Annotated in this window: 56 protein-coding genes and 1 tRNA gene (2 of these 57 only partly in view); 26 read left to right on the top strand and 31 right to left on the bottom strand. The window is 63.6% G+C overall.

Annotated elements, in window-relative coordinates; genetic code table 11:
• The 17 genes from LZA78_RS00820 to LZA78_RS00740 form a co-directional block, all read right to left on the bottom strand.
• Window positions 1–726: the 5' portion of a helix-turn-helix transcriptional regulator gene (locus LZA78_RS00820; protein ID WP_233675061.1), read on the bottom strand. It extends 120 nt beyond the left edge of the window; 726 of the gene's 846 nt are visible here — the first part of the coding sequence; it begins with the start codon at window positions 724–726; its stop codon lies beyond the left edge, outside the window.
• Window positions 727–948: 222 nt separating this feature from the next.
• Window positions 949–1,944 carry a type II secretion system F family protein gene (locus LZA78_RS00815; RefSeq protein WP_233675060.1) on the bottom strand — a complete coding sequence of 332 codons (996 nt, stop codon included), beginning with the start codon at window positions 1,942–1,944 and terminating at the stop codon, window positions 949–951.
• A gap of 15 nt (window positions 1,945–1,959) precedes the next feature.
• Window positions 1,960–2,931: a type II secretion system F family protein gene (locus LZA78_RS00810; RefSeq protein ID WP_233675059.1), complete on the bottom strand. Its 972-nt coding sequence runs from the start codon at window positions 2,929–2,931 to the stop codon at window positions 1,960–1,962.
• Between the two features lie 3 nt (window positions 2,932–2,934).
• On the bottom strand, window positions 2,935–4,338 hold the full coding sequence (locus tag LZA78_RS00805; RefSeq protein WP_233675058.1) for a TadA family conjugal transfer-associated ATPase: 1,404 nt from the start codon (window positions 4,336–4,338) through the stop codon (window positions 2,935–2,937).
• Between the two features lie 13 nt (window positions 4,339–4,351).
• Window positions 4,352–5,557 (bottom strand): CpaE/TadZ family protein, encoded by a 1,206-nt coding sequence (locus LZA78_RS00800; protein ID WP_233675057.1) that lies wholly within the window; start codon window positions 5,555–5,557, stop codon window positions 4,352–4,354.
• A 16-nt stretch (window positions 5,558–5,573) separates the two neighbouring features.
• On the bottom strand, window positions 5,574–6,218 hold the full coding sequence (locus tag LZA78_RS00795; protein WP_233675056.1) for a TadE/TadG family type IV pilus assembly protein: 645 nt from the start codon (window positions 6,216–6,218) through the stop codon (window positions 5,574–5,576).
• Window positions 6,215–6,721 carry a TadE/TadG family type IV pilus assembly protein gene (locus tag LZA78_RS00790; protein ID WP_233675055.1) on the bottom strand — a complete coding sequence of 169 codons (507 nt, stop codon included), beginning with the start codon at window positions 6,719–6,721 and terminating at the stop codon, window positions 6,215–6,217. Before LZA78_RS00790 ends, LZA78_RS00795 begins: the two co-directional genes overlap by 4 nt.
• A 5-nt stretch (window positions 6,722–6,726) precedes the next feature.
• On the bottom strand, window positions 6,727–8,187 hold the full coding sequence (locus LZA78_RS00785; RefSeq protein WP_233675054.1) for a TadE/TadG family type IV pilus assembly protein: 1,461 nt from the start codon (window positions 8,185–8,187) through the stop codon (window positions 6,727–6,729).
• 23 nt (window positions 8,188–8,210) lie between these two features.
• Complete coding sequence (gene cpaB, locus LZA78_RS00780; protein WP_233675053.1) at window positions 8,211–9,017, bottom strand: Flp pilus assembly protein CpaB; 807 nt, start codon at window positions 9,015–9,017, stop codon at window positions 8,211–8,213.
• A gap of 133 nt (window positions 9,018–9,150) precedes the next feature.
• Window positions 9,151–9,330, bottom strand: coding sequence for a Flp family type IVb pilin (locus LZA78_RS00775; RefSeq protein ID WP_233675052.1), 180 nt, complete (start codon window positions 9,328–9,330; stop codon window positions 9,151–9,153).
• A gap of 110 nt (window positions 9,331–9,440) precedes the next feature.
• Window positions 9,441–9,623, bottom strand: coding sequence for a Flp family type IVb pilin (locus tag LZA78_RS00770; RefSeq protein WP_233675051.1), 183 nt, complete (start codon window positions 9,621–9,623; stop codon window positions 9,441–9,443).
• A gap of 245 nt (window positions 9,624–9,868) precedes the next feature.
• Entirely contained in the window at window positions 9,869–10,930 is a 1,062-nt protein-coding gene (locus LZA78_RS00765; RefSeq protein WP_233675050.1) for a dipeptidase, read from the bottom strand.
• A complete protein-coding gene (locus tag LZA78_RS00760) occupies window positions 10,927–11,685 on the bottom strand; it encodes an ABC transporter ATP-binding protein (RefSeq protein WP_233675049.1) in 759 nt (252 codons plus the stop codon). Before LZA78_RS00760 ends, LZA78_RS00765 begins: the two co-directional genes overlap by 4 nt.
• A 7-nt stretch (window positions 11,686–11,692) precedes the next feature.
• Window positions 11,693–12,520: an ABC transporter ATP-binding protein gene (locus tag LZA78_RS00755; protein WP_233675048.1), complete on the bottom strand. Its 828-nt coding sequence runs from the start codon at window positions 12,518–12,520 to the stop codon at window positions 11,693–11,695.
• The gene (locus LZA78_RS00750; RefSeq protein ID WP_233675047.1) at window positions 12,517–13,422 is read right to left on the bottom strand and encodes an ABC transporter permease; all 906 of its coding nucleotides are present in this window, start codon (window positions 13,420–13,422) and stop codon (window positions 12,517–12,519) included. The genes LZA78_RS00755 and LZA78_RS00750 overlap by 4 nt, the downstream gene beginning before the upstream one ends.
• The gene (locus LZA78_RS00745; RefSeq protein ID WP_233675046.1) at window positions 13,419–14,474 is read right to left on the bottom strand and encodes an ABC transporter permease; all 1,056 of its coding nucleotides are present in this window, start codon (window positions 14,472–14,474) and stop codon (window positions 13,419–13,421) included. Before LZA78_RS00745 ends, LZA78_RS00750 begins: the two co-directional genes overlap by 4 nt.
• A gap of 3 nt (window positions 14,475–14,477) precedes the next feature.
• Entirely contained in the window at window positions 14,478–16,073 is a 1,596-nt protein-coding gene (locus tag LZA78_RS00740; RefSeq protein WP_233675045.1) for an ABC transporter substrate-binding protein, read from the bottom strand.
• A gap of 288 nt (window positions 16,074–16,361) precedes the next feature.
• On the opposite strand from LZA78_RS00740, the gene LZA78_RS00735 reads away from it, so the two are divergent.
• The 7 genes from LZA78_RS00735 to LZA78_RS00705 all read left to right on the top strand — a co-directional run bounded on the left by LZA78_RS00735 (window position 16,362) and on the right by LZA78_RS00705 (window position 22,136).
• Window positions 16,362–16,907 carry a sigma-70 family RNA polymerase sigma factor gene (locus tag LZA78_RS00735; RefSeq protein ID WP_233675044.1) on the top strand — a complete coding sequence of 182 codons (546 nt, stop codon included), beginning with the start codon at window positions 16,362–16,364 and terminating at the stop codon, window positions 16,905–16,907.
• Window positions 16,904–17,554 carry an anti-sigma factor gene (locus LZA78_RS00730; RefSeq protein ID WP_233675043.1) on the top strand — a complete coding sequence of 217 codons (651 nt, stop codon included), beginning with the start codon at window positions 16,904–16,906 and terminating at the stop codon, window positions 17,552–17,554. Before LZA78_RS00735 ends, LZA78_RS00730 begins: the two co-directional genes overlap by 4 nt.
• Window positions 17,555–17,624: 70 nt before the next feature.
• A complete protein-coding gene (locus LZA78_RS00725) occupies window positions 17,625–18,956 on the top strand; it encodes an NAD(P)/FAD-dependent oxidoreductase (protein WP_233675042.1) in 1,332 nt (443 codons plus the stop codon).
• Window positions 18,953–19,732, top strand: coding sequence for a DUF1365 domain-containing protein (locus tag LZA78_RS00720; RefSeq protein ID WP_233675041.1), 780 nt, complete (start codon window positions 18,953–18,955; stop codon window positions 19,730–19,732). Before LZA78_RS00725 ends, LZA78_RS00720 begins: the two co-directional genes overlap by 4 nt.
• Complete coding sequence (locus tag LZA78_RS00715) at window positions 19,725–20,882, top strand: SAM-dependent methyltransferase (protein ID WP_233675040.1); 1,158 nt, start codon at window positions 19,725–19,727, stop codon at window positions 20,880–20,882. Before LZA78_RS00720 ends, LZA78_RS00715 begins: the two co-directional genes overlap by 8 nt.
• Window positions 20,875–21,591: an SDR family NAD(P)-dependent oxidoreductase gene (locus LZA78_RS00710; protein WP_233675039.1), complete on the top strand. Its 717-nt coding sequence runs from the start codon at window positions 20,875–20,877 to the stop codon at window positions 21,589–21,591. The genes LZA78_RS00715 and LZA78_RS00710 overlap by 8 nt, the downstream gene beginning before the upstream one ends.
• Window positions 21,592–21,599: 8 nt before the next feature.
• Entirely contained in the window at window positions 21,600–22,136 is a 537-nt protein-coding gene (locus tag LZA78_RS00705; RefSeq protein WP_233675038.1) for a glutathione peroxidase, read from the top strand.
• Here LZA78_RS00705 and LZA78_RS00700 read toward each other — a convergent pair.
• Window positions 22,120–22,527, bottom strand: a complete 408-nt coding sequence (locus LZA78_RS00700) for a DUF2177 family protein (RefSeq protein WP_233675037.1) — start codon at window positions 22,525–22,527, stop codon at window positions 22,120–22,122. The two genes, LZA78_RS00705 and LZA78_RS00700, sit on opposite strands and share 17 nt — an antisense overlap.
• 156 nt (window positions 22,528–22,683) lie before the next feature.
• Between LZA78_RS00700 and LZA78_RS00695 the strand changes: the two genes are divergently transcribed.
• Window positions 22,684–23,811: an NAD(P)/FAD-dependent oxidoreductase gene (locus LZA78_RS00695; protein WP_233675036.1), complete on the top strand. Its 1,128-nt coding sequence runs from the start codon at window positions 22,684–22,686 to the stop codon at window positions 23,809–23,811.
• A 40-nt stretch (window positions 23,812–23,851) separates the two neighbouring features.
• Here LZA78_RS00695 and LZA78_RS00690 read toward each other — a convergent pair whose 3' ends face one another.
• From LZA78_RS00690 to LZA78_RS00665, 6 genes are all read right to left on the bottom strand, one after another.
• Entirely contained in the window at window positions 23,852–25,408 is a 1,557-nt protein-coding gene (locus LZA78_RS00690) for a trimethylamine methyltransferase family protein (protein WP_233675035.1), read from the bottom strand.
• A gap of 70 nt (window positions 25,409–25,478) precedes the next feature.
• Complete coding sequence (locus LZA78_RS00685; RefSeq protein ID WP_233675034.1) at window positions 25,479–26,564, bottom strand: ABC transporter ATP-binding protein; 1,086 nt, start codon at window positions 26,562–26,564, stop codon at window positions 25,479–25,481.
• On the bottom strand, window positions 26,557–28,203 hold the full coding sequence (locus tag LZA78_RS00680) for an alpha-glucosidase (protein ID WP_233675033.1): 1,647 nt from the start codon (window positions 28,201–28,203) through the stop codon (window positions 26,557–26,559). The genes LZA78_RS00685 and LZA78_RS00680 overlap by 8 nt, the downstream gene beginning before the upstream one ends.
• Window positions 28,203–29,336 carry a carbohydrate ABC transporter permease gene (locus tag LZA78_RS00675; RefSeq protein WP_233675032.1) on the bottom strand — a complete coding sequence of 378 codons (1,134 nt, stop codon included), beginning with the start codon at window positions 29,334–29,336 and terminating at the stop codon, window positions 28,203–28,205. Before LZA78_RS00675 ends, LZA78_RS00680 begins: the two co-directional genes overlap by 1 nt.
• Window positions 29,336–30,331 carry a carbohydrate ABC transporter permease gene (locus LZA78_RS00670; RefSeq protein WP_233675031.1) on the bottom strand — a complete coding sequence of 332 codons (996 nt, stop codon included), beginning with the start codon at window positions 30,329–30,331 and terminating at the stop codon, window positions 29,336–29,338. The genes LZA78_RS00675 and LZA78_RS00670 overlap by 1 nt, the downstream gene beginning before the upstream one ends.
• Before the next feature lie 48 nt (window positions 30,332–30,379).
• Window positions 30,380–31,729, bottom strand: a complete 1,350-nt coding sequence (locus LZA78_RS00665) for an ABC transporter substrate-binding protein (protein WP_233675030.1) — start codon at window positions 31,727–31,729, stop codon at window positions 30,380–30,382.
• Between the two features lie 288 nt (window positions 31,730–32,017).
• Between LZA78_RS00665 and LZA78_RS00660 the strand changes: the two genes are divergently transcribed.
• The 7 genes from LZA78_RS00660 (at window position 32,018) to LZA78_RS00630 (ending at window position 37,443) form a co-directional block, all read left to right on the top strand.
• Window positions 32,018–33,049 (top strand): LacI family DNA-binding transcriptional regulator, encoded by a 1,032-nt coding sequence (locus LZA78_RS00660; protein ID WP_233675029.1) that lies wholly within the window; start codon window positions 32,018–32,020, stop codon window positions 33,047–33,049.
• A gap of 2 nt (window positions 33,050–33,051) precedes the next feature.
• The gene (locus tag LZA78_RS00655; RefSeq protein WP_233675028.1) at window positions 33,052–34,380 is read left to right on the top strand and encodes a GH1 family beta-glucosidase; all 1,329 of its coding nucleotides are present in this window, start codon (window positions 33,052–33,054) and stop codon (window positions 34,378–34,380) included.
• Window positions 34,377–35,360 carry a glucokinase gene (locus LZA78_RS00650; RefSeq protein ID WP_233675027.1) on the top strand — a complete coding sequence of 328 codons (984 nt, stop codon included), beginning with the start codon at window positions 34,377–34,379 and terminating at the stop codon, window positions 35,358–35,360. Before LZA78_RS00655 ends, LZA78_RS00650 begins: the two co-directional genes overlap by 4 nt.
• Window positions 35,361–35,479: 119 nt before the next feature.
• A complete protein-coding gene (locus LZA78_RS00645) occupies window positions 35,480–35,740 on the top strand; it encodes a hypothetical protein (RefSeq protein WP_233675026.1) in 261 nt (86 codons plus the stop codon).
• Between the two features lie 119 nt (window positions 35,741–35,859).
• A complete protein-coding gene (locus LZA78_RS00640; protein ID WP_233675025.1) occupies window positions 35,860–36,144 on the top strand; it encodes an ArsR/SmtB family transcription factor in 285 nt (94 codons plus the stop codon).
• Window positions 36,141–37,196 (top strand): permease, encoded by a 1,056-nt coding sequence (locus tag LZA78_RS00635; protein WP_233675024.1) that lies wholly within the window; start codon window positions 36,141–36,143, stop codon window positions 37,194–37,196. The genes LZA78_RS00640 and LZA78_RS00635 overlap by 4 nt, the downstream gene beginning before the upstream one ends.
• A 10-nt stretch (window positions 37,197–37,206) precedes the next feature.
• Window positions 37,207–37,443: a thioredoxin family protein gene (locus tag LZA78_RS00630; protein ID WP_233675023.1), complete on the top strand. Its 237-nt coding sequence runs from the start codon at window positions 37,207–37,209 to the stop codon at window positions 37,441–37,443.
• A 137-nt stretch (window positions 37,444–37,580) separates the two neighbouring features.
• Here LZA78_RS00630 and LZA78_RS00625 read toward each other — a convergent pair whose 3' ends face one another.
• The 6 genes from LZA78_RS00625 to pdxH form a co-directional block, all read right to left on the bottom strand.
• The gene (locus LZA78_RS00625; RefSeq protein ID WP_233675022.1) at window positions 37,581–37,796 is read right to left on the bottom strand and encodes a hypothetical protein; all 216 of its coding nucleotides are present in this window, start codon (window positions 37,794–37,796) and stop codon (window positions 37,581–37,583) included.
• A 149-nt stretch (window positions 37,797–37,945) separates the two neighbouring features.
• Window positions 37,946–41,638: a vitamin B12-dependent ribonucleotide reductase gene (locus tag LZA78_RS00620; protein ID WP_233675021.1), complete on the bottom strand. Its 3,693-nt coding sequence runs from the start codon at window positions 41,636–41,638 to the stop codon at window positions 37,946–37,948.
• Window positions 41,639–42,130: 492 nt separating this feature from the next.
• A tRNA-Pro gene (locus tag LZA78_RS00615) sits at window positions 42,131–42,207 on the bottom strand.
• Between the two features lie 41 nt (window positions 42,208–42,248).
• Complete coding sequence (locus tag LZA78_RS00610) at window positions 42,249–42,692, bottom strand: DUF192 domain-containing protein (RefSeq protein ID WP_233675020.1); 444 nt, start codon at window positions 42,690–42,692, stop codon at window positions 42,249–42,251.
• 11 nt (window positions 42,693–42,703) lie between these two features.
• A complete protein-coding gene (locus tag LZA78_RS00605) occupies window positions 42,704–43,240 on the bottom strand; it encodes a cold-shock protein (protein ID WP_233675019.1) in 537 nt (178 codons plus the stop codon).
• A gap of 138 nt (window positions 43,241–43,378) precedes the next feature.
• Complete coding sequence (gene pdxH, locus LZA78_RS00600) at window positions 43,379–44,002, bottom strand: pyridoxamine 5'-phosphate oxidase (RefSeq protein WP_233675018.1); 624 nt, start codon at window positions 44,000–44,002, stop codon at window positions 43,379–43,381.
• 120 nt (window positions 44,003–44,122) lie between these two features.
• On the opposite strand from pdxH, the gene fabI reads away from it, so the two are divergent.
• From fabI to trpE, 7 genes are all read left to right on the top strand, one after another.
• Window positions 44,123–44,944 (top strand): enoyl-ACP reductase FabI, encoded by an 822-nt coding sequence (fabI, locus tag LZA78_RS00595; RefSeq protein ID WP_233675017.1) that lies wholly within the window; start codon window positions 44,123–44,125, stop codon window positions 44,942–44,944.
• A gap of 3 nt (window positions 44,945–44,947) precedes the next feature.
• Window positions 44,948–45,565: a LysE family translocator gene (locus LZA78_RS00590; RefSeq protein WP_233675016.1), complete on the top strand. Its 618-nt coding sequence runs from the start codon at window positions 44,948–44,950 to the stop codon at window positions 45,563–45,565.
• Window positions 45,566–45,574: 9 nt separating this feature from the next.
• Window positions 45,575–46,081, top strand: a complete 507-nt coding sequence (gene gpt / locus LZA78_RS00585; protein ID WP_233675015.1) for a xanthine phosphoribosyltransferase — start codon at window positions 45,575–45,577, stop codon at window positions 46,079–46,081.
• Window positions 46,081–46,569: a DUF2127 domain-containing protein gene (locus tag LZA78_RS00580; RefSeq protein ID WP_233675014.1), complete on the top strand. Its 489-nt coding sequence runs from the start codon at window positions 46,081–46,083 to the stop codon at window positions 46,567–46,569. The genes gpt and LZA78_RS00580 overlap by 1 nt, the downstream gene beginning before the upstream one ends.
• A gap of 37 nt (window positions 46,570–46,606) precedes the next feature.
• Window positions 46,607–47,788, top strand: a complete 1,182-nt coding sequence (locus LZA78_RS00575) for an aminotransferase (RefSeq protein WP_233675013.1) — start codon at window positions 46,607–46,609, stop codon at window positions 47,786–47,788.
• A gap of 68 nt (window positions 47,789–47,856) precedes the next feature.
• A complete protein-coding gene (locus tag LZA78_RS00570; RefSeq protein ID WP_233675012.1) occupies window positions 47,857–49,707 on the top strand; it encodes a peptidylprolyl isomerase in 1,851 nt (616 codons plus the stop codon).
• A gap of 10 nt (window positions 49,708–49,717) precedes the next feature.
• The gene (trpE, locus tag LZA78_RS00565; protein ID WP_233675011.1) at window positions 49,718–51,226 is read left to right on the top strand and encodes an anthranilate synthase component I; all 1,509 of its coding nucleotides are present in this window, start codon (window positions 49,718–49,720) and stop codon (window positions 51,224–51,226) included.
• A 45-nt stretch (window positions 51,227–51,271) separates the two neighbouring features.
• Here the strand turns inward: trpE and LZA78_RS00560 are convergent, their stop codons facing one another.
• The gene (locus LZA78_RS00560; protein ID WP_233675010.1) at window positions 51,272–52,699 is read right to left on the bottom strand and encodes a divergent polysaccharide deacetylase family protein; all 1,428 of its coding nucleotides are present in this window, start codon (window positions 52,697–52,699) and stop codon (window positions 51,272–51,274) included.
• A gap of 150 nt (window positions 52,700–52,849) precedes the next feature.
• Between LZA78_RS00560 and LZA78_RS00555 the strand changes: the two genes are divergently transcribed.
• The 4 genes in view from LZA78_RS00555 to moaC are tightly spaced (each overlapping or abutting the next) and all read left to right on the top strand, a layout consistent with a single transcriptional unit that may run on beyond the window.
• Window positions 52,850–53,437 carry an anthranilate synthase component II gene (locus tag LZA78_RS00555; RefSeq protein WP_233675009.1) on the top strand — a complete coding sequence of 196 codons (588 nt, stop codon included), beginning with the start codon at window positions 52,850–52,852 and terminating at the stop codon, window positions 53,435–53,437.
• Window positions 53,434–54,453: an anthranilate phosphoribosyltransferase gene (trpD, locus tag LZA78_RS00550; RefSeq protein ID WP_233675008.1), complete on the top strand. Its 1,020-nt coding sequence runs from the start codon at window positions 53,434–53,436 to the stop codon at window positions 54,451–54,453. Before LZA78_RS00555 ends, trpD begins: the two co-directional genes overlap by 4 nt.
• Window positions 54,450–55,244, top strand: a complete 795-nt coding sequence (trpC, locus tag LZA78_RS00545; RefSeq protein WP_233675007.1) for an indole-3-glycerol phosphate synthase TrpC — start codon at window positions 54,450–54,452, stop codon at window positions 55,242–55,244. Before trpD ends, trpC begins: the two co-directional genes overlap by 4 nt.
• A protein-coding gene (moaC, locus tag LZA78_RS00540) for a cyclic pyranopterin monophosphate synthase MoaC (RefSeq protein WP_233675006.1) crosses the window boundary here: on the top strand, window positions 55,241–55,497 show its 5' portion. It continues 217 nt past the right edge of the window; the window shows 257 of its 474 coding nt (coding positions 1–257); the start codon lies at window positions 55,241–55,243; the stop codon falls past the right edge of the window. Before trpC ends, moaC begins: the two co-directional genes overlap by 4 nt.

The raw sequence follows: 55,497 nt of genomic DNA, 5'->3' as shown, positions 1-55,497 counted from the left end.
GCGCAGGGTCGAGTCGCTGATGTGCAGCTCTTCCTTGACGGCATCGGTCGAGCGGCCACGGCTGAGAAGCAGGCAGACGCGATACTCGGCCCGGCTCAGGCGCGCCGGGTTCTCGACGCTGAGAATGGGCGGTCCGGGTTGTGCCGAGGCACGCGCTTCTTCCACGCGCAGAAGCGCCTCGGTGAAAAGACCCCGCGCCCGGTTACGCCAGGTGCGCGTCAGCGTCTCTCCCAACATGTTCAGCAAGGCTTGCTGGTAGTTGCGCGGACGGTCGAAGAAGTGGATCTCGAGCGTGTCGATGGTGCGTTCGCCCACTTCCAGCGGGATAACGACCAGTTCGCTCAGATGACGGCGCGAATGGAAAGTCTGCAGGTCTTGCGAAATGCTGTCCTCGACCATCGACTTGAACCAGATCGTGCCCGCACGCGCGCGGTCGAAATAGTCACGCAGCACACTGCGCGCATAGGAATGATCGAGCCGACCACCCATCGCATCGGCCGCGCGGCGATCGAACGCGATCACGCGCGGCGCAGTGCCAGCGTCTTTCGGGCTACGGGCGATCGCAATGGCCTCAGCCTCAAGGCTGACAGCCAGAATCTCGAGCGTCTTGAGAATCGGTTCCTTACCGTGCAGGCACTCGCACCACTGGGCAATCGCGCCAATCATGCCCGCCTCGATAACACGCATTTTGTCCGAGCCAGTGCGTTCTTCACCAAGAGCTTTCATGGCTTCTCCTAAAACCGAACAAACAAGAAATCGAAAATATAGCTTTAGAATCGCAGATACTTACCCAAGCTGTCAATTAAACAGACTGTTTCGAAAGAACGTCAACTAACCCAGCGAAAATTGCCGGGTTAGTTGCGGTGTTGGGACAATAATGCACCCTTTCTCGTGCCATTTGCCGCGATCCGCCAAACAATCGGAGGACCGCGGTAAATCACTAGCTTGTCAGAAACTCCGCATGTATCGAATCACTACTGGCCCCACCGAAAGCATGATCAGCGCCGGAAGCATCAGCGAAGCCATCACCGCAGACATCTTCACCGGGAGCTTATTGGCCATCTCCTGCGCGCGCAATTCCCGTTGAAGACGCAGGTCTTCGGAGTAGGTCGTAAGCGCCTGTGCCATACTGGTCCCGAATTGGATCGACTGGCTGACGACATTTGCGAATGAGCGAACCGAGTCGATTCCGGTACGATTGGCCATATCGCTCATGGCCTCGTCACGTGCTCGTCCCGCCTGAACCTGACGCTGAACCGTGAGGAATTCGTATGCGATCTCGGGTGTGCTGTGAGCGAGTTCATTTCCGACCCGCGTCATCGCCGCATCGAATCCCATCCCAGCTTCGATGGAAATCTGCAGCAGATCGAGCGCGTTGGGGAATCCCTCTTCAATCTTCCGTTGACGGGCGCTGACGCGATAGTTGAGCCAGTAGTTCGGCGCGAAATATCCGGCCAGAAGAAGGATGGTCAGGTACTTGTAGACGGAAATCGTCGTCATACTGGCGACGGCTTGTGTCAAACCGAAGGGCAGGAAAACGCCCGGCGTTTTCGACGCGACGATAAGCAATATGAGGGCTCCCGGCAGCATCACAGCCAGCACCACTCGCGCCATAATGAAATTGCGTAGTGCGTTTGGACTTGCCACGCCACCTTGGTCGAGCCTGCGCTGCAGCTCACCGCGCTTATCGCTGTCAGAAGGGATGAACGCCTGCATCAGCCCCTTCGGGCCACGATCAGCCGACTTCAGGAGACCCATGTCGAGGCGATCCTGGTGCCGCCCGCCCGATATCGCGGCCAAGCGCTCGGCCACGTGATCATCCTGCAGGAAGATCGCATAGACGCCCCAAACGATCAGCAAGACCCCAAGCGCGATCCCTACCGCGATCAGAACCTGTGGCGGAATGTCGTAGCGGACCGCCAGTTTTTCGATTTGCTCGAGCATATTCGGCCCTCCCCCTCAGATCCGGAAATCTACAAGCTTACGCAAAACCAACCCGTTCAGGACCACCAGAACAGTGATGATCCCCATCATCGGCAGGTAGTAGGGATCATCTTTGATCCCGCCGTAATAGTTTGGCGCGGTGATCGATGTGAAACCATACATGGCAACCGGCACCAAGGAGAGAAAGTACGCAGAGGCGCGTCCCTCCGACGAGATTGCCTTGATCTTGCGCCGCATCGTTATGCGCCCACGGATCACCTTGGCCAACACCTCAAGCACCCTCGCAAGGTCGCCCCCGGTGCCATGCTGAATACCAATACTGGCCGCCAGGTAAAACGCATCCTCCAGATCGACCCGCTCGGCGAATTCATGAAACGCATCTGGAAGGTCGTCGCCATAACTGACTTGGTCATAGATGATCCCGAACTCGGTCCCGATCGGATCGTTCATCTGGCGCGCGACCGAGCCGATGGAAGTGCTCAGCGGATGGCCGATCTTGAGACCGCGCGCCATCATGTCCAACGCATCCGGCAATTGCATCATCAGGGCACGATTTTGACGGCTCGTCTTCAGTTGCAGGGCGCCCACAGGAAGAATGATGCCTACGGCAATACCCGCAGCGATCGCCAGAACCGGTGTCAGCATCTGCATCAGCGTCGTAGAGACAAGCACCGCGATACCGACGCAGATTGTCAGAAATGTTTCGGGGCGCATGGTCAGACCTGCGCGCCGCATGTACTGCGGTAATCCGCCGATGAAGGGAAGGCGCGCCAGGATACCTTCGCGCGGAGGCGGACGCAGAAGTTGCAACCGCTCCTCGGCCGAGCGCCCCTCGGCTACCATCTTCATACGTCGGCTGCGCGCTTCAGTCCGATTCTCACGCCGGCTGACCAGTTGAGTGAAAGCGGTGAAAACCAGCAGCACCCCAAGGCCAATCCCTAGGTAGATCAGATAAATCAGGTTCTGGTTATGAAGCGCGAAATCCATGGGTTAGCTCCTCGGGACCATGAAGTCGGAGGGCTGCACGGGAATGCCCGCAGCGATCAGTGCATCAGCGCAACGCGGGCGAATCCCAGTCGGAATGAACTCACCGATGATGGTCCCGTCTTCAGCCTTGCCCTTCCTACGGAAGACGAAGATGTCTTGCATCGTGATGATGTCACCTTCCTGTCCGGTGATCTCGCTGATGCTCACCACCCGGCGACGGCCATCCGAAAGGCGGGTCAACTGCACGATAATGTGCAGCCCCGAGGCGATCTGAGCGCGGATCGCGCTCAGCGGCATCTCCATCCCCATCATAGAAACCATCTGCTCGACCCGGCTGATTGCGTCGCGCGCCGAGTTGGCGTGGACGGTGGTCATCGAACCATCGTGCCCAGTGTTCATCGCCTGAAGCATGTCGAACGCTTCCGCGCCACGCACCTCGCCGACGATGATACGGTCGGGACGCATACGCAGCGCGTTGCGCACCAGGTCGCGCTGATGCACGGCGCCTTGCCCGTTCGGGTTCGGCGGTCGCGTTTCAAGGCGCACAACGTGCTCTTGCTGAAGCTGAAGTTCCGCCGCATCCTCGATCGTCACAACGCGCGAACGATGATCGATGAAAGCAGAAATCGCGTTCAGCAATGTCGTCTTACCCGAGCCCGTACCACCCGAAATCAGGATGTTCATGCGCGCTTCGACCAGCGCCTTGAGGAAATTCGCCGCCTGTTCGTTCAGCGCACCGGTCTGCACAAGACGGTCAAGGGTCAACGGGTTGCGCGAGAACTTCCGGATCGAGATGCTCGGCCCATCAATGGCGCATGGACGGATGATGGCGTTGACGCGGCTACCGTCTTCAAGACGAGCGTCCACCCAAGGGTTGCTTTCGTCGACGCGGCGGCCAATCCGCGAGACGATCTTGTCGATGATGCGCAACAGGTGGCGCTCATCGCGGAAACGCACCTGAACGCGTTCAAGAATGCCGTGACGCTCGACGTAGACGTTCTTGTGGCCGTTCACGAGGATATCGTTGATGGTCGGGTCGGCAATCAGGGGTTCAAGCGGGCCAAGGCCCAGAACCTCATCCAACAGTTCGTCGACGAGCCTCTTGAATTGATCCTGACGCAGCGGCGTGTTGCTTTCCCGCAGCTCCTCCGTGACTAGGGCAGCTACTTCACGGCGCAGTTCCTCGGGGACCACCTTGTCGAGTACAGCAAGGTTCAGTCGGTCCAGCAGCGCATCGTGCAGCCGACTCTTGAGTTCGAGCGACTTGATCAGCTCGGCATCCTCGGGCGTCACCACCTGCGGCGGAACCTGCTGGACCGGCTGCGCCGCGCCATCCGCCTTCGCGAAGGGGACGACCTTTTCGTTTGTTGCGGCTTTACGGCCGCCTCCGGTGAAATTCTTGAACATAGTCGTTACCCCCTTACGAATCTGCTTTGGTGGCGGACTGGCCAGAACCTGCTTCTGCAATCAGGTCAAAGGCTATGCGCCCTATTGCCTTTGTCAGGCCCGAGCGCGCGGAAATGGCGGACAGCGGCTTGCCCCGATCGACCGCTTCGGCAGCGGTGCGGCGATCAGAGGGCAGCCAGTGACGGAATTTGCGTTCCAGGGCTTTGGCCGCCTCGACGTGATGGCGGCTCATGACGAGCGGCTTCTTTTCCTGGCTGATCACCACCTCGATCGGGAGGCTCAGGTTTTCCTCGCGATAAAAGTCGATCAGTCGGCGGGCCTGTTGGATACAGGGCACCGAGGTATCGCTGACCAGATACATCCGGTCACTCGCATCAAGCACCGGTGAAATCCATTCGACCATCGCGCGCGGCAGATCAACGATCACATAGTCAAACCGGGTACGTAGCCGCTCGATCAGTACATGAATCTGGTTGGCACGCAGGGCGTTCAGCGGCGCAAATCCTTCCGGGGAGGCGAGAACCGCGATGCCCGAAGGCGTCACTTGCAAGGCCTGCTCGATGAAGGTTTCATCGGGATCGATTTCTTCCTTGGCCAGTTGGATCAACGCCTGGCTCGGCGCGACATCGAGAAATCCGCCGACATTTCCAAATTGCAGGTCAAGATCGACAACAACCACGTCATGCGGATCATGGCGCCGGAATAGACGCTTTTGGCCGCGCAACTGGTCGGCAAGGTTGACTGCCAACGTTGTCGCACCGATGCCTCCACGCGCCTTGGACACCGAAATCACCTTGCCATGACGTACCGACGGCCCGGCCAACGCAAGCCCGCGGCCAATGGTCAGGCGGCGCACCTGCTCATCAAGCTCGGCCGCACTGACCGTGTCAGGCAGAACCTCCGAGACACCAGCGCCAATCAACCGACGAATGCTTGAGAGCGTAACATCATCGCCGCTTAGGGCAAGCAGACGCGCTGTGCCGCCCGCCCGCTGAATTCCCTGCAGCGCCGCGATATCGTTGTCAGTATTCTCTTGGGTGCGGAAGATAATCAGGTCGCTAGCGAGCGCTAGTTCCTGGGCCTTTCCGTTCATGTCCGAAAGCGTAGCGGCGCATTCCTCGACGGCGACACCGGGGAGTTCGCCCAGAACCTTGGCGATAGTCGCACTCAGACTGGCGTCTTTCGAGACCAGGACGATGGATTTTTTCACAACTGCCATTTCCCCCCCCCCTTTCTTATCCGTTGTTACCTTGATTGAGATCTTCCGCCGGAAGCGAGACGCTCATGCTCGGGAACTGAATATCGGCGTTCAGGTTGTTTCCGCCCGAAGTCCCGGTCGCGAGCGCCGCCAATGCGCCTAGCGGCGTCACGAACTGGAATACAACGTTTTGCAATTCAACCGTAACGATCGGAACATAGGGGCCGCCGAGGAAGCCCAGATCGGTATCCGAGGTATAGCGGAAGCGCAGATTTGCGATGGTGGACCCGCCGGGCAAGGTGGGCTCCACCACGTTCCAGATTTCCGCGGCCGTCGCATTGGCGGCATTGCCGTCGCAGGCGACATCCGCAACCACCTTGCACACATTTGCCGCCGCGTTGCAGTTCGTCCCATATTGCGGCGCAGGAGTGCTGGGCACGGCGGGACGCTCGTTGGTGTCTGGCACCCCCGTACAAGCCGGAGGGCGCACCACCGCGATCCGCGCAGCCACGTGCATAGCGCGTTCGGTGGTCACGAAGTGGAAAGCGAAACGGCCATAGTCGATCAACCCGAACAGGATCAGCAGAAACAGCGCGATCACGATTGCAAGCTCGATCAGGCTGGCCGCGCTTTCTTCAAGCGAAAACTGCTTGAGGCGATGGATGGCAAGGCGCTTGATCATGACCCGTACACCCTGCTCTGATCGCTGATCGTCGTCGTGTTGGTCGGCGGCGCGTTACCAAACAGCGTGAAGATTCCGCTGAACGGGTAGGTGATTGAGATAGAGGCCGTGACCGTGACGATAGCAACGGCAGCGCCATGGAATGTTCCGCCCGGGCAGTTGACCGAAGGCGTGACCGAATTGATCGTAATGCTCGAAGGGAACAGGACCGCGCCATCCTCGGCGAGCTCAACGATATCGGTGAGCTTCGTAGTGTAGCTTGCGACCGTCGGAGTCGTCTGTTCACAAACATTATAAGGGGCCACACGCGCTAGGTAGCGTGTGGCGTCACGCACCCCCGCAGCCGCTTTTTGGTAGGACCACATCAGCCGCCCGCCCTCGATAATGATCGCGAACACCAGAAGCATCATCGGCAGCACGATCGCAAACTCGACCAGGATCGCGCCGGCTTCACCACGGCGAAAGCGCTCGATACGGCTTAAAAGGGATGGAAAGCGCCTCATGCCGGTCACCTGTACAACTGCACAACATCGCGCACGAGGCCGCCGGTACCACCGCCCGAACCATCGCTCGCCGATCCAATGATCTCACCCCAGATACCCACGGTCGGCGGCGAAGTACCGTCATCGCCCACTGGCTCGGTAAGGAAGATCTTGAAGAATTCCTGGACGGGAACGTCCACTGCCGCGCCGCTCACGGGGTTCGCCGTGCAATCGACACCTGCCGCGATGATCACGCGCCGTTCCGGACCAGCCGGGGTCTGGTTTGAGCAGGTCGGCAAGCCCGTTTCCGCACGTCCGCTCAGAATATCAGCGCCGCTAGCGGCTTTCGACGCATCTATCTCTGCCAGGTAATAGTCGTAGCGGGTCACAGCATTCGGATACTTGTTCGTCGTGCCGTAGTTCTTCGTCTCGTAGGCTTCGCGCCCGTTCGCCCAGATACCGTTCCCGATGCGCGCATAGGGGCAAGTGCCAGAGGCAAAGCAGTCATCGCGCGGCAAAGCGACCGTATCAGGCGAGATCTGTTCATTCTGGCCAATGCAGCTTTGACCCGCACCATTCGGCACGACCCCTTTGATCACGTTCGGCGCAGGAGCGTAGGCCGGATCGTTCTTCTCGCCGTTCATGACCGACTTGTAGATGTCGAAGCGAACGTTGAAGACCGCGTCCTCGATCCCCTGTTTCTGGCCCGGCTCGGTATCAATTCCCTTCTGCTTGACGCAGCGGGTGATGCTCCCGATCGCGCCGATCAGGCACGACGCCAGGTTCTGACCGTTGAGACCAGCACAGGGACCCTTTTCGTCAACCTGAAGATCGCTCGGATCGATGAAGCCGAAATCACCCGGCCCCCAGGCGGATCCCTGCCCGCCCGAGCGCAGCAGGATCATGTCACCAATATTCGCATCGGCCTTGTAGCCCGATGGAACACAAAACATGAGCGGCGTGACATCGCAAACATAAAGAGAAAACCCTGCGACGGCCGAGGCCTGGATATCACCGTCCATTGCGCCTCCACCCATCAGCGAGGAGAACGCATTGACAAAGGTGCCCAAAACCGTCGTCGGCGTCACTGTCGCTCGGACATAGGCCGCCTCGGTCGCATCGGTGGTCTGAAGCGTCATCGCAGCGGCATCCGAAGCCGGAAGATCCGTGAAGAAGGTCAGCGTATAATCGCTGCCGCCATTCAGCGTCTTGTCGGCGATCCCGAAGTGCTGCTTGTCGGCGATCAGCGCCGCGGCGGCATGCGCTCGCGTGATCGCATCGGTGCCGCCGTCCAACTCCCCGGCGGCCGAAAGGGCCACATGATCAGCAAACGCTTGGTACTCGGTGCGGGTAATCCCATAGCGTCCAAGATCGAAGGAGAGCGCAACAAAGCCCAGGACGACCACAAGGCACAGCGCCCAGAAGACAATGATCACCCCATTCTCGTCGCGGGCGAATTTGCTGATATGATGTTTCACGCTCGGCATTTTCACCCTCCTGCGATCACGGCTCAGCGCACTTCGGCCTCGGTTGCTTCGATGCCGCGGCGCACAGTGATCGTCTTGAGCGGCATGCCCTCCGGAACCGGAGACAGTTCGCGCAGCACGTCCTTCAGACCGATGGACTCAAGCGGTTCATCCTCTTCCGAGTCCAGCGTACGCAGTGCCAGGGTCAGCGTTCCGGCCTGCTGGGCCAGCGCAAGTTTCTGGCTGTCTGCCGGCGACACTTCGACCGTCACCGTACGGGCCACCTGCGCCTGCTCGGTGCTTTCGTTGGCCGTCTGGTCGACGCCGATCACACGAAGGTTCTGCAAGATCGTAACGGTCTTGAGCTCCTCACCGCGTCCTTGGGTCAGAAGCACGTCCACGCGATCACCCGGGGTCACGAAACCGCCGACGCCCGTCACTGCGGACACACTGATCGAAACTGCACGATTGTTGGCCCCAAGGGTCTGAACAATCGTGACTTTCTCGCCATACTCAGAAACCTTCGAGGCGAGCATCAGTTCCCCCTGCGCAAAGGCTGAGCGTGCCCGCCGGGGTTGTTGACCGGCCGAGGGCAGAAGCTTGTCAAAGCTGGTGAAGGCGCCTTTCGGCAGGGCCGCGACCGGCCATTTGATCGAGGTCACCTTCTGGCTCTCGATCGTCTGGCCGAAGGGAATATCCTGAGCTGCGACGATGACGTTGGTCAGTTCCAGCCGTTGGGCCTCTGCGGCCTCGCGTTCATACTTGTTCTGGAAGAAGTCGCTAGCGAGATAGGCCGAACCACCGGCTACCGCCAAGCCCGCGACGAAGGTGAGCAGTGCTGTAACGCGCATGGGTCGATCCTTTCAAATCTGATCTGGTCCGGGTCATTTGCAGGCCGACCGGGAGGCCCTTTAGACGAAAAAACGGACCTTCAGGCACAACCCGAACGCCCGATTACACGGACTTTGTTAATGCCCGCCCAAGTTACTGAGTAAACTGCGCATTCGCGGAACTGAACTTCGCGCTCACGCTTTGTCCTAGGCCGCCCAGAAGCGCCGCGCCAACGGTGATCGCGATGATCAGCGCGATGGCATATTCGACAAGGGTGGCCCCGGAGTCGTCTAACGCCAAACAGCGGAACTTAGTCATGCGAACATTGGTCATTTCAAACTCCACTAACTCCGATGACGTTTGTTCCGGGTGTGGTTGGTACTCAGAACGAAAGTGAAGGTCGGCGCCGCAAACGAGCCATCCGCATGCGGCACCGAAACGGGTTACTGGTTAACTGCGACGTTCGCCGAATCGAACTTCGCCGACACGCTGTCGCCAAGGATGCCGACGATCGAAGCGCCGACGGTCACAGCGATCACCAGCGCGATGCCGTATTCGACCAGGGTCGCGCCCTTCTCATCTTTGCGGAAGCGAGCGACGAGATTTTTGATGTTGAACAGTTTCATTTGTATTCTCCAATTTTTGCCTAATGACCGGGTTTTCCGGGATTTCACTGGCACCCCACCAAGTGTCTGTCCGGGCAGCCAAGTACAGAATAAGGCAAGAATGCGGCGCGAAGCATCCACTGCACGTACCGCTTTTTCTACCCTTAGTTGTATCTTTGCAAAAGTAAGGAGAAATTAAGGCCGAAACCGGTCATCGCATGACCAAATCCCGTCACATTTGATTGACGCAGGGGAATCACGGGGACTCAGGCGCCCCAGGTGCGCTCCAACACCGCCAGCCAGTTGCGATGCGCAAGCTTGGCGATCAGCTCTTCGCCGTATCCGTGCTGGCTCAGCGCGTCGATCAGGCGCGGCAGGCCCGCCGCATCGCCCAGATCGGCGGGCATGGTCGCGCCGTCGAAATCCGAACCAAGGCCAACGCGGTCCTCGCCCAGATGCGCGATCAGGTGATCGAGGTGGCGCAAGACGGGCTCCCACCCGGTGAAGGGATCGCCGATCCCGTCGGGACGCAGGAAGCCCGAGGCGTAGTTCAGCCCCACCATGCCGTCGCTCTCGCGGATCACCGCAAGCTGCCGGTCCGTCAGGTTGCGCGACGAGGGCGTGATGGCATGGGCGTTGGAGTGAGTGGCGACGAGCGGCGCATCCGAAAGCGCGGCGATATCGTCAAAGCCCTTCTCGTTCAGATGGCTCAGATCCAGCATGATGCGCAGCGCGTTGCATTCGCGCACAAGCGCCTTGCCCGCCGGGGTCAGCCCCTCGCCCGTATCGGGCCCCGAGGGGAAGGCGAAGGGCACGCCATGGCCGAAGACGGTCGGACGCGACCAGACCGGCCCAAGGCTGCGCAGCCCCATCGCGTGCCAGACATGCAGCGCATCGAGGTTGGCACCGATCGGCTCGGCCCCTTCGAAATGCAGAATAGCGGCGATCTTGCCTGCCGCTATCGCCGCACGGATATCAGCGACCGAGCGGCAGATCGCCAGATGCCCTGTCCGCTCCATCCACATCAGATGCCCCACCATCGCCATGGCGACGGGCAGCGCCTCGGCCTGCCCGATCAGATCGGGCAGCGGCAGGCTGAACGGCGGGTTGCGCATGATCGCATCGAAATCCGGATCGTCATGGGCCTGCGGCGAAGGGATATAGACCGCGAAGAAGCCACCGACAAAGCCCCCTGCCCGCATCCGCGGCAGGTCGAGATGCCCCTCGCCGGTCCCGGTCAGCCAGGTGGCCTCGCGCCGCGCGGGGTCGCGCAGCAGGCGCAGCAGGAAATCGTTGTGGCCGTCGAATACCGGAACTGGCGCGCTCATGCCGCATCCTCGCGTGAATAGCCGACCGAGGCTTGCAGCAGCCGGCGGGTGTAATCTGTCCGGGCGGCGCGGGCGCGTAGGGCGTCGCGCGCCAATTCCTCGACCGCCTGCCCGTGCTGCATGACCAGCAGCCGCTCGCACATATGCGAGACTACGGCGAGGTCATGCGACACGAGGATATAGGTTAGCCCGCGCTCGACCCTCAGCCGGTCGAGCAGGTTCAGCACCTCGGCCTGGATCGAGGCGTCGAGGGCCGAGGTCGGCTCGTCCAGCAGCAGGATCTCGGGTTCAAGGATCAGCGCGCGTGCAACCGCCACGCGCTGGCGCTGGCCGCCCGAAAGCTGGTGCGGGTAGCGAAAGCGGAACCCCTGCCCCAGGCCGACCTCTTCCAGCGCGCGCTCGATGCGGTTCTCGCGATCGTCGAAGCCCTGAATGGCCAGAGGCTCGGACAGGACGGAGTCGACTGTGTGGCGCGGGTGGAGCGAGGCGTAGGGGTCCTGGAACACCATCTGGACGCGCCGGTAGAAGGCCGCATCGCGCGGTGTCGGCAAGGGGCTGCCCTCGAACGCGATCTCGCCGCCGCTTGTGGGTGCAAGCCCGCAGATCGCGCGCAGGACGGTCGATTTGCCCGAGCCGCTTTCGCCGACGATCCCATAGCTTTCGCCCTTCTCGACGCGAAAGGTAACGCCGCGCACGGCGTGGACCTGCTCTACCCCGCGGGTGAAAGTAACTTCGAGGTCTTTGACATCCAGCATGATACCCTCACTCGGCCCAGGATGCGTCACGGTCAAGCGTCGGCAGCGGGCGCCGGTCGCCGTCGATCTGCGGCAGGCAGTTCAGCAGCCCCTGCGTATAGGGATGGCGCGCTTGCGACAGATCCGAGGCGCGCAGTTCCTCGACCACGCGGCCCGCATACATCACCAGAACCCGGTCGCAGAAGCTTGAGACCAGCCGCAGGTCATGGCTGATGAAGATCAGCCCCATGCCGCGTTCCTGCACCAGCCGGTCGAGGATGCGCAGCACCTCGATCTGGATCGTCACATCCAGCGCCGAGGTCGGCTCATCCGCGATCAGCAAGTCGGGCGCGGAGACCAGCATCATCGCGATCATCGCGCGCTGGCCCATGCCGCCCGACAGCTCATGCGGATAGGCGCGGAAGACGCGCTCGGGGTCGCGGATCTGCACGGCTTCCAGCATTTCTAGCGCGGCGCGGCGTGCCTCGGCGCGCGAGGCGCCATGGGTGCGCAGAACCTCCATCAGTTGCTTGCCCACCGCCATCACCGGGTTGAGCGAGAACTTGGGGTCCTGCATCACCATCGACATGCGCTTGCCGCGCAGGCCGCGCCATTGCCGCGCCGAGAGGCCGCGCAGGTCGATCCCGTCGAACTCCAGCCGGTCGGCGGTGGCGGTACCTGGATGCGGCGTCAGGCCAAGGATCGCGCGCCCGGTCTGCGACTTGCCCGAACCGGATTCGCCCACGATCCCCAGCCGCTCGCGCCCGAGGGTGAAGCTGACGCCGCGCACGACCTCGGCCGGGCCCTGACGGGTCGGAAAGGTCACGCGCAGGTTCTCGACATTCAGCAAGCTCATTTGCGCCCCTTCGGATCAAGCACGTCACGCAGGCCGTCCCCCAGCAGGTTGAAGCCAAGCGAGACGATGAAGATAGCGATGCCGGGCATGGTCGCGACCCACCACTGGTCGATCAGGAAGCGCCGCCCACCCGCGATCATCGCCCCCCACTCGGGCTGAGGCGGCTGCGCGCCAAGGCCCAGAAAGCCAAGGCCCGCCGCTGTCAGGATGATCCCGGCCATATCCAAGGTGACCCGGATGATCACCGAGGACATGCACAGCGGAACGATATGTTTCCAGATGATCCGCGCCGAGGACGCGCCCTGCAACCGCGTCGCCGCGATGAAATCCGAGTTGCGCACGGTCAGTGTTTCGGCCCGCGCGAGGCGCGCATAGGGCGGCCAGGAGGTGATCGCGATGGCGATGACCGCGTTCTCGATCCCCGGCCCAAGGGCGGCCACGAAGGCCAGCGCAAGGATCAGGCGCGGGAAGGCCAGGACGATATCGGTCAGACGCATCAGGACCGTGTCGATCCAGCCGCCGAAATAGCCAGCGGTCGTGCCGACAAGCAGCCCGATCGGCGTGGCGATCAGCGCAACCAGCACCACGACCATCAGCGTCAGCCGCGTGCCGTGGATCAGGCGCGACAGGATATCGCGCGCCAGATCGTCGGTGCCCAACAGGTGCCCCGGCGACAGTGGCGGCAGCAGGCGGGTGGTGTTCAGATCCTGCCCCAGGATCGGGTTATAGGGCGCCAGAACATCGGCCAGCGCCGCGACAACGACAAGCGCCACCACGATCGCCAGCCCGACCATCGCGAGCCAGTTGGCGCGAAAGGCAAGCCAGGTGCGATAGGCCTGCCCCAGCCGGGCCTGCCGACGCGAAGCGGGTTGCTCGGATAAAAGCCATGCGCGGGTGGTCATGATCCCCTCCGCACGCGCGCATCGAGCATCGAATAGAGAAGGTCGGACAAAAGGTTCAGCCCCACGAAGATTGCGCCGATTACAAGCGTGCCCCCAAGCACGGCGTTCATGTCGGCGTTTTGCAGCGAGTTCGTCAGGTATTGGCCCAGACCGGGCCAGGCGAAGACCGTCTCGGTCAGGACCGAGCCTTCGAGCAGACCGGCGTAACTGAGCGCGATCACCGTCACCAGCGGCACCGCCGCATTGCGGAGCGCGTGGACCCAGATGATCCGCCACTCGGGCACGCCCTTGACCCGTGCGGTGACGATATATTCCTGCCCCAGCTCGGCCAGCATGAAGCTGCGCGTCATGCGCGAGATATAGGCCATCGAGAAATAGCCCAGAAGCGACGCGGGCAGAATGATATGCGAGAAGGCATTGCCAAAGGCGTCCCATGCGCCCTGCCGCGCCGTATCCCACAGGTAAAGCCCGGTCTCGGGCGTGAAACTGTATTCATAGGCGATGTCGATCCGCCCCGGCCCCGCCACGACCCCGAGCTTGGCATAGAAGATCAAAAGACCCAGCAGCCCAAGCCAGAAGATCGGCGCCGAATAGCCCACAAGGCCAAGCACGCGCACAAGCTGGTCTGCCCAACGGCCCTGCCGCACGGCGGCCCAGACCCCGGCGGGCACGCCCACCAGCGTGCCGATGATGATCGAGACGGTCGCCAGTTCCAGCGTCGCCGGAAACACCCGGCGGATATCCTCGACGATGGGTTTCTTGGTCAGGAAGGAGGTCCCGAAATCCCCGGTCGCCACTTTCTGGAGCCACATCCAGAACTGCTCCCACAGCGGGCGGTCAAGGCCAAGCTCGTGGAACACCTTGTCATAGACCGATTGCGGCGCGCGGTCGCCCACGACCGCCAGCACCGGATCAACCGGCACGATCCGCCCGATCAGAAAGGTCACGAGCAAGAGCCCGAAGAATGTCGCGGCGACGGTCGCAAGCAGGCCTACGGCCCGCCGCAGCCAGAGGGCGCCGCGGCGCCCCCTGTTCTGGGTGAGTGTCGTCATGTCTTACTTCGTCAGATGCGCGAAGGAGTTGTCGTTGAACGACGGGCCGATGATGAAGCCATCGACGTTCTTGCGCATGCCGGAAACCTCGATTTCCTGGAACATGATCACGAAGGGCGAGGCCTGCTGGCTCTCGGTCTGCAACTCGACATACATCTGGGCGCGCTTGGCCGGATCGGCCTCAAGCATCGCCGCATCGGCCTTGGCGGTCATCTCGGGGATGTCCCAAGCGTTGCGCCATGCCAGCGGCTTAGAGGCCGCCTCGTCCGAGTTGTCGGGGTTGCGCGCGAAAGTATCGGCGTTGGTGTGCGGGTCCTGATAGTCCGGCCCCCAGCGACCAATATAGATATCGTGGTTGCGCGCACGATACTTGGTCAGCGTCTGGCCACCGTCACCCGGGATCAGTTCCAGCTTGACGCCGGCCTCGGCCATCGTCTGCTGGATCGCCTGCCCCATCGCGGTGATCTCGGGCGTGTTGCGCGTGTCCATGGTCACGGTGAAGCCATCGGGCACACCGGCCTCGGCCAGCAATTCCTTGGCCTTCGCCACATCGAGGCTGAACGGGTTGTCGTTCAGCGCACCCAGGAAGCCCTCGGGCAGGAAGGCCTGGTGAACCTTGACCTTGCCCGCCATGATCGTGTCGGCGATGGTCTGGTAATCGACCAGATGTTTCATCGCCTGACGCACCTGCGGCTTGGACAGATACTCGTTCTTCTGGTTCAGCCCGAGATAGTAGATCGAGCCCTTCGCCCCGCTCTCAAGCTTGATATCGGGATTGTCTTTCAGCGCAGCGATATCCTCGGCCGCGAGGTTACGGGCGATGTCGATATCGCCTTTCTCCAGCAGCAGGCGCTGCGTCGCGGTTTCGGGAATGTGGCGGTAGATCGCACGGGCCATCGCCGGCTTGTCGCCCGCGTAATTCTCGTTGCGCTCCAGCACCACCACCTCGTTGGCGCGCCAGTCGCGGATCGTGAACGGACCCGAGCCCGCGTAGTTGACCTTCAGCCATTCATAGCCGAAATCGCCGTTGGCCTCGTGCTCCATCACCACCTTCTTGTCCACGACCGAGGCGACGGTCGCCGTCAGGCAGTAGAGCACCAGCGTCGGCGCATAGGGCTGGTCCATCTTGAAGTCGAAGCTGTAATCGCCCGTCGCGACGACCATCTGATCGACATTCTCGGCGTTCAGGCCGAACTGGGTCAGGATGAAGGCGGGCGACTTGTCTAGCTTGACCGCGCGCACCAGCGAAAACACCGCGTCTTCGGCGGTGATCGGGTTGCCCGAGGCAAAGCTGCGGCCTTCCTTGATCTTGAACGAGATGGTCTTGCCATCCTCCGAGATCGTCCAGCTTTCCGCGACCTTGCCGAAGATGTTGGTGACGTCCTTCGGATCGTAGCCAATCAGCGTTTCATAGGTGTTCCCGGCGATCTCGGATGCAGTGAACTCGAAAATCTCGGCGGGATCGAGCGAGATGATATCGTCGATCGACCAGGCCTGAACAAGCGTATCCGCCGGGGTTTCGGCCATGAGCGAGGCGGGCGATGCGGTCACAAGCAGTGCGCCAAGCGCAGCGCTTGCCAGTAATCGGCTGTAATGCATGGTATCCTCTCTGTTTAGCAGCGACGCGCATTGGCGCGTCCGGACCGGTTCATCCGGCCTCCGAATGCGCCGATTAACTGCTTGGTCAAAATTGCTGTCAAGCCAAAGCCCGTGTATCGGCACAACAAAATGTTAGCGCATAGACTCTGCTCAGCGCGCGGGTAATTTGATCAAAAACACGGCAGGGTGTTTAACCTGCCCGCCCCTCTCGGTTTCGAAAGCGCGCCATGTTTTCGCTTGGCGATGGCTGGCTTGGCGCTAGATTGGTTTGGAATATTGGGGCGTTGCATGCCGGACACCACGTTAGATGAGCTTCTTGCACGCGTCGCGCTTGGCGATCGCGCGGCGTTTCGCAAGCTCTACGGGCAAAGCTCTGCGCAACTTTTCGGCTGCTGCCTGCGTATCCTCAAGGAACGACGCGACGCGGAGGACGCCTTGCAGGAAATCTACATCCGCATTTGGCACCGGGCTGGCAGCTTTCGCGCCGAGGCCGGCACCGCCCTTGGGTGGATGCTGGCGATCGCGCGCAACCATGCGATCGACCGGTTGCGCCAGCGTCGCCCGGGCTTGCTGCCCGAGGGGATGGAGGCCGCGGAGATCCTTGCCGACGAAGCGCCAAACCCCGAAGAATCGGTGCTGGCGTCGTCCGAGGGGCGGCGTATCGCCGCTTGTCTTCAGGAACTGGATGCCAACCGGGCCGAAGCGGTCCGCCGCGCCTATGTCGAGGGCGAAAGCTACCTGGAACTCGCCGAGCGTTTCGCTGTTCCTCTCAACACCATGCGAAGCTGGCTGCGCCGCAGCCTGATCGTTCTGCGGGAGTGTTTGAGCAGATGAGTGTGACCTCAAACGACAGCCTGCTGGCCGCGGAATATGTGCTGGGTGTCCTGCCCGCCCCCGAACGGGTGATTTTTGCCGAGCGCCTGCTGCATGAACCGGAACTGGTGCAGGAGGTTACCGCCTGGGAGGCGCAGATGTCCCCCCTCGTGGCAGATGTTCTGCCTTCGCCTCCACCCGCCCGCGTCTGGCGCGGGATCGAGCGGCGGCTTTTCGAACCGGCGGCTCGGTCTTACTGGCGCTGGCTTGGCCCGGCTATCGCCGTCGCGCTCAGTGTCGTTGCGCTGATCGGCTGGATGGATCGCGCGCCACAAGGCCCGCTATATGTGGCCGAGATGACCTCGGACGAGGGCGTCCGGCTTGCCGCGCTTTACGACGCCGACAAGGGCGAGATGCGCGTGTCGATGGCTGGCGCACCACCGCGCGAGGGGCGCGACTTTGAACTCTGGCTGATTGCAGGGGGCGGCGCGCCGATTTCGCTTGGGGTGATGCCGCGCGAGGGCCAGGCGGCGATGCCAATCCCGGCCGAGCTGCGCGCCCTGGTGGCAAGCGCCACCATGGCGATCACCGACGAGCCACTTGGCGGCTCGCCCACCGGCGTGGCCACTGGCCCGCTGGTCGCTGCCGCCCCGATGGTCCGCATCTGATTTTTTCTGCAAGGCGCGCAACTTTTTGCGCACGGCCCCCGTCTTCTTTCCTAACAGGAAGGGAGATCAGATGCGCTTCTTCGAGTTTCAGGGAAGTTATGGCCCCCCGCGCGAACGCGTGGCAGTCATCGGCAGCGGCATCGCAGGCCTCGGGACGGCCTGGCTCTTGGCCCCGCACCATGACGTGACCCTTTTTGAGGCCGAAGGCCGCCCGGGCGGCCACAGCCGCACCCGCGAGGCGCTCGGGGTGTCCGTGGACACCGGCTTCATCGTCTGCAATCCACGCACCTACCGGCTGTTCATGCCCCTCATGCAGCATCTGGGCGTTCAGTTGAAACCCACGGATATGTCGTTTTCTGCCTCGTTCGGCGGGGGGCGCTATGAATTCGGCACGCGCACCCTGCCCGCGCTTTTCGCGCAATGGCGGCGCGCGGTTGATCCCGGACATCTGGGCCTGTTGAGCGACGCGCTCCGCTTTTTCCGGGGGGCCACCGACTACGCCAACAGCGATCTGACCTTGGGGCAGATGGTCGATGAAATGCACTTGGGCCGCAGCTTCCGCGACCGGTTCCTCTTGCCGATTTCGGGGGCAATCTGGTCCACGCCCACCCGCGGGATGCTTGACTTTCCCGCCGCGCCCTTCGTGCGTTTCTTCGACAACCACGGCCTGCTGAGCGTGGCAAGCCATCCGCAATGGTACACCGTCGAGGGCGGCGCACGCAGCTATGTCGAGCGACTTCTGTCGGTGACCGATGCGCGGGTGAACCTCTCCGATCCGGTGCGACGCGTCCTGCGCGAAGCGGGCGGCATCAGCCTGCATTCCGCCTCGGGGGTGCATCGCTTCGATCGCGTGGTATTCGCCTGCCATGCACCCCAGGCGCTGGCGATGATTACCGACCCCACGGCAGCGGAGCGAGAGATCCTCGGCGCGTTCCGCACGCAGCCAAATCGGGTCGTGCTGCACTCGGACGCCAACTTCATGCCCCGCCGGCGTGCCGCATGGTCATCATGGAACTACGTCACGCGAGGCGAGGCGATCCCGCATGACCGCCCGGTCAGCCTGAGCTACTGGATGAACCTGCTGCAAGGGCTCAAGACGCCGAAGCCGCTGATCGTCACCCTCAACCCCGAACGCGAACCCGCGCAAGTCCACGACGACTGCTGGCTGTCCCATCCGCAATTCGACCATGCCGCGATTACGGCGCAGGCGCGCCTGCCCGAAATTCAGGGGCATGGCGGGCTTTGGTTCGCGGGTGCATGGACGCGCTATGGCTTTCACGAAGACGGGCTTCTTTCCGCGCTACGCGTGGCGCAGGGCATGGGCCTCGACTGGCCCCTTGGCCCCGACCCCTGGGTCGAGCAAAGCGCCCCCGCGCCGCAACTGCTGGAGGCCGCGGAATGAGCATCTGGGATGGCGCAGTGATCGCAGCACGGATCTGGCACGGGCGCTCGGGGGATGCGGTGCTGCGCGGTGGACGGCGCGACTTCACCTATCACGCTCACTATATCGCCGTGGACATCGACCAGATCGATGCCGGAACCGCCCCGATTGCCGTGGATCGCCCCGGATTTTGGCGCTTGCGGCGGCACGACTACGGCCCGCTGGACGGATCGAGCCTGCGGACCTGGGCCGAAGGTTTGTTAGGCATGGCGGGGTTGCAGATCGTGTTGGTCACCCTTCCCCGCTCGGCTTTCTGGGGGTTCAACCCGGTCTCGTTCTGGCTGGCCCGCGACACGCGCGGTCTGCGCGCGGTCATCGCCGAGGTGTCCTCGACCTTCGGAGAGCGGCACTGTTACCTGATCCGCCACCCCGACGGCGCCCCCATCGAGGCAGGCGACCGGATCAGCGGTGAAAAGCTGTTTCACGTCTCGCCCTTCTTGCCGCGCGAGGGCAGCTACACCTTCCGCTTCGACACGACCGACGGGCGGTTTGGAGCCTTCGTGGACTGGTCGAACGGCTCTACCCGACTGGGCACATCACTGGCAGGACACACCCGCCCGCTGACGAGCAGCACGGCGCGCAGAGCGGCCTGGCGCCATCCATTCCAGCCCGAACGCGTTATTTCCTTGATTCACTGGCAGGCCGCGCAGATCATCTTCCGGGGGCTGACCTATCACGCCCACCCCCGACAGCTCGCCCGCCGTACCAGCACCGCAGAAGGTCACGAGCATGTTTGAACGCCAGATCGAAACCCGTTTTCTGTCCACGCTTGAGCGCATGGGCTGCGGCAGCTTGCTCCTGACGCTGCCAGGCGGCCGGACGCATTCCTTCGCTGGCCCAAGGCAGGGACCGGCGGCTGAGTTGACGATCCACCATCCCCGCGCCATCACCGCCATCGCCGCGAAAGGCGACGTGGGCTTCGCCGAAGCCTATCGCGATGGGTTGCTCGACAGTCCCGATCTTGCTGCGCTGATGACGCTTGCGCTGATGAACGATGATACCCTCAGCCGCTACATCGACGGGAATTCCCTGGTCGCGCGGCTTCTGCACTTCCTCTACCGCTTTCAGCGCAACACGCCCGAGGGTGCGCGGCGTAACATCCATGCGCATTACGATCTGGGCAACGCGTTCTACCGGCTTTGGCTCGATCCGAGCATGACCTACTCCTCTGCGCTATTTGACCAGAACGACGATCTGCACAGCGCGCAACTGCGCAAATATGACCGGATCCTTGAGCAGTTGGACCGACCATCCGGGCGCATTCTGGAGATCGGCTGCGGCTGGGGCGGCTTCGCCGAACGGGCCTTGATGCGCGGCGATTACGGCATCAAGGGTCTGACCCTGTCCACCGAACAGGCCGATTTCGCGCGCAACCGTCTGGGTCGGGGCGCTGAAATCGCACTGCAGGACTATCGGCACGAGAACGGCAAGTTCGACCACATCGTCTCGATCGAGATGTTCGAAGCCGTGGGCGAAGAGTTCTGGCCCGCCTATTTCGCCAAACTCCGTCAGGCCCTTTCGCAAAGCGGTCGCGCCGTTGTGCAGACCATTACGATCGACGAGCCGCATTTCGACAGCTACCGCCGCAGCGCCGACATGATCCGCAGTTTCGTCTTCCCGGGCGGCATGTTGCCCACCCCCACCCGTTTCTGCGCCGAGGCCGAACGCGCCGGACTACGCATCGAGGATAGCTTTGGCTTCGGTCAGGATTATGCACGCACCCTGCGCGACTGGCTTGCCCGGTTCGAGGACCGTCTGGCCGACGTGCGCGCACTTGGCTTTGACGAGGGGTTCATCCGCATCTGGCGCGCCTATCTGGCGGCCTGCATCGCCAGCTTCTCGACCCGGCGCACCGATGTTGTCCAGTTCCGGATGTCTCATGGCTGAGAAGATCTGGATCATCGGGGCAAGCTCGGGGATCGGGGCGGCCCTTGCGCGAGCTTATGCTGCGCGCGGTGCGCGAGTGATCGTCTCGGCCCGCGGCACCGAGCGGCTTCAGGCGCTGGCCGATGAGACCGACGTACAGGCCTTGCCCTGCGATATGGGTAGCCGCGCCTCGATCATGGCTGCGGCAGAGGCGATCGGCGGGCCGCTCGACCGGATCGTCAACCTCGCGGCGCTTTACGATCCGGGCATGGTGCTTGATCTCGACCCGATCCGCGCGGAAGAGCTTTTGCGCGTCAACCTGCTCGGGTCATTTCATCTCGCGCAGATCGCGCCCCGCCTGTTGCGACCGGGCGGACAGCTGGCGCTCTGCGGCTCGGTCGCGGGCTATTTCGGCCTGCCGAAGGGTCAGCTGTATTCGGCCAGCAAGGCCGGTGTCATCAACCTGGCCGAGAGCCTTCGCGCGGAACTGCCCGACCTCGATATCCGCCTGATTTCACCGGGTTTCGTGGACACGCCGATGACTGCGCGCAACGATTTCACCATGCCTGCGCTGCTGACCCCGGACCAAGCGGCCCGAACAATCCTGCACGGCCTTGACCGCCCCGGATTTGAGACACATTTCCCCAGACGCTTCACGACCTTGCTTAAACTGCTGCGGATATTGCCCTATGCTCTGGGCCTTCGCCTGACCCGCCGCCTTGTCACATGAGGATTGCCATGCTTCGCCGGACCTTCCTGAGCCTCACCCTTGTTGCCGCCGCCCTGCCCGCGCTGGCGGGCGAGCCGATGCCGCGCTTCACCTTCCCTTCGGCCGATGGCGGCGAGATCGACACGGCGGATTGGGCGGGCCATACGGTTCTGGTGACGAACACAGCCTCGCTGTGCGGCTTTGCTCCGCAGCTTGAAACGCTCCAGGATCTACATGAGGAACTTGGCCCCAAGGGGCTGATCGTAATCGCCGTGCCCTCGAATGATTTCGACCAGGAACTGGCGACGGCGAAGGAGGCCAAAAGCTACTGCGCGCTGAACTTCGGCCTCGATCTGCCGATGACCGACATCCTGCACGTCGCCAAGGGGGAGGTGCATCCCTTTTACGCCTGGCTGCGCGACACCGAAGACTTCACCCCCAGCTGGAACTTCAACAAGGTGCTCATCGGGCCGGACGGGCGCGTGGTCGGAACCTACGGCGCCTTCGTCAAGCCCACCTCGGCCAGCCTGCGTAATGCGATCGACAGCCTCATGCCGCAGGGCTGAAGGCACGCAGCGCGGCCAAGCCGGCCCAGGCCGAGAACCCGGTCAGAGCACCACCCCAGAGCGTATCAACAACCACTTGCTGCACCGACCAGAGCCGGATGGTCGCGTAATTGGTGAACTCGTAAGTACCATAGGCGACCAGACCAAAAATAATCGCCGGTAGGATGGCCGATGCCGGGCTTCCCGCCCGCAATGCGGGCACTGACACCAGATAAAGCAGCCCCGCGATATAGCCGAGGTAGAACAGGGCCGCGGGCCCCACGCGCATGACGTCGGGGTAAAGCTCGGCGATGTGGCGATCGAAGATCGGCTTGATCATGAAGCGAATTCCGACCGCGTCGATGGACAGAAACACGGCGGTGGTGATCAGATAAAGGGCGGCGATCTGCATCTTGGGCATCCTTTTGCAGCATGTTCTTTCCGGAAATACGAATATGCGGCCCAATAAGTTGCATTCCCTTGCGCGGAACTGCCACAGTGGCGGGGCTTGTCCCTGACCGACCAGCGAAATACATTCACGTCAATGAATGTAAGCCCGGAGCCAACCATGTCCCAGATCGTCATCCTCGGCTCGGGCTTTGCTGCCCTGACCGCCATCCGCGAATTGCGCAGCCAAGGCGTCAAGGCCGAGATTACCGTGATTTCGCCGCGCGATGAGCTGCACTACGTTCCCTCCAGCATCTGGATCCCTGCGGGTGTGCGCAAGGCCGAGAATCTGCGCCTGCCGCTGCGCCGGTTCTTCGAACGCCACAACGTCAAGTTCATCAAGGCCGCGGTGACGGGTCTTAGCGCCGCCGAGAAGCGCGTCGAGACCGACGCAGGACCGGTCACGGCAGATCAGATCCTGATTGCCACGGGCGGGCGCTTCATCCGCAAGCTGCCGGGGATCGAGAACGCGATCATCCCCTGCGAGGGGATCGCAGCGGCCGAAGCCATGACCGCGAAGCTCGCGGGCCTCGACGGCGGCACCATCGCCATCGGCATGGCCACGAACCCCAATGAACCCGGCGCGATGCGCGGCGGGCCGATGTTCGAATACCTCTTCATCCTCGACACGTTGCTGCGCCGTCAGGGCCGTCGCGACCGCTTCAAGCTGGTGTTCTTCAGCCCCTCGGACCGCCCCGGCGCGCGGCTTGGCGAAAAGGCGGTGGACGGGTTGCTGGTCGAAATGAAGCGTCGCGGGATCGAGACGCGGCTCGGCCACAAGATGGTCCGGATCGACCCCGACCGCGTGGTGACCGAGGGCGGCGAGATCCCGGCCGAACTGATCCTGTTCCAGCCCGGCATGACCGGCCCCGCGTGGCTCGCGCAATCCGACCTGCCGCTCTCGCCCGGCGGGATGGTGCGCGCGGATGCGGGCTGCCGGGTCGAGGGAACCGACGCGATCTGGGTTGCGGGCGATGCGGGCAGCTACCCCGGCCCCGACTGGCTGCCCAAGCAGGCCCACCAGGCCGATTTGCAGGCCAAGGCGGCGGCGGCGAATATCGCCGCCGTGCTGCAAGGCCGCTCGCCCGATGCGACCTTCGTGGCCGAGCTGATCTGCATCATGGATTCGCTCGACAAGGGGATGCTGGTGTTCCGGCGCGGCAAGTTGAACATCGTGCTGCCCGCGCTGCGGCCGCTGCACTGGGTCAAGCGCATGTTCGAGCGCCACTACCTGCGCGCCTTCCGCTAAACGAAAAGGCCGGCGATCCTGAGATCGCCGGCCTTTCAGATCACATAAAGGCGTCGGGTTCCGCGGCCTTCTTCTTAGCCACATATTCGGCCAGCGCCTCGGCGGTGCCGGGGTCGATATCCGGGGCCTGATATTCGCCCAGCATCTTCTCGACCCGCTTTTCGGCCAGCGCCATGGTGTCGCGCGCGCCTTCCTCTTCCCAAGTCTCGAAAGGCTTGTAGTCAAGCACGTCGGTCTTCCAGAACGCGGTCTTGAAGTTCGCTTGCGTGTGGCTGCACCCGAGGTAGTGGCCGCCCGGCCCCACTTCGCGCAGCGCATCCATGCCCTGGCCGTTCTCGCTCATGTCCACACCGGCGGCGAGGCGGTGCAGGATGCCCAGTTGATCGGCGTCCATCACGTATTTCTCGTAGGACGAGACCAGACCGCCTTCCAGCCAACCGCAAGCGTGCAGCATGAAGTTCACGCCCGACAGCAGGCCGATGTTGAGGCTGTTCGCCGTTTCATAGGCCGCCTGCGCGTCGGGCAGTTTCGAGCCGCAGAACGACCCGGCCGAGCGGTAGGGCAGCCCCAGACGCCGGGCCAACTGCCCCGCACCAAGCGTGATCTGCGCCGCTTCCGGGGTACCGAAGGTCGGCGCGCCCGAGTTCATGTCGATCGAGGTCACGAAGGCGCCGAAGATCACCGGCGCGCCGGGGCGGATCATCTGGCTGTAAGCCACACCCACCAGAACCTCGGCCAGAACCTGCGTCAGCGTGCCCGCAACGGTCACCGGCGCCATCGCGCCGCCGACGATGAAGGGCGAGATGATGCAGGCCTGGTTCGCGGCGGCATAAACCTCCAGCGCGTCCATCATGATCGGGTCGAAGGTCAGCGGCGAGTTGATGTTCACCAGCGACGTCATCACCGTGTTCTGATCGACGAAATCCGAGCCGAACAGGATCTTGGACATCTCGACCGAGTCGACGCAGCGCGAGCGCTCGGTCACCGAACCCATGTAGGGCTTGTCGGACAGCGTCATATGGGCGTGCAGCATGTCGAGGTGGCGCTTGTTCACCGCAACGTCGGTCGGCTCGCACACGGTGCCGCCCGAATGGTGAACCCATTTCGACATCTGGCCAAGTTTCACGAAGTTGCGGAAGTCGGCGATGGTGGCGTAGCGGCGGCCACCCTGACGGTCGCGCACGAAGGGCGGGCCGTAGACCGGGGCCAGAACGAGGTTCTTGCCGCCGATGGTCACGTTGCGCTCGGGGTTGCGGGCGTGCTGGATGAAGCTCGACGGAGCCGTCTTGCACAGCGAGCGCGCCAGACCGCGCGGCAGGCGCACGCGCTCACCCTGAACGTCTGCGCCCACGGCGCGCCAACGCTCCAGCGCGGCGGGGTTATCGACGAAATTGACGCCGATTTCCTCAAGCACCGTCTCGGCGTTGTATTCGATGATCTGGAGCGCCTCTTCGTTCAGGATCTCCATATTCGGGATGTTGCGCTCGATGAAGCGCGCAAACTCGATCTTGGGCGCAGTCCGCTCGGCGCGACGCGCCGCCCCGCCACCGCCCCGAGCCCTACGCCCTGCACCAGCTTGCACAACCGTTTCTTCCATTGCGGCCTCCGCGTGTTCCTTTCCCCCGTTTTAGCGCGGGGGGCGCGGATGCCATGCGCGGATTGCGACCTCAGCGGTAGATTAGCGACCGCCCACCGGCGAAAAGGTGGACCTTGGCCGGATCCGCGCCAAGCGTCACCTGGCGGCGGCGCAGGTCGCTGTGAATTCCCGGCAGCTTGGCGATGATCGCCGGGGCGCCCTCGGGATGGGTGAAGTAGAGCAAGGTCACCTCGCCCAAGGCCTCGACGATATCGACGGTGCCGGTGTAGATCCCCTCGCCCTGCGCGGGCACGAAATCCTCGGGGCGCACGCCGATATTGACCTGCAACCCCATGTCGGTGTCGCGCGTCGGCACATGTGATCGCGCGGTGCCGCCGTTTTGCAGACGAATGGTGGTGACATCTCCGGTTTCGACAATTTCACCGGGCAGCAGGTTCATGGCCGGTGAGCCGATGAACTGCGCGACAAACTCGCTGTTCGGGCGTTCATAAAGCTCCAGCGGCGAGCCGACCTGCGCGATGCCCTTGTTGGCCAGCACCACGATGCGCGAAGCCAGCGTCATCGCCTCGACCTGATCGTGGGTGACATAGATCATCGTGCGCTCCGGCATGGCCTCCTTGAGCTGCGCGATCTCGATGCGCGTCGCCACCCGCAGCGCCGCGTCGAGGTTCGAGAGCGGCTCGTCGAACAGATACACCTTGGGGTCGCGCACGATGGCCCGCCCGATCGCCACGCGCTGCCGCTGCCCGCCAGAGAGCGCCTTGGGCAGCCGGTCGAGATAGGGCGTCAGTTGCAGGATGCGCGCGGCATTTTCGACCGCTGCGTCGATCTCGGCCTGCGGTTTCTTGGCGATCTTGAGGGCAAAGACCATGTTCTCGCGCACCGTCATATGCGGATAAAGCGCGTAGGACTGGAACACCATCGCGATGCCGCGCTGCGCGGGCGGAACGTCATTCATGCGCTGGCCGTCGATGAACACATCGCCCCCGCTGATCCGCTCAAGCCCCGCAATCATGCGCAGCAGCGTCGATTTCCCGCAGCCCGAGGGTCCGACGAACACGATCAGCTCCCCCGCCGCAATCTCGAGGTCGATATCCTTCAGGACATTCACCTCGCCATAGGACTTGGCAACTTGCCTGAGCGAAAGGTCAGCCATGTCGGCCTCCGGGGTTCAAAAGCAGGATGCTGGGCTGCCACGGGCCGAGGTGAAGCGTGTGATCGGGCAAGGGACGCGTTGAGCCGATCTCGCCGGCGATGGTTATCCAGTCGCCTGCAGGCACCACCGTATCGACGGGGTGGTCCGAGAGATTGAAGATACACAGGATTGTCTCGTCCGCGGTCTCGCGCAGGAAGCGAATGACCTCGCCCTGAACCTCAACCTGTTTCATCGAACCTACGCGCAAAGCGTTGTGCTGCTTGCGAAACGCGATGACCCGGCGATAGTGATGCAAAAGCGCTGCCGGGTCATGCTCGGCCGTGTCTGCGGCGCTATAGTGATGCACCGAGGGCACCGGCAGCCAAGGCCGCGCGGTCGAGAACCCGGCATAGGCCGCGTCCTTTTCCCAGACCATTGGAGTGCGGCAGCCATCGCGGCCTTTGAACTCGGGCCAGAACTCCTTGCCATAGGGATCTTGCAAGTCTTCATAGGCAATCTCCCCCTCCGGCAAGCCCAGTTCCTCGCCCTGATACAGGCAGACCGACCCCTTGAGGCACATCAAAAGTGTCGCGTACGCTCTTGCGCCTGCTGGTGTCAGCCCCCAACGCGAGACATGACGGACGACATCGTGGTTGGAATAGGCCCAGCAGGCCCAACCCTGCGGCGCCACGCGATCAAGATGTGCGAAAGTGTCGGAGATGAACTGTGCCGATAGCGGCGAATGGCCGGACAGAAGTTCGAACGCATAGGACATCTGCATCCGGTCCTCGCCCGAGGTGTATTCGCCCAAGATCTCGAGCCCGCGCTGGCTATCGCCCACCTCGCCCACGGCAGCGGCATTGTAGCCATTCATGAGCGTGCGCAATTTCCGAAGGAATTCAATGTTCTTCGGGTGGTTCTTGTCGTAGATGTGGCGCTGGTGATTGTAGGGGTTCACCTTGGGCGCCGTCTGATCGTTACGCTCGGCCACCGGCAGGGGCGGATTGTCGCGCAGCTGCTCGTCATGCATGTAGAAGTTGATCGTATCGAGGCGGAAGCCATCCACCCCGCGCTCTAGCCAGAACTTGGCGACCGCCAGCAATTCCTGCTGAACGGCGGCGCAATGGAAGTTCAGATCGGGCTGCTGGATCAGGAAGTTGTGCAGGTAATACTGTTCGCGCCGCGTATCCCAGTGCCACGCCGGTCCGCCAAAGATCGACAACCAGTTGTTGGGCGGCGTACCATCAGGCCTGGGGTCGGACCAGACATACCAATCAGCCTTGTCATTCTCGCGGCTAGACCGGCTTTCCTTGAACCATGGGTGCTGGTCCGAGGTGTGGCTCAGCACAAGGTCAATCATCACCTTGAGCCCAAGCGCATGGGCGGCGGCAATCACCTGATCAAAATCGGCGAGAGAGCCGAACATCGGATCGACGTCGCAATAGTCTGAAACGTCATAGCCGAAATCCCGCATGGGCGAGGTGAAGAAGGGCGAAATCCAGATCGCATCGACGCCGAGGCTGGCGACATACGGCAGGCGCCGGACAACGCCGAGAAGATCGCCTACCCCATCGCCATTGCTGTCCTGAAAGCTGCGCGGATAGATCTGGTAGATCACCGCGCCACGCCACCAATCCTGGTCTTTCCGAAGTACGTTCATCAGCCACCTTTCACCGAGCCGGCCAGCAGGCCGCGCACCAGGTATTTCTGCATTGCAAAGAAGACGATCAGCGGCACCGCAATCGAGATGAAGGCCGAAGCCGCGAGGATCTCCCAATCGCCACCGCGCGAGCCTAGAAGTTCGCGTAGCACGCCGGTCATCACCAACTGCTCCTTACGGTTGCCGAGGAAGACGGTGGCAACCAGAAGGTCATTCCAGACCCAGAGGAACTGGAAGATCGCAAACGAGGCCAGCGCCGGGAAGCTGAGCGGCAGGATGATGCGGCGGAAGATCTGGAACTCGGTCGCGCCATCGACGCGGGCGCTCTCGATGATCTCGCGCGGCAGGCCGACCATGTAGTTGCGCAACAGGTAAATCGCGAGCGGCAGGCCAAAGCCCGTATGGGCCAGCCAGATCCCCATGTAGCCCTTCCCGAGGCCGATCTCGTTGTGGAATTTCAACAGCGGGATCAGCGCCAGTTGCAGCGGCACGACCAACAGGCCGACGACACCGGCGATCAACAAGGCGCGTCCCGGAAACTCCATCCACGCCAGTGCGTAGGCGGCAAATGCCGCGATCAGGATGGGAATGATGGTGGCCGGGATGGTCACGGTGAAGGTGTTGATGAAGGCCTGCCCCAGCCCCTCGGCCCCGATGACGCGGGCATAGTTCCCGGTCGTAAATTTCGGCGGCGCGGTGGTGGTCAGGAAGATCCGCATCCCGCGCTGATCGGTGAATTCGGTGGGCGAGGTCAGCCGGTAGGTGCCGTCTTCGGCCACGCTCAGCGCCTGCCCGTCCTTCAACTCGGCCACGTCGCCGGGCGCGTAAGCCGCCGGATCGCGCGAATTCGTGCCCCAGGCGCTCAGGTTCTGGCCCTCGGTCAGCACATTGCCCGCGGTGACCCATAGTTCGCCCTCCTGCGCCTGATCGGCGGCGGTTCCCGCGCGCACGAAACTTGTGGCCTCGGATGACATACTCGCGCGCCACCAGCCGGAATTGGCGATCTGGTCGCGGTCACGGAACGAGGACACCAGCAAGCCGAAGGTCGGTATCGTCCAGAGCAGCACAAGCGCCAGCGCCGCCAGATTGACCACCCAGACCAGCCGCGCCTTGGTGCCTGCAATCGCGCTCATCACAGCATCTCCCGGCGGGCGTTGCGGATGTTCCAGATCATGATCGGCGTCACCAGCGCCATGATCACGATAGCAATCGCCGAACCACGGCCATAATCGGGCGCGCCCCGGAACATCCAGTCATACATCAGGTTAGCCAGCACCTGCGTGCCCCACTGGCCGTTGGTCATGACGAAGACGATATCGAAGACCTTGAGCACGACGATCGTGATGGTCGTCCAGACCACGGCAATTGTGCCCCAGATCTGCGGCACCTTGATCTTGAAAAAGAGCTGCCAGGGATTGGCGCCATCAAGGATCGCGGCCTCGATCGTCTCTTCGGGAATGCCGCGTAGTGCGGCCGACAGGATCACCATGGCGAAACCCGTCTGAATCCAGATCAGCACCGCCATGAGGAAGAAGTTGTTCCAGAAGGGCAGCGTCAGCCAAGTCTCGGGCGGGTGGCCAAGCGAAGTCCAGATAGCATTCAGCAGGCCGATCTGCTCCTGCCCTTCGGCGCGGTAGTCGTAGATGAACTTCCAGATCACGCCCGCACCGACGAAGGAGATCGCCATGGGCATGAAGATGAAGCTTTTCGCGGCATTGCCCCAGCGGATGCGGTCGGTCACCTGCGCGGCCAGCAGCCCGAAGAAGGTCGAGGCGGCGGGCACGACCAAGAGCCAGAGCATGTTGTTAAAGATCGACTCGCGGAACTTTACGTCGCCCATCAGCCAGCGGTAGTTGTCGAGCCCGACGAAGGCCCGGCTGTCGGCATCCAGCAGGCTGCGCCAGGCCGAGTTGACGACGGGGTAGACGAGGTAGAGCGACAGGAACAGAACTGCCGGGCCGATGAACAGCCAGGGGCGGATCATGTTGGCGCGCAGAATGTTGCGCCCCGCATCCACTCCACGCGGCGGATAAAGGCCGTCGAGCACCCAGTTCGACCCCCAGAACCAGGCAACGCAGCCGAAGACGCCTGCGACGATGGTTCCGCCTGCAAATAGAAGTTGCTCCACAGCGCCCCCGGTGAAAAGGCCGCCCACCGATGGCGGGCGGCGCGGATCTTACTTCAGAGTATCCCACGTGGCCTGGATCGACTTGGCAACGTCATCGGCAGGCTTGCCCCCCGCGTAATCGACTATACCGGTCCAGAACGCACCGGCGCCAATCGCACCCGGCATCAGGTCGGACCCATCGAAACGGAAGGTCGTCGCGTTGAGCAGGATGGCCCCCATCTTCTTGAGCGTCTCGTCGCCGTAAACCTCGGAGTTCACCGCCTTGTAAGGCGTCACGAAGCCGGTCTGCGCCATCCAGATTTCATGCGCGATCGGGCTTTCGAGGAAGGTGATGAACGCATCCGCCGCCGGGTTCTCGGTCAGCTTGGCGAACATCGTGCCCGCGCCCAGAACCGGCTGGCCCAGATCCTTGCCCGCATAGGCCGGGAAGTAGAAGAAATCGGCATCCTGCCCGATCACCGTGCCTTCGGGGAAGAAAGACGGGATGAACGAGGCCTGTCGGTGCATGTAGCACTGCGGCGGCGAGGCGAAGAGGCCCTTCGGGCTGTCACGGAAGTCGGTCGAGGCCACGGCCCCGGCGCCGCCCGCCACGAAGGCGTCGTTGCGCGCGAACCAGCCGAATTCATCAATCGCCGCGACCACCTTGGGATCGTCGAACGCGAGGTCATTCTTGACCCATGCGTCGTAATCCTCGGGCGTGTTGAGGCGCAGCATCATGTCCTCGACCCAGTCGGTCGCGGGCCAGCCCGTCGCGCCGCCAGACCCCAGCCCGATGCACCACGGCGTGCCGCCATCGGCCACGATCTGCTCGGTCAGCGCCTTGAGATCCTCCATCGAGGTGGGGACCTCGTAGCCCGCATCCTCGAAATTCTCGGGCACATACCAGACCAGCGATTTCACGTCAGCCTTGTAGGGGAACGCGTATTGATGCGCCTGCCCGTCCGGCCCGGTGTAATTTCCGTAAGCCGCCCAGCTGTCACCCGCAGCGTAATTGTCCTTGATCCATTGCTCGGTGCCGTCGGCCAGCGGCTTCAAGTGCCCCTTCTTGGCTAGATCCGCCGCAAGCCCCGGCTGCGGGAACACGGCCACATCGGGGGGCGAGCCCGCCTCGGCGTCGATCACGATCTGCTGCTCGAAACTGTCCGAGCCGGCATAGTCCACCTCAACCCCGGTCGCGGCCTCGAAATAGGCGATCACGCTTTCGACCAGATCCTTGTCAGCCGAGAGCCACGGCCCCAGAACGGTGAGCTTCTGGCCCTTTAAGTCCATCGACTTCAGCGCCTCGTAGGACGCCCAGTTGAAGCGCGCATCCTCACCCGGCGCGAACTTGAGATCCTGCGCAGCGGCCGCACCGGCCGCCAGCGCCAGAACCGCTGCGGAAAGATAAAGTGATTTCACCGTTAAGCCCTCCCAGACTCGGCAATGCTCCTTGAAACCGCCATGAGAGTCGCACTATCTCGACTCATCACCAAAGCGGTTTGGATGCGCGACAGTCTGACAATCACCCCTAAAAGTCAATCAAACTGTTCGCCGCAAATGCATAGTAAAAACAAGGCGTAGTTTTCAGGTGCAGCAATTTGTTAACGCTATCGCAGACCGATTGACGCCGACACATCGCATCAGTAACTTCGACAAATCCCAAACCGCTTTGAGCGATCTTCATACGGCGCCACGGAGCCGAGCACGATGAACCTGAAAGAACTGGCCAGCCATCTGGGCCTCTCGCCGACGACGGTCAGCCGTGCGCTCAACGGCTACCCCGAGGTTAACGAGGCCACCCGCAAACGCGTGACCGAGGCCGCGCGTACTCACAACTATCGGCCCAACACGCAGGCCAAGCGGCTGGCCACCGGACGCGCGATGGCGATCGGCCATGTCATCCCGATTTCGACCCAGCATGAAATCGTGAACCCGGTCTTTGCAGATTTCATTTCGGGCGCGGGCGAGGTTTATGCCCGCTCGGGCTACGACATGATCCTGACCATCGTCCCCGACGATGACGAAGAGCGCGCCTATCGCGAGTTGCGCTCCAAGGGGAATGTGGATGGCATCATCGTTCACGCCCCGAAAGAGGGCGACAAGCGGATCGCGCTCCTGCAAGGGCTTGGCCTGCCCTACGTTGTGCATGGGCGCTGCTCGGGGGTGGAGGCGCCCTATTCCTGGGTGGATGTGAACAACGCCCGCGCTTTTGAACGTGCGACTGATTTCCTGCTCGATCTGGGCCACCGGCGCATCGCCCTGATCAACGGCATCGACACGATGGATTTCGCGCTGCGCCGGTTGCGCGGCTACTCCGATGCGCTGGCGGCGCGCGATGTACCCCTTGACCCGCAGCTGATCGTCTCGGGCGAGATGACCGAGGCGCAGGGCCATGACGCTGCGCGCGCCATGCTACGGCTGCCCGATCCGCCGACCGCCTTCATGACCGCCTCGCTGCTGTCAGCCATGGGCGCACGGCGCGGCATCGAGGAAGCGGGGCTGCGCATGGGCCGCGACATCTCGATCCTGACCCATGACGACGAACTGGGCTACCTGCGCAACGGCACGGACGAGCCGATCTTCACCTGCACCCGCTCCTCGGTGCGCGAGGCCGGACGGCGCTGCGCGCGCATGTTGCTGGACCAGATCGCCCATGGCGACGCCAGCCCGCGATCAGAGTTGCTGGAAGCGGTGCTGGTGGTCGGCCAATCGACCGGCCCGGCAAGGCGGCAGGGCTGACCATGCTGCCCGGGCGCTCAGAATTTCCATCCGATTTCCTGTTTGGTGTCGCGACTTCGTCCTACCAGATCGAGGGGCATTCCTTCGGCGGCGCGGGGCCAACGCATTGGGATAGCTTCGCCGCAACCCCGGGCAATGTGGTGCGCGCCGAAAACGGCGCCCGCGCCTGCGACCATTACCACCGCTGGCCCGAGGATCTGGACCTGATCGCTGGGGCTGGCTTTGACATCTATCGCTTCTCGACCTCCTGGGCGCGGATCATGCCCGAGGGGCGCGGCGCGGTGAATGACGAAGGGCTGGATTTCTACGACCGCCTCGTGGACGGGATGCAGGCGCGCGGGCTGAAACCGGCGCTGACGCTATATCACTGGGAACTGCCTGCCGCGCTGGCCGATCTCGGAGGCTGGCGCAATCGCGATATCGCGGGCTGGCTGGCGGATTTCACTGAAGTGGTCTGCCGCCGCCTTGGCGACCGCATCTGGTCCGCCGCTCCGATCAACGAGCCTTGGTGCGTCTCGTGGCTGAGCCATTTCGAGGGGCACCACGCCCCCGGCCTGCGCGACATCCGGGCAACCGCCCGCGCCATGCACCACGTCCTGCTGGCGCATGGCCGCGCGATCGAGGTGATGCGCGGCCTCGGCATGTCGAACCTGGGCGCGGTGTGCAACTTCGAATACGCGCATGCGGCCGATGGTTCAAAGGCCTCCATGATCGCCGCCAGACGCTACGACGCAATCTACAACCAGTTCTTCGCCTCGGGCCTGTTCAAGGGCTGCTACCCCGAGGCCGTGCTTGAGGGTCTTGGCCCCCATATGCCGAAGGGCTGGCAAGACGATTTCGGCGTGATCGGCGCGCCGCTCGACTGGTTCGGGATCAACTACTACACCTGTAAGCGCATCGCCGCCGCCGATACCCCCTGGCCCGCGCTGCAAGAGGTTCCCGGCCCCCTGCCAAAAACCGCCATGGGGTGGGAGATTTACCCCGACGGCCTGCATCATTTCCTGACCATGCTGGCGCGCGATTACACCGGGACACTGCCGCTTTACGTCACCGAGAATGGGCTGGCCGCGCCCGATCTGCTCATCGACGGGCGCATCGACGACCAGATGCGCATTGGCTATTTCCAAAGCCACCTGGCGGCCTGTCAGCGCGCCATCGCCGAAGGGGTGCCGCTGAAGGGCTACATCGCCTGGTCGCTGATGGACAATTACGAATGGGCGCTTGGCTATGAAAAACGCTTCGGCCTGGTCCATGTGGACTTCGAAACCTTGCAGCGCACCCCCAAGGCGTCTTATCACGCTTGGATGAAGGCACTGGAACCCCGCGCATGACCGATATGACCCCTGATCGCTACACGCTGCTGGCCGATATCGGCGGGACCAACACGCGCGTCGCGCTGGCCGAGGATGGACGCCTGCTGCCGCACACCATTGCGCGCTTCGCCAATGCCGGGCGCGCGTCCTTCTACCCGATCCTGAGCGAATACATGGCCAAGGAGGGGGTAAGCGACCTCGCGGGGGCCTGCATCGCCGTCGCCGGGCCAGTCTCGGCTGCTGGCGACAGTGCCGAGATGACGAACCTGTCCTGGGTGATCGAGGCCCACGAAGTCGCCCGCGTGACCGGCGCCGAGACGGTCGCCATCCTCAACGATCTTCAGGCGCAGGGCCATGCCCTGGGCCATCTACCCGAAGGCGCCACGCGCACCTTGATCGCGGGCGCCCCGGCCGAGGCCGGTGCAAGCCGCCTTGTCGTCGGTGTGGGCACAGGGTTCAACGCGGCCCCCGTGCACGAAGCGCCGGGCGGGCGCATCGTCGCCGCCTCCGAATGCGGCCACGCGGCCCTGCCCGTTCAGGACGCGCGCGACATGGCGCTGATGGAATTCGTTCACAGCGCGCATGGCTTTGCCGCGGTCGAGGATGTGCTCTCGGGTCGCGGGTTCGAGCGTGTCTATGCCTTCGTCACCTCCGAGGCCGGAGCCCGCGCCGACATTCCCGCCGCGCAGATCATGGCCGCGATGCAGGCGGGCGATCCGCTTGCACAGGCCACCGGGCAGCTTTTCGTGCGGATGCTGGGCATGGCGGTGGGCGATCTGGCGCTGATCCACCTGCCTTTCGGCGGGCTTTACCTTTGCGGCGGTGTCGCTCGCGCCTTCACCCCTTGGCTCGATCAGTTCGGCTTTGCCGAGGCGTTCCGGGCCAAGGGCCGCTTCTCTGTGCTGATGACCGAGTTTCCGGTGCATGTGATCGAGGATGACTACGCGGCGCTGACCGGCTGCGCGACTCATCTGCAGGCCCTGCGCGCCCGGAAATAGACATTCCGGGTGCGACTTTTCGCCCAAGCGCGTTTTGCCGCATAGCGCGAGGCCCCCTCGGAACCAATCTTTGCCCTATGGCCCGCACCACGGCGGGTCGTTCGAGCAAAGGAACAGCAATGAAATCAGGCAAGTTTACACGTCTCGCCTCGCTCACTCTTGGCGCGCTTCTTCTGGGCAGCGCCGCGATGGCCGGGCACAACAACCCTTGGGCGACCGAGGATGACACCATCCTGAGCCAATATCACGAGGAAAACCTGACCCAGAGCGTCGACACGCCCGGCGAGGATGAGATGCTTGGCGTGATGGTTCAAAACGCGCGCGGCAAGCTTGAGGACGACCTCGGCCAACAGCGCCAATCCGGAAGCGGGCGCCACTGAGCCTGCGGAACGGCTGAAACCCGCCCCCTCCGGGCGGGTTTTCTGATTGAAGGGTGCGACGTCGCGTCATCTCGCTTTTTTGCTTATGCGCATATACGCATGCAGCAAAGGAGACGGCGATGATCCAGTTCCTGACAGCCTTGGCCGAGCCCACGCGCCTCGCGGCGCTGCAAATCCTGTGGGATCATGGCGAGCACTGCGCCTGTGAGTTGATGGAGCGCCTTGGCGCCACGCAAAGCCGGGTCTCGCGCCATATGCAGGTGCTCAAGCAGGCCGGGTTGATCACCGACCGGCGAGACGCGCAATGGGTGCGTTACCAGATCAACCCCGATTTGCCCCCCGAGTTGCACAACGCGCTTTCCGCCATTCTGGCGGCGGCGCAGCCGGAAAGGAGTGCGGCATGAGCGTTCTTTCCCACGACACCCCGCGAAAACCCCCGTCCGCCTGGGGCTGGAGCGTCGCCGTTCTGGCCGTAGCCGCCCTTTGGTGGGCGCTTTATCGCCAGCTTCCGGCCCTGTCCGAGGCGCTGGTCGCGCGCCTGCCCGTGGAACGCCACAGCCACCTAGGCGAGGCGCTGGCCTTCTTCTTCTACGACGTGCCCAAGGTGATGATGCTGCTCGCGCTGATCGTCTTTGCGATGGGCGTGGTGCGCAGCTTCTTCAGCCCGGAGAAAACCCGCGCCGCGCTGGCGGGCAAGCGCGAGGGGCTGGCCAATGTGACGGCGGCGGGCCTTGGGGTGCTGACGCCGTTTTGTTCGTGCTCGGCCGTGCCGCTGTTCATCGGCTTTGTCTCGGCCGGTATCCCGCTTGGGGTGACGTTCTCTTTCCTGATCGCCGCGCCCATGGTGAACGAGGTCGCGCTAATCCTTCTGATCGGGCTTGTCGGCTGGAACGTGGCGCTGATCTACCTCGGCTTTGGGCTGGCGATTGCCATCGTCGCGGGCTGGGTGATCGGGCGTTTGCACCTTGAGGGCTGGTTGCAGGACTGGGTGCGCGACATCCACGCCGGCGCAACCGACCCGGTCGAGGATGAGGCCCTCACCCTGCCCGACCGCTACCGGCGCGGGCTGGACTCGGTGCGCGAGATTTTCGGCAAGGTCTGGATATGGATCATCCTCGGCATCGGAATGGGCGCGCTGATCCATGGCTATGTCCCCGAGGATCTGATGGCCCGCGTGATGGGCAGCGGCGCCTGGTGGTCGGTGCCCGCAGCCGTGCTGATGGGCGTGCCGATGTATACGAACGCCGCCGGGGTCATCCCCATCGTCGAGGCCCTTCTGGGCAAGGGCGCGGCGCTTGGCACGGTTCTGGCCTTCATGATGTCGGTCATCGCACTCAGCCTGCCCGAGATGATCATCCTCAAGCAGGTTCTGAAATTGCGCCTGATCGCCGTGTTCATCGGCATCGTCGCCAGCGGCATCCTCGCGGTCGGTTTTCTATTTAACGCCCTGTTCTAAGGAGGGAAAAATGAAGGATATCAAGGTTTACGGCCCCGGCTGCAAACGCTGCGCCACCACCGAAGAGATGGTCCGTGCGGCTGCCGCGAAACTGGGTATCAAGGTCAGCGTCGAGAAGGTCTCCGACATCGCCGCCATTGCCCGAGCGGGTGTCATGTCCACCCCCGGCATCAGCATCGACGGCAAGCTCGTGCACGCCGGTGGCCTGCCCGATCCGGCCAAGCTGGAGGGCTGGCTCTCGGCCTGATCCGCTAATAAATTGGCCCCCTCTGTGTCAGAGGGGGCCAGTTTCGTCGATCAGGCTCTTTGGTTCACCGCCCGAGGTGTATCATGGTTTTGCCTGGGCCTTCTCGACGTCTGGGGCGAGCGCACCCGCCCCCGAGCTCAGTTCAGTCGCACCGCCTGCGCGGCGCTGAGGAAAGTCACAGTGGTTGCCGCGCCGTGCATACGGATGTCGGCCACGTCCATCGGGCAGCGGTCCAGATCGCCGCCCAGAACCTCGATCGAGACGCCGCCGCCGAAGGTGGCATCCAGCACCGAGGTCAGCGCCTCGCCTGCCAGCTCCGCCTCGATCCCGCCCGCGATGCGCCGCGTGGCCATGGGGACAATCCGCTTACTTCCGACGATCAGCTCCACCGAGCACTTCCTTCTATTCACAGGCCCATCGAGATTTGCGATGCGCCGATCTCTTATCGGGGCATTACCCCGCCGTTTCGTCGGGGCCCCGGCCGAACCGGAGCCCCTACCCCTTAGGAGCAACCGCTGGTCGCCCCGCAGGTGTTGCATTTCATGCAGGTGCCGTTGCGCACGAGCGTGTAGTTGCCGCACTCGCCGCAGGGGTCGCCCTCATAGCCCTGCATCTTGGCCTTGGTGCGCGCATCCATGCTGACCACGCCCGAGGAGATCGCGGTCGATGCCGAGGCGCCCACCGCCATCGCCGTTTCCGGCACCAGCGTGTTCAGCGCGGCCACCGGATCGGTCGCACCGGCAAATGCCGTCGCACCTGCGCCACCGCCTTGCAGCACGATCAGCTCTTGCGGCAGGCGCTTGCGCAGATAGCCCGTCGAGGAGATCTGGCGCAGCACCTCAAGCGATTTCGATGCCGCTGTCTCGCTCACCGGCTCGACGTTGCGCTTGCCCTCGCCGACACCGCCGCCCAGATCGTCGAACGCGGTGCCCTGCGGCTTGATATGCGCAAGGTCGGTGCGGTCGAGATAGGACACGGCCAGTTCACGGAACACGTAGTCAAGGATCGAGGTCGCGTTCTTGATCGAGTCGTTGCCCTGCACCATGCCCGCGGGCTCGAACTTGGTGAAGGTGAAGGCGTCGACGAACTCTTCCAGAGGCACGCCGTATTGCAGGCCCACCGAAACGGCGATCGCGAAGTTGTTCATCATCGCACGGAAGCCAGCGCCTTCCTTGTGCATGTCGATGAAGATCTCGCCAAGCTGACCGTCCTGATATTCACCCGTGCGCAGGTAGACCTTGTGGCCCCCGACGACTGCCTTCTGCGTGTAGCCCTTGCGGCGCTCGGGCAGCTTTTCGCGGTGCGAGCGGACGATCTCCTTGACTACGACCTTCTCGATGATCTTCTCGGCCAGCGTCACGGCTTTTTCCTGCTGCGAACCGTTGGCCAGGATTTCCTCGGCCTCGTCATCATCCTCGACCAGCGCGGACGCCAGCGGCTGCGACAGCTTCGAGCCGTCGCGGTAGAGCGCGTTGGCCTTGATGCCAAGCGACCAGCTTAGCTCATAGGCGGCCTTAACGTCCTCGATTGAGGCCGAGTTCGGCATGTTGATCGTCTTCGAGATCGCACCCGAGATGAAGGACTGCGCAGCGGCCATCATGCGGATGTGGCTTTCGACCGACAGGTAGCGCTTGCCCTTCTTGCCGCAGGCATTGGCGCAATCGAAGACGGCGTAATGCTCGGCGCGCAGGAAGGGCGCGCCTTCCAGCGTCATCGTCCCGCAAACGTGGTCATTCGCGGCCTCGATCTGTGCGCGGGTGAAGCCCAGGTGACGCAGCAGATCAAAGGTCGGGTCGTTCAACTTCTCGGCGGGGATGCCTAGGGTCTTGGTGCAGAAGTCCTCGCCCAAGGTCCACTGGTTGAACACGAAGCGGATGTCAAAGGCCGAAGGCAGCGCTGCCTCGATCTTCTCGATCTCACGCGCGCCGAAGCCGTGGCCGATCAGCGCGGTGTGGTTGATGCCCGCGCAGTTGCCAAGCGTGCCGTGGCCGACCGCATAGGCGATGATCTCTTCGATCTGTGACGAGGAGTAGCCGAGCTTTTCCAGCGCCGCCGGGACCGAACGGTTGATGATCTTGAAGTAACCGCCGCCGGCGAGCTTCTTGAACTTGACCAGCGCGAAATCGGGCTCGATCCCGGTGGTGTCGCAATCCATCACGAGGCCGATGGTGCCGGTCGGTGCGATGACCGAGACCTGCGCGTTGCGGTAGCCATGGGCTTCGCCCAGAACCAGCGCCTCGTCCCAGGCGTTGCGCGCCAGCGCAATCAGCGACTGATCGGGGCAGCTTGCGGCGTCAAGAGGAACCGGCTGAACCTCAAGCGCCTCATAGCCCGCGGCCTTGCTATAGGCGGCGGCGCGGTGGTTGCGGATCACGCGCAGCATGTGCTGGGCGTTCTTGGCATAGCCCGGGAAAGCGCCGAGTTCTGCCGCCATCTCGGCCGAGGTCGCGTAGCTTACGCCGGTCATCAGCGCGGTCAGCGCACCGCACAGCGCCCTGCCCTCGTCCGAGTCATAGCCAAAGCCCATGTTCATCAGCAGCCCGCCGATGTTGGCGTAGCCCAGACCAAGCGTGCGGAAGTCATAGGAGCGCTGCGCGATCTCCTGGCTCGGGAACTGCGCCATCAGCACCGAGATTTCCAGCGTCACGGTCCACAGGCGCGTGGCGTGGATATAGGCCTCGGCGTCAAACGCGCCGTCCTTGTAGAAGGTCAGCAGGTTCATCGAGGCCAGGTTGCAGGCCGTGTCGTCCAGGAACATATATTCCGAGCACGGGTTCGAGCCGCGGATCTCGCCATCCTCGGGGCAGGTGTGCCATTCGTTGACGGTGTCATGGAACTGGATGCCCGGATCGGCGCAGGCCCAGGCGGCGTGACCAACCTGATCCCACAACTCGCGCGCCTTCACGGTCTTGGAGACCTTGCCATCGGTGCGGCGCACCAGTTCCCAATCGGCGTCATCCTTGACCGCCTTCAGGAAGGCATTGGTCACGCGCACCGAGTTGTTCGAGTTCTGGCCCGAGACCGAGATATAGGCCTCCGAATCCCAGTCGGTGTCATAGGTCGGGAATTCGATCGAGGCATAACCCTGCCGCGCGTACTGCAGCACGCGGTTGACATAGGTTTCCGGGATCAGCGCGCGCTTGGCCGACTTGATCGCCGCCTTCAGCGCCTCGTTCTTGGCAGGATCGTAGGCATCGGCCTCGGCCCCGTCCCACAGACCGATCGCCTCGAAGATCTTGTTCAGCTCACGCTCGTGCATCTTCGAGCCGGCCACCAGCGAGGCGACCTTCTGCTCTTCGATGACCTTCCAGTTGATGAAGCTCTCGATATCGGGGTGATCCATGTCGCAGATCACCATCTTGGCCGCGCGGCGCGTGGTGCCGCCCGACTTGATCGCGCCCGCCGCGCGGTCGCCGATCTTCAGGAACCCCATCAGGCCCGAGGACTTGCCGCCGCCCGAGAGCTTCTCGCCCTCGCCGCGCAGGCTCGAGAAGTTGGTGCCGGTGCCCGAGCCGTATTTGAACAGGCGTGCCTCGCGGACCCAGAGGTCCATGATGCCGCCCTCGCCCACCAGGTCGTCCTTGACGGACTGGATGAAGCAGGCATGGGGCTGCGGGTGCTCATAGGCCGAGGCGGACTTGGTCAGCTTGCCGGTCTCGTGATCGACGTAGAAATGGCCCTGCGACGGGCCGTCGATGCCATAGGCCCAGTGCAGGCCGGTGTTGAACCACTGCGGGCTGTTCGGCGCGGCCATCTGCTCGGCCAGCATGTAGCGCATCTCATCGTAATAGGCGCGGGCGTCTTCCTCGGTCGAGAAATAGCCGCCCTTCCAGCCCCAGTAGGTCCAGGCGCCGGCGAGACGGTCGAAGACCTGCTTGGCCGAGGTCTCGCCCACGATGCGCTGATCTTCGGGCAGCTTTTCAAGTGCGGCGGTGTCGGGAACCGAGCGCCACAGGAACTCGGGCACGCCCTTTTCCTTGATCTTCTTCAGCGTCGCCGGAACGCCCGCCTTGCGGAAGTATTTCTGGGCCAGAACATCCGAGGCAACCTGCGACCAGCCCTCGGGAACCTCGACGTGTTCATTACGGAACACGATCTTGCCGTCGGGGTTACGAATCTCCGATGCGGTCGTCGTGAAAGCGATCTCGCCATAGGCGCCGGTTTCTGCTGCCGTGAACTTGCGTTCGATCTTCATCTGCCCTGTCCCATACCCTTTTTAAAATCCGTGCTGCCCGTGGAGCAGCCAAGACTTCCCCGCCCCTCTGCCGACGCAGAGAGTTGGCCCGACCGCACCCGATCGACCTGAAAGTGAGGATTCTGTCCCGCCCGCCGCCGCCACTATATCTGGTGGCTTTACGACCCGCTCACACAAACTGACGTAGCGCGTCGGGGCGGTCAACAAAACTTTCCTTCCCTAGAAGGCGATTTTTCAGTTGACGTGTTTCCGCGCAAGAGCCCCAAAAAGGCGATTTTGATTCATCCACAGGGGTCAGAAAGATGCCGCACCGCAGCAAGTCCACGGATTCCCTTGTTTCACGCGCTATTGCGGCGCAGAAATGACAATCTGGATAAACTTCATCCACAACACACAATATCTTGTGGATAGAGCGAAAATTGTGGCCTGAGGATCACGCCTCCGGCGCCGAAGCTGCCTAGATGACCAAATTTTGCGCATTTTCAGTGGAAATGGTCGGGGCGAGAGGATTCGAACCTCCGACCTACGGTACCCAAAACCGTCGCGCTACCAGACTGCGCTACGCCCCGACGCGCTCTTCCTAACCGCACATGCGCCCGAGGGAAAGGGGCTAGTCGCAGCGCCAGGACGCTAGTGACTGATCCAGCGCGGGGTGTGCCAGTTCGGCCCCCGGCACGATGCCAATTCGCGTGGCCAGCCCGCCGTTGATCTCAAGCACCATCCGAACGGGAAGTTTCGAAGGAATCGGCGTCTCGTCATGCGGCTTGGCATTGGCATGGACCGAGACCACCCGCCCCGATGCGTCGATGAAGATCATGTCGAGCGGAATGAGCGTGTTGCGCATCCAGAAGGCAACCTCGTGCTCTGCCTCATAGACAAAGAGCATTCCTGCCCCGGCAGCCATTTTCGTGCGGCCCATCAGGCCCTGCGCGCGTTCTTCCGCATCATCGGCGATCTCAACGGAAAAGCGCGCCTCGCGCCCGTCGGGCAGACGGAACAGGGCGACATCCTCGCGGCAAGGCGCGGCCAAAGCCGTACCGACCGAGGCCAGCAAGATAAGCGCCCCTAGCGCCCCTGACGCAATGCGGCTTCCCACGACACCACCTGAGCCGCCATGCGGCCACGCTTGCCTTCGATCACGCGCAGGCAAATCGCCTCGCCCGGCGCCAGATCGGAAAAGCCCGAACGGCGAAGGACCTCGATATGCACGAATACATCCTCGGGGCGCCCGAAGACGTTCGCAAACCCGAATCCCTTTACCTTATCGAACCACTTCACCCGCGCGGGTTCCAGCGGCAGCGCCGCGATCTCGGCGGGATCGGTCTCGCCCAGATCCTCGATCGGCGCGGGTTTCTCTTCGCCCTCTGGGGGTTCGATCTCCAGCACCTCGACCGCCTGCGCCCCGCGCGGCGTCGCCTGCACCAGCACCCGAATCCCCGCGTTATCGGCAACCGAGCCCTGACCGAAGTTCCGCAGCACATTGGCATGAAGCAGAATGTCCGGCCCCCCTTCGGAGTCCAGAATGAAGCCAAATCCTTTGACAGGGTCGAACCATTTCACCTTGCCGGTGACTTCCTTGGTTTCGATATGCTGTTCGTTCATTCCAGTGATCCGCTTCCGGCTTTGCGCCTTGTTATGTGTCTGGACAGGTCAGGTCTGCCAACTCTCACACGACATACGCCGGTTTCAAGCAAAAAAACTTAGAATTGCTATCGCCTGTCATTTCACGAAGCGCGAAATTCAGGGGTTCAAACGCAGGATTTCCCAAGCAGAATGCGGGTCCGGACGGCGCCAGCGGAACCTGTCGTGCAGACGAAATGCACCATCGGCCCAGAACTCGATCTCTAGCGGAGTGATGCGAATACCTCCCCAAAACGGGGGACGCTTGGGGTTCGTGCCATGCGCGGCAGTAACCTTGGCGACCTCGGCCATCAGCGCCGTGCGCGAACTGAGCGGCTGGCTTTGATGCGAGGCCCAGGCCCCGAGCCGCGACTTGAGCGAACGCGATGCATAATACTCGTCGGCCTGCGACCCCTCCTCGCGCGAGGTCAGGCCGCGCACCCGGATCTGACGTCGCAGGCTTTTCCAATGCATCACGAAGGCGGCCTTGCCCGCCTGCTCGATCTCGACACCTTTGGCCGAGGTGTAGTTCGTATAGAAGACGAATGCGCCGCCCGAGGGCGCGCTCTGCGCTTCGATCTCTTTCAGCAAGACCATGCGCACATTGGGCAACCCCTCGGCGTCAACGCTGGCCAAGGCGATCGCGTTGGGATCGTTGATCTCGCTCTCTTCGGCCTCGCTCAGCCAGGCTTGCGCGATGACAAAGGGGTCTTCCCCCGCGAAAATTCCCGATCTGTCACTCATGACACCCCCGCTTCCGTAACGTTATCATGATAGCGCCCCTCGGCCTTGTCGGCCTTGATGCGTCTCAAGCTTTCGCCTAATGCTGGCGCACTTACCAGAGGGAAGCGAGGGAAACCCGAGATGTCGAACAACCTGATGGCGGGCAAGCGCGGCCTTATCATGGGCCTTGCCAACGATAAATCCATCGCCTGGGGTATCGCCAAGGCCTGCGCCGATGCGGGCGCCGAGTTGGCTTTCTCCTATCAGGGCGAAGCGCTGAAGAAACGGGTGGAGCCGCTGGCCGCCTCGCTCGGCACGCCCCTGCTTTTTGAATGCGACGTGGCCGACGAGGCCAGCATGGATGCCCTGTTCGAGGGGTTGAAGGAAACCTGGGGCACGATCGACTTCGTCGTCCACGCGATCGGCTTCTCGGACAAGAACGAGCTGCGCGGCCGTTATGTCGATACCTCGCGCGCCAATTTCGGCATGACGATGGACATCTCGGTCTATTCGTTCACCGCTGTCTGCGCCCGCGCCTCGGCGCTGATGCCCAATGGCGGCTCGCTGCTGACGCTGACCTATTACGGCGCCGAGCAGGTCATGCCGCATTATAACGTGATGGGCGTGGCCAAGGCGGCGCTGGAGGCCTCGGTCAAGTATATCGCCGAAGACCTCGGCAAGGTCGGTATCCGCTGCAATGCGATCTCGGCCGGTCCGATCAAGACGCTGGCCGCCTCGGGCATCGGCGATTTCCGCTACATCATGAAGTGGAACGAGCTGAACTCGCCCCTTCGCCGCAACGTGACGCAGGAAGAGGTCGGCAAGGCCGCGCTTTACCTGCTGTCGGATCTGGGCTCGGGCACCACGGGCGAGAACCTGCACGTGGACGCGGGCTATCATGTCGTCGGCATGAAGGCGGTGGATGCGCCCGATATCGACGTCGTCACGGGCCGTAAGGACTGAATCATGACGCTGGCCGCATTTGTCGCGATCTATTTCGTGCACCTCGCGGCGGCGATCTCGCCCGGGCCGGCGGTTCTGCTGGCGGCCCGGACCGGCCTGCGCGAGGGTTTCGCGCGCGGCTCCTGGCTGGCGGTGGGCATCGGCCTTGGCGCCTGCATCTGGGTCTGTGCCGCGCTGTTCGGCCTTGCGATCCTGTTCCGCGTGGCCCCGGCCCTGCTGACCGCGCTGAAATTCGCGGGCGCGGCCTATCTGATCTATCTGGCCTACAAGATGTGGCGCCACGCGCCCGAGCCGATGGACGATCGAATGGCCGAAGTGGTCTCTAGCCGCTCGAACCTTGGCCTTGTCTGGCAAGGGATCGCGACGCAACTGGCCAACCCCAAGCCCGCCGTCTTCTTCGGCACGATCTTCCTGACCTTCGTTCCGCCGGATGCGCCGATCTGGGCCTATGCCCTGATCCTGCTGATCATTTTCGTGAATGACGCGGGCTGGAACGTGATCGTTGCGCGTATCTTCTCGCTTGAGCGGACGCGGCGCGGCTATCTGAACCTGAAAACCACGATCGACCGGATCTTCGGGGGCCTTCTGGCGGCCCTCGGACTCAAGCTTGCTCTGACGTAAGAGGCTGCCATGAACGACCGTTTGCCGCATGAAAAAGGCTTTCATGTAAGCTGGGACCAGCTGCACCGCGATGCGCGCGCGCTGGCATGGCGGCTTGATGGCAAGGGCCCGGATGCGGGCGCATGGAAGGCGGTCGTCGGCATCACCCGCGGCGGGCTGGTTCCGGCCGCCATCGTCGCACGGGAACTCGACATCCGCGTGGTCGATACGATCTCGGTCAAAAGCTACAGCCACCAGACGCAGCGCGAACCGGTCGTGACCAAATCGCCGCAGGCGGATCTGATGGGCGATGGCGAGGGCATCCTGATCGTTGATGACCTCGTCGACTCGGGCCGCACGCTGGAGCTGGTGCGCCGCCTCTATCCCAAGGCGCATTTCGCCACCGTCTACGCCAAGCCCAAGGGCCGCGAGCAGGTGGACACCTTCATCACCGAGGTGAGCCAGGACACCTGGATCTTCTTCCCCTGGGACATGGCGCTGCAATACGTCCAGCCCTATCGCGGCACCGATTCCTGATGCGTGCCCGGGTCGGTGCCTTCCTGCACTGGCTCTTTGAGGCGAGCCTGCTGGCCAAAGGGCTGTTTGCCCTGACCGAGACGCTCTCAGGCGTGGTTCTGCTGGTGCTGCGCGATGGGTATCTGGTGGAACTGGCGCAGCGCGTGACGCTGCATGAACTCAGCGAAGACCCGCGCGACGTGGTGGCCAATGCGCTCTTGCATGGGGCGCAGTCGCTCTCGGTTGAAACGCAAAGCTTCTATGGCATCTACCTGCTCTCGCATGGCGGGCTGAAGCTGGCGGCAATTGTGCTGCTGATGCGCGGCATCCTCTGGGCCTACCCGGCGGCGATCGCGCTGCTTGGCGCCTTCATCGCCTACCAGCTTTACCTCTGGAGCCTGCATCACGACCCGATGATGCTGGCGCTGACCGCGCTCGATCTCTTGGTGATCGCGCTGACATGGCGCGAGTGGCGTGTGCGTCGGGGGCTTTCCTTCGGCGGGCGCTGACCCTAGGCTCGGGCCCGAGTCCCCTCGGAGCCGCATCATGACCCTCTTCCCGCTCAACCCCGCGCTGGCCGCGACCTTCCCGCCCCCGGTGATGGAGGCGCGGCGCTGGCTTGACGGGATGGTCTTCCCGCCCGAGCGCCCGCTGATCAACGTGAGCCAGGCCGCGCCCGTCGATCCGCCGCCCGAGCCGCTGCGTCAGGCCATTGCCGAGGCGGCGCTCACGAACCCCGCCGCGCATCTCTATGGCCCGGTTCTGGGCCTCGACGATCTGCGGCTGGAACTGGCGCATCAGTGGTCCGAGGCCTATGGCGGCACGATCCACCGCCGTCAGGTCGCAATCACCCAGGGCTGCAATCAGGCCTTCTGCGCGGTGATGGCAACCCTGGCCGGTCCGGGGGATGAAGTTCTTCTTCCAACTCCTTGGTATTTCAACCACAAAATGTGGCTCGACATGAGCTCGGTGAATGCCGTGCCGCTTGCGACTGGCGCCGATCTGCTGCCTGACCCGGAACATGCCGCGGCGCTGATCACGCCGCGCACACGGGCGATTGTTCTGGTCACGCCGAACAATCCCGGTGGGGTCGAGTATCCCGCCTCGCTCGTGCGCGCCTTCTACGAGCTGGCGCAGGCGCGCGGCCTTGCGCTGATCCTTGATGAGACCTACCGCGATTTTGACGCCCGCAGCGGCGCGCCGCATGACCTCTTTGCTGACCCGGACTGGGACGACCGGCTGATCCACCTCTACAGCTTCTCGAAGGCCTATCGCCTGACCGGCCACCGTGTCGGCGCCATCGTCGCCTCCGAAAGCCGTCTGGCCGAGGTCGAGAAATTCCTCGACACGGTCGCGATCTGCCCCAACCAGCTTGGCCAGATCGCGGCGCTCTGGGGGATGCGCAACCTGCGGCAGTGGGTGGCGGGCGAGCGCGCCGAGATCTTGGCGCGGCGCAAGGCGATGACCGAGGGGCTGGCCACCCTGCCCGGCTGGCGCACGCTTGGCTGCGGGGCCTATTTTGCCTATGTCGAGCATCCCTCGCCCCTGCCCTCGCCCGATTTCGCGCGGCGGCTGGTGAAAGAGGCGGGCGTGCTGCTGCTGCCCGGCACGATGTTCATGCCCGCCGAAGACCTGGCCGGGCAACGCCAGTTGCGCATCGCTTTCGCCAATGTGGATGCCGCCGGGATCGCGCAATTGATGGAACGGCTGGCCCAAGCGACGCCCTGAGCCTTGCGGCCCTTACCGCAAAGCCCTAAACACCCCAAAACGACCGGAAATGAGCGGGAGGACGCCCCATGTCGAACAAGCTGCGTAGCCATGGCAAGAGCGTGGTTGTCTGGGTGCTGCTGGCGATGCTGGTACTGGGGCTTGGCGGCTTCGGCATGACCAACTTCGGCGGGCGCACGACCGCGATCGGCTCGGTCGGCGAAACCGAGATTTCGGTCAACGATTACGCCCGCGCGCTGCGCGACGAGATGAACGCCGCCACCGCGCAGATCGGCCGCCCCTTCACCATCGCCGAAGCCAAGCAGATGGGTCTCGACCGTCAGGTGCAGGGCCGCATGTTCGGTCAGGCCGCCGTCAGCGAAGCCGCGCGCCAGATCGGCCTCTCGGTTGGCGACGCCGAGATTCACCGCCAGATCACCCAAGCCCGCGCCTTCCAAGGCCTTGACGGCAAGTTCGACCGCGAGACCTACCGCCTCGCGCTGCGCCAAGAGGGCTATACCGAGGTACAATTCGAAGAGCGTCTGCGCGCCGATGCCGCGCGCTCGATCATGCAGGCGGCGGTGGCTGCGGGCGTGAAGGCGCCTGCGGGCGTGGTGGATGCCTATGCAACCTACCTGACCGAGGAGCGCACGATTTCTTATGCCGAAATCACTGGCGCTGACCTGACCGAAACCGTTCCCGAGCCGACCGAAGAGATGCTCACCGCTTGGCATCAGGACCACGCGGGCGATTTCACCCGCCCCGAGCTGCGCGAGATCAGCTATGTCTGGCTGTCGCCCGAGATGATGGCCGACAAGGTCACGCTCGACGAGGCCGCCCTGCAAGCCGCCTATGAGGCACGCAAGGACGACTATGTGCAGCCCGAAAAGCGCATGGTCGAAAAGCTGGTTTACCCGACCACCGAAGAGGCCGCAGCCGCCAAGGCGCGCCTTGACGCGGGCGAAGTCAGCTTTGCCGATCTCGCGGCCGAGCGCGGCCTGACGCTGGATGACATCGACCTGGGCGAACCCTCTCAAGGTGACCTTGGTGCCGCAGGCGAGGCCGTTTTCGCGCTGGAAACGCCCGGCGTCGTCGGCCCGATCGACACCGACCTTGGCCCCGCGCTCTTCTCGATGAACGCAATCATCGCCGAGCAGAACACCACCTTCGAGGAAGCGCGCGAGGAACTTTCGGCCGAGGCGCGCATGGACCGCGCCCGCCGTTTGATCGACGATGCGCGCGCCGATCTGGAAGACCGTCTGGCCGGTGGCGCAACGCTTGAGCAAATGGCTGATGAGACCGACATGGAACTGGGTCATATCTCGCTGGCGCCCAATACTGATGAGGGCCTCGCGGGTTATGAGGCCTTCCGCGATGCTGCAGCGGCTGTGACGGCCGAGGATTTCCCGGAACTGGGTTCGCTGGACGATGGCGGCGTGTTCGCACTGCGCCTTGATGGCATCACCCCGCCCGCGCTGATCCCCTTCGATGAGGTACGCGATCAGGTGGAAGCAAGCTGGCGCGCGGCCGAGACCGCCAAGCTCAAGTTGGCCCGTGCCGAAGCCATCAAGGCAGCCATCGAGGGCGGCGCCACGCTTGGCTCGCAAGGCGTGCTGGTCAGCACCGTCGGCGCGCTCCAGCGTTCGAGCTTCCTTGAGAACCTGCCCGCGACCCTCGTTGACACCGCGTTCGACACCGCGCCCGGCAAGGCCGCGATCGTCGAGGGTGACGGCAAGGTCGTCGTGGTGCAGGTCGAAGGCGTGAACGCCGCCGACGGCGCCTCGGAAGACGTCGCGCAGATGCGTCAGTTGCTTGAAACGCGGCTTGCGCAGTCGGTCGCGAATGACCTGCTGGACTTTTACGCGCGCGCCGCGCAGGCCGAGGCCGGCATGACGATCGACAGCACCGCGATCAACGCGGTGCAGGCCCAGATGCAGTAAGGAGGCTCAGTTGGTAGCCCTCTCCCCCACGTTCGAAGCCTTCGAGGCTGGCTGGAAGGCTGGCAAGAACCAGCTGGTCTATGCGCGTCTGGCGGCCGATCTCGATACGCCCGTGTCGCTGATGCTCAAGCTGGCCGATGCGCAGCGCAACTCGTTCATGCTGGAATCGGTGACCGGCGGCGAGGTGCGCGGCCGTTACTCGATCATCGGCATGAAGCCCGACGTGATCTGGGAATGCCGTGGCGAGAAGGCGCGGATCAACCGGCAGGCGCGCTTCGAGGATCGCTATGAAGAGCTTCCGGGCCACCCGTTCGAAAGCCTGCGCGCGCTGATCGCGGAAAGCCGCATCGACATGCCCGAGGATCTGCCCGCCGCCGCTGCGGGCCTCTTCGGTTATCTCGGCTATGACACCATCCGACTGGTCGAGCATCTGCCCAACATCAACCCAGACCCGATCGGCGTGCCCGATGCGGTGCTGCTGCGCCCCTCGGTCGTGGCCGTTCTGGATGGCGTGAAAAGCGATGTGATGCTTTGCTCTCCGGCGTTCCAGGATTCGGGGCTGTCGGCCCGCGCGGCCTATGCCCAGGCGGCCGAGCGCGTGATGGATGCGCTGCGCGATCTTGACCGCAATCCCGCCCAGACCCGCGAGATGGGCGAGGTCGCCAAGGTCGGCCCGCTGCGCTCGAACTTCACCCCCGAAGGCTACAAGGCCGCGGTCGAGAAGGCCAAGGATTACATACGCGCGGGCGACATTTTCCAGGTCGTCCCGGCGCAACGCTGGTCGGCGGATTTCCCGCTGCCGCCCTTCGCGCTCTACCGCAGCCTGCGGCGCACCAACCCCTCGCCCTTCATGTTCTACCTCAACTTCGGCGGCTTCCAGATCGTCGGCGCCAGCCCAGAGATCCTCGTGCGCCTGCGCGAGAACGAGGTGACGATCCGCCCGATCGCTGGCACCCGCCCGCGCGGCGCGACGCCCGCCGAGGACAAGGCGCTGGAAGAGGATCTGCTGGCCGACAAGAAGGAACTGGCCGAGCACCTGATGCTGCTCGATCTGGGCCGCAACGATGTGGGCCGCGTGGCCAAGATCGGGACGGTTCATCCGACCGAGAAGTTCATCATCGAGCGTTACAGCCACGTCATGCATATCGTCTCGAACGTAGTCGGCGAGCTGGCCGAGGGCGAGGATGCGCTGTCGGCCCTGCTGGCCGGTCTTCCGGCGGGCACCGTCTCGGGGGCGCCCAAGGTGCGTGCGATGGAAATCATCGACGAGTTGGAGCCCGAAAAGCGCGGCATCTACGGCGGCGGCGTGGGCTATTTCGCGGCCAATGGCGAGATGGATATGTGCATCGCGCTGCGCACGGCCGTGCTGAAGGACCAGACGCTGTATATCCAGGCCGGTGGCGGCGTGGTCTATGACAGCGACCCGGAAGCCGAGTATCAGGAAACCGTCAACAAATCCAAGGCGCTGCGCAAGGCTGCCGAGGATGCGGGCCTGTTCGTCCAGCGCGGCAACAGCTAAGCCCATCACGGGATAAACAGAAAGGCGGGCCGAGGCCCGCCTTTTTCAGTTTTGAACCAGCGTCGTAACCGGGGCCAGCGCAATCCCCTGCCCGACGCGTGCGGCCCAACCACTGAGGCCCGCGACCGACTCCGGCCAGGCGCTGAGCATGATCGTGACGCGCCCGTCACGCTGCGCCTCAAAGGCCGCACGGGTCAGAGCGCGTTCGATCGCGTCACCGGGCTCGCGCTCGGCATCGAGCACGCGCCAAACCTCGACCTCGGGCACGGCGGCGGCCTGCGCAAGCTGCGCGGCGGGGTTCAGGCCCTGCCGCTGCGTGATCAGCCCCAGACCGGCGCGATTGAGAATGGTCACGAGTTGCTCGGCCAGCTTGCGGTTGTTCTGGATCATCGGCTGCGCCGGTTCGACCACGGCGACCGCCTCGGGGATCGCGGCGCGCCAAGCCTCGACGGCGACCTCAAGATCGGTGGCCGAGGCGTTCTCAGGCAAAGCCTGTGCGAGAATGGCAACCTCAAGCCCCCGCGCGCGGTAATCGGCTGCGGCTTCGCGCGCATCGGCGCGATTGGGATCAATGGCGATGGACACCGGGAAATCGAGCATCTTCAGCGTGTTGCGATCCAGACCACCGGCCTGCGTGCCAACATCCACCAGCACCACCGACAAGAGCGGCACACCGGGCGGCGCGATGAAAGCCTGCGCATAGCGCTGGAACGCGGGCAGATCGGGATCGGTCGCGACCGGAACGGGTTCGGCCTGACCCTCGGAAGGCTCGGCCGCGATCCGGGGCAGCCGATCCGTCACAACGCCGGGTGCGGTCGAGAAGGCAGCGCCCCCTGCCCCTTGGCCACCATCGACCGAGAACACGCGCGGCAGCGACGGCGCGCCGTCTTCTGCCGGGGCCAGTTCGGGCGAGAAAACCTCACCCGGCGGCGGAACGGGCATCGGGCTTTCGCCCTCGGGCGCATTTTCCAGTGCCGCTGCGGGAACATCGCCCACAGGCTGCGGCTCGGGGCGGGTCTCGCGCGCCTCAGGCCGCGCACCGGGATCGGTCGTGATCCAATGCGGCGCGGTGGTTTCCTCGGCCTCGATCTGCGCCATGCGGGTGCCGCCGTTCACGACACTCGGGACGCCTTCGGGCGGGGGCAGCCGGGGTGAGAGATCAGCGGGCTTGCCGGGCGCCTCCGCTGCTTCGCCCATGGCGGGGGTGGCGGGCGCGCCCTCAACCACTTGCGGCGCGCCCTCAAGCACTTGCGGCGCGGCCTCGGCCACCGGTTGCGTGGCGGGCAGCTCTGCTGTGGGCATTGCGGGTTCGGCAGGCAACGGCGTCGGCGCGGCATCAGGGGCGGGCGGTTCAACCGCCGGAACGGGAACCGGCGCCTGCTGCGGCAAAGGGGTGATTAACGACAAAGCCCCAATCCCCAGAACCGTGACCACGCCTCCGGTCACCAGCCCACCGAGCACCCCACGCATCATTCTTGCGCTCCTTTATATGCCTCATTCCTGCGCGGGGCTGCGGAAAGCCGCCTGCAACCCTTGACCCCGGCGCACTGCTCTGAACATCTATAGCCCGACGACACTCCCGGTTCACCCCCAGAATCCGGGCGGCACACGGGAAATGCGACCATGCTCCTGCTCATTGATAACTATGACAGCTTTACCTACAACCTCGTGCATTATTTCGGGGAACTGGGCGCCGATGTGAAGGTGGTGCGCAACGATGCGCTCGACGTTCAGCAGGCGATGGGCATGGGCGCCGAGGCGATCGTGCTATCCCCCGGCCCCTGCGATCCGGCTCAGGCGGGTATCTGCCTGCCGCTGACGCTGGCGGCGGCAGAGGCGAATGTACCCCTGCTTGGCGTCTGCCTGGGCCATCAGACCATCGGTGAGGCTTTCGGCGGCAAGGTCGTGCGCGCGGGCGAGATCGTGCATGGCAAGATGGGCACCATCCACCACGAGGGCAAAGGCGTCTTCCGCGGCCTGCCCTCGCCCTTCCAGGCGACGCGCTACCACAGCCTTATCGTTGAGCGCGAGAGCCTGCCCGATTGCCTTGAGGTCACCGCATGGCTTGACGGCGGCATGATCATGGGCCTGCGCCACAAGGAAAAACTGATCGAGGGCGTGCAGTTCCACCCGGAATCCATCGCCTCGGAGCATGGCCACCAGATGATCCGCAACTTCCTCGAAGAGGCCAAGGTAAAGGTGACGGCATGAGCGATGCGATGAAACCGCTGATCTACGCGGCCTCCGAGGGGCCGCTGTCGCGCGCCCAGGCCGAAGCGGCATTTGAAGAGCTGTTCGAAGGCACGGCAACCCCCGCTCAGGTCGGCGGGTTGTTGATGGCGATGCGTGCACGCGGGGAATCGGTGGCCGAATATGCCGCCGCCGCCGCCGTGATGCGCGCCAAGTGCAACAAGGTCGTGGCCCCCGAGGGGGCGATGGATATCGTCGGCACCGGCGGCGACGGGATGGGAACGCTCAACATCTCGACCGCGACGGCCTTTGTCGTGGCGGGCGCGGGTGTACCGGTCGCCAAGCATGGCAACCGCAACCTGTCGTCGAAATCAGGCTCGGCCGATGCGCTCGGCGCGCTTGGCATCAACGTCATGCGTGAGGCTCGCGTGGTCGAGCGTGCCCTGGCTGAGGCCGGGATCGGCTTCATGATGGCGCCGATGCACCACCCCGCGATGAAGCATGTGATGCCCGTGCGCATGGAGTTGGGCTGCAAGACCATCTTCAACATCCTCGGGCCGCTGACCAACCCGGCGGGCGTCAAGCGCCAGCTGACCGGGGCCTTCGCGCTCGATCTGATCTGGCCGATGGCCGAGACGCTGAAAGAGCTTGGCTCCGAAAAGGCCTGGCTTGTGCATGGCGCGGACGGGATGGATGAAATCTCGATCACCGGGGCGACCTCGGTCGCGGCGCTGGCGGATGGCAAGATCACCGGGCTTGAGATCCACCCCGAGGATGCCGGCCTGCCGGTTCATCCCTTGAAAGACATCCTTGGCGGCACTCCCGATGAAAACGCCGCCGCCCTGCGCGCGATCCTGATGGGGCACACCGGCGCCTATCGCGATGCCGTGCTGCTGAACGCCGCCGCCGCGCTGGTGGTTGCCGACAAGGCCACCGATCTGAAGCAGGGCGTCGCCATCGCCGCCGAGAGCATCGATTCCGGCAAGGCCCTGAAAACAGTGGAAACGCTGGCGCGGATCACCTCGGAGGCGGAATGAACATCCTCGACAAGATCAAGGCCTACAAGCTTGAGGAAGTGTCCGCCGCCAAGGCCGCCCGCCCCCTGTCCGAGGTCGAAGTTGCCGCCCGCGCGCAATCGCCCACCCGCGGCTTTGCCAAGGCCTTGGCCGCCAAGGCCGCCGACGGCTACGGCCTGATCGCCGAGATCAAGAAGGCCAGCCCCTCCAAGGGCCTGATCCGCGCCGATTTCGACCCGCCCGCACTGGCCCGCGCCTATGAGGCGGGCGGTGCGGCCTGCCTGTCGGTGCTGACCGACACGCCCTCGTTCCAGGGGGCGCCCGAGTATCTGACTGCGGCCCGCGCGGCCTGTTCGCTGCCCGCGTTGCGCAAGGATTTCCTCTATGACACCTATCAGGTCGCCGAAGCCCGCGCCTGGGGCGGCGACTGCATCCTGATCATCATGGCTTCGGTCGAGGACAGCCTCGCCGTCGAGCTTGAGGATGCCGCCTTCGGTTGGGGCATGGATGTGCTGATCGAGGTGCATGACTCTGCAGAGCTTGACCGCGCACTCAAGCATCTGAAATCGCCACTGATGGGCGTGAATAACCGCAATCTCAAGACCTTCGAGGTCACTCTTGATGTGACGCGGCAGCTTGCACCGACCATTTTGGCCGAGGGCCGCGATCTGGTCTGCGAAAGCGGCATCTTCACCCCCGCCGATCTGGCCTCGATGGCCGAAGTGGGCGCACGCCGCTTCCTAATCGGCGAAAGCCTGATGCGCCAGGCCGATGTCGCGCTGGCCACCCGCAACCTGCTGGAGATCGCATGAGCCTTTCGCATTTCGACGCCCAGGGTCAGGCCCATATGGTCGATGTCTCGGACAAGGAGGTCACAGACCGCGTGGCCGTGGCCGAAGGCACGGTCGTGATGCTGCCGGAGACGCTGGAATATGTGCTGGCCGGCACCGCCAAGAAGGGCGATGTGCTGGGGATCGCGCGCGTCGCGGGGATCATGGGGGCCAAGAAATGCTCAGACTTGATCCCGCTTTGCCACCCCTTGCCGATCACCAAGGTCGCGCTTGA

The organism is Rhodobacter flavimaris (assembly GCF_021378075.1).
Taxonomy (GTDB): Bacteria; Pseudomonadota; Alphaproteobacteria; order Rhodobacterales; family Rhodobacteraceae; genus Rhodobacter; species Rhodobacter flavimaris.
This window is presented reverse-complemented; position numbering and strand designations above follow the sequence as displayed.

Excerpts from the sequence above, each read along its gene's own strand:
- LZA78_RS00815 (WP_233675060.1), bottom strand. The coding sequence starts at position 1,944 with ATGCTCGAGCAAATCGAAAAACTGGCGGTCCGCTACGACATTCCGCCA.
- LZA78_RS00810 (WP_233675059.1), bottom strand. The coding sequence starts at position 2,931 with ATGGATTTCGCGCTTCATAACCAGAACCTGATTTATCTGATCTACCTA.
- LZA78_RS00805 (WP_233675058.1), bottom strand. The coding sequence starts at position 4,338 with ATGTTCAAGAATTTCACCGGAGGCGGCCGTAAAGCCGCAACAAACGAA.
- LZA78_RS00800 (WP_233675057.1), bottom strand. The coding sequence starts at position 5,557 with ATGGCAGTTGTGAAAAAATCCATCGTCCTGGTCTCGAAAGACGCCAGT.
- LZA78_RS00795 (WP_233675056.1), bottom strand. The coding sequence starts at position 6,218 with ATGATCAAGCGCCTTGCCATCCATCGCCTCAAGCAGTTTTCGCTTGAA.
- LZA78_RS00790 (WP_233675055.1), bottom strand. The coding sequence starts at position 6,721 with ATGAGGCGCTTTCCATCCCTTTTAAGCCGTATCGAGCGCTTTCGCCGT.
- LZA78_RS00785 (WP_233675054.1), bottom strand. The coding sequence starts at position 8,187 with ATGCCGAGCGTGAAACATCATATCAGCAAATTCGCCCGCGACGAGAAT.
- cpaB (WP_233675053.1), bottom strand. The coding sequence starts at position 9,017 with ATGCGCGTTACAGCACTGCTCACCTTCGTCGCGGGCTTGGCGGTAGCC.
- LZA78_RS00775 (WP_233675052.1), bottom strand. The coding sequence starts at position 9,330 with ATGACCAATGTTCGCATGACTAAGTTCCGCTGTTTGGCGTTAGACGAC.
- LZA78_RS00770 (WP_233675051.1), bottom strand. The coding sequence starts at position 9,623 with ATGAAACTGTTCAACATCAAAAATCTCGTCGCTCGCTTCCGCAAAGAT.
- LZA78_RS00765 (WP_233675050.1), bottom strand. The coding sequence starts at position 10,930 with ATGAGCGCGCCAGTTCCGGTATTCGACGGCCACAACGATTTCCTGCTG.
- LZA78_RS00760 (WP_233675049.1), bottom strand. The coding sequence starts at position 11,685 with ATGCTGGATGTCAAAGACCTCGAAGTTACTTTCACCCGCGGGGTAGAG.
- LZA78_RS00755 (WP_233675048.1), bottom strand. The coding sequence starts at position 12,520 with ATGAGCTTGCTGAATGTCGAGAACCTGCGCGTGACCTTTCCGACCCGT.
- LZA78_RS00750 (WP_233675047.1), bottom strand. The coding sequence starts at position 13,422 with ATGACCACCCGCGCATGGCTTTTATCCGAGCAACCCGCTTCGCGTCGG.
- LZA78_RS00745 (WP_233675046.1), bottom strand. The coding sequence starts at position 14,474 with ATGACGACACTCACCCAGAACAGGGGGCGCCGCGGCGCCCTCTGGCTG.
- LZA78_RS00740 (WP_233675045.1), bottom strand. The coding sequence starts at position 16,073 with ATGCATTACAGCCGATTACTGGCAAGCGCTGCGCTTGGCGCACTGCTT.
- LZA78_RS00735 (WP_233675044.1), top strand. The coding sequence starts at position 16,362 with ATGCCGGACACCACGTTAGATGAGCTTCTTGCACGCGTCGCGCTTGGC.
- LZA78_RS00730 (WP_233675043.1), top strand. The coding sequence starts at position 16,904 with ATGAGTGTGACCTCAAACGACAGCCTGCTGGCCGCGGAATATGTGCTG.
- LZA78_RS00725 (WP_233675042.1), top strand. The coding sequence starts at position 17,625 with ATGCGCTTCTTCGAGTTTCAGGGAAGTTATGGCCCCCCGCGCGAACGC.
- LZA78_RS00720 (WP_233675041.1), top strand. The coding sequence starts at position 18,953 with ATGAGCATCTGGGATGGCGCAGTGATCGCAGCACGGATCTGGCACGGG.
- LZA78_RS00715 (WP_233675040.1), top strand. The coding sequence starts at position 19,725 with ATGTTTGAACGCCAGATCGAAACCCGTTTTCTGTCCACGCTTGAGCGC.
- LZA78_RS00710 (WP_233675039.1), top strand. The coding sequence starts at position 20,875 with ATGGCTGAGAAGATCTGGATCATCGGGGCAAGCTCGGGGATCGGGGCG.
- LZA78_RS00705 (WP_233675038.1), top strand. The coding sequence starts at position 21,600 with ATGCTTCGCCGGACCTTCCTGAGCCTCACCCTTGTTGCCGCCGCCCTG.
- LZA78_RS00700 (WP_233675037.1), bottom strand. The coding sequence starts at position 22,527 with ATGCAGATCGCCGCCCTTTATCTGATCACCACCGCCGTGTTTCTGTCC.
- LZA78_RS00695 (WP_233675036.1), top strand. The coding sequence starts at position 22,684 with ATGTCCCAGATCGTCATCCTCGGCTCGGGCTTTGCTGCCCTGACCGCC.
- LZA78_RS00690 (WP_233675035.1), bottom strand. The coding sequence starts at position 25,408 with ATGGAAGAAACGGTTGTGCAAGCTGGTGCAGGGCGTAGGGCTCGGGGC.
- LZA78_RS00685 (WP_233675034.1), bottom strand. The coding sequence starts at position 26,564 with ATGGCTGACCTTTCGCTCAGGCAAGTTGCCAAGTCCTATGGCGAGGTG.
- LZA78_RS00680 (WP_233675033.1), bottom strand. The coding sequence starts at position 28,203 with ATGAACGTACTTCGGAAAGACCAGGATTGGTGGCGTGGCGCGGTGATC.
- LZA78_RS00675 (WP_233675032.1), bottom strand. The coding sequence starts at position 29,336 with ATGAGCGCGATTGCAGGCACCAAGGCGCGGCTGGTCTGGGTGGTCAAT.
- LZA78_RS00660 (WP_233675029.1), top strand. The coding sequence starts at position 32,018 with ATGAACCTGAAAGAACTGGCCAGCCATCTGGGCCTCTCGCCGACGACG.
- LZA78_RS00655 (WP_233675028.1), top strand. The coding sequence starts at position 33,052 with ATGCTGCCCGGGCGCTCAGAATTTCCATCCGATTTCCTGTTTGGTGTC.
- LZA78_RS00650 (WP_233675027.1), top strand. The coding sequence starts at position 34,377 with ATGACCGATATGACCCCTGATCGCTACACGCTGCTGGCCGATATCGGC.
- LZA78_RS00645 (WP_233675026.1), top strand. The coding sequence starts at position 35,480 with ATGAAATCAGGCAAGTTTACACGTCTCGCCTCGCTCACTCTTGGCGCG.
- LZA78_RS00640 (WP_233675025.1), top strand. The coding sequence starts at position 35,860 with ATGATCCAGTTCCTGACAGCCTTGGCCGAGCCCACGCGCCTCGCGGCG.
- LZA78_RS00635 (WP_233675024.1), top strand. The coding sequence starts at position 36,141 with ATGAGCGTTCTTTCCCACGACACCCCGCGAAAACCCCCGTCCGCCTGG.
- LZA78_RS00630 (WP_233675023.1), top strand. The coding sequence starts at position 37,207 with ATGAAGGATATCAAGGTTTACGGCCCCGGCTGCAAACGCTGCGCCACC.
- LZA78_RS00625 (WP_233675022.1), bottom strand. The coding sequence starts at position 37,796 with ATGGCCACGCGGCGCATCGCGGGCGGGATCGAGGCGGAGCTGGCAGGC.
- LZA78_RS00620 (WP_233675021.1), bottom strand. The coding sequence starts at position 41,638 with ATGAAGATCGAACGCAAGTTCACGGCAGCAGAAACCGGCGCCTATGGC.
- LZA78_RS00605 (WP_233675019.1), bottom strand. The coding sequence starts at position 43,240 with ATGAACGAACAGCATATCGAAACCAAGGAAGTCACCGGCAAGGTGAAA.
- pdxH (WP_233675018.1), bottom strand. The coding sequence starts at position 44,002 with ATGAGTGACAGATCGGGAATTTTCGCGGGGGAAGACCCCTTTGTCATC.
- fabI (WP_233675017.1), top strand. The coding sequence starts at position 44,123 with ATGTCGAACAACCTGATGGCGGGCAAGCGCGGCCTTATCATGGGCCTT.
- LZA78_RS00590 (WP_233675016.1), top strand. The coding sequence starts at position 44,948 with ATGACGCTGGCCGCATTTGTCGCGATCTATTTCGTGCACCTCGCGGCG.
- gpt (WP_233675015.1), top strand. The coding sequence starts at position 45,575 with ATGAACGACCGTTTGCCGCATGAAAAAGGCTTTCATGTAAGCTGGGAC.
- LZA78_RS00580 (WP_233675014.1), top strand. The coding sequence starts at position 46,081 with ATGCGTGCCCGGGTCGGTGCCTTCCTGCACTGGCTCTTTGAGGCGAGC.
- LZA78_RS00575 (WP_233675013.1), top strand. The coding sequence starts at position 46,607 with ATGACCCTCTTCCCGCTCAACCCCGCGCTGGCCGCGACCTTCCCGCCC.
- LZA78_RS00570 (WP_233675012.1), top strand. The coding sequence starts at position 47,857 with ATGTCGAACAAGCTGCGTAGCCATGGCAAGAGCGTGGTTGTCTGGGTG.
- LZA78_RS00560 (WP_233675010.1), bottom strand. The coding sequence starts at position 52,699 with ATGATGCGTGGGGTGCTCGGTGGGCTGGTGACCGGAGGCGTGGTCACG.
- LZA78_RS00555 (WP_233675009.1), top strand. The coding sequence starts at position 52,850 with ATGCTCCTGCTCATTGATAACTATGACAGCTTTACCTACAACCTCGTG.
- trpD (WP_233675008.1), top strand. The coding sequence starts at position 53,434 with ATGAGCGATGCGATGAAACCGCTGATCTACGCGGCCTCCGAGGGGCCG.
- trpC (WP_233675007.1), top strand. The coding sequence starts at position 54,450 with ATGAACATCCTCGACAAGATCAAGGCCTACAAGCTTGAGGAAGTGTCC.